This is a genomic window from Streptomyces sp. NBC_00322 (genome assembly GCF_036147535.1).
Classification (GTDB): Bacteria; Actinomycetota; Actinomycetes; order Streptomycetales; family Streptomycetaceae; genus Streptomyces.
This window is the reverse complement of the sequence record NZ_CP108019.1, coordinates 5,905,891-5,962,371: the sequence shown is the minus strand read 5'-3', so window position 1 is coordinate 5,962,371 and position 56,481 is coordinate 5,905,891. Positions and strand designations below refer to the sequence as shown.

Here is a 56,481-nt window from a genome sequence, read left to right as displayed (position 1 = left end):
GTCCAGGAAGGTGAGGTGATCGTCGTCGATCCCCTTGCGCATCTTCATGGTCACGGGAAGCGCCCCGGCGTTGGACACGGCCTCGTTCAGGATCGCGCGCAGCAGCGGCCGCTTGTACGGAAGCGCGGAACCGCCGCCCTTGCGGGTCACCTTCGGGACCGGGCAGCCGAAGTTCAGGTCGATGTGGTCGGCCAGTTCCTCGTCCACGATCATGCGGACCGCCTTGCCGACGGTCACCGGATCCACTCCGTACAGCTGGATCGAGCGCGGCGTCTCGGTCTCGTCGAAGTGGATGAGCTGCATCGTCTTCTCATTGCGCTCGACCAGCGCCCGCGTCGTGATCATCTCGCTGACGAACAGCCCCTTGCCACCGGAAAACTCGCGGCACAGCGTGCGGAAGGGCGCGTTGGTGATGCCCGCCATCGGCGCGAGCACCACCGGGGGCTGTACGGCGTGCGGGCCGATCGTGAGCATCGAGGGGGACGGGGCAAGCGTGGTCATTCGTCCATTGTCGCGTACGAAGGGACTCGTTAGTTAGCCGTACTATCCTCATATGTCCGAGCTCACACACCGACGGCGCCTGCTCGTGCTGGCGATCTGCTGTATGAGCCTGCTGATCGTCAGCCTCGACAACACCATCCTCAATGTCGCACTGCCCTCCATCCGCCAGGAGCTGGGCGCCTCCGTCGCCGGAATGCAGTGGACGATCGACGCGTACACCCTGGTCCTCGCCTCGCTGCTGATGCTCTCCGGCTCGACCGCCGACCGGATCGGCCGCCGCCGCGTCTTCCAGGCCGGGCTGGTCCTGTTCACGCTCGGCTCGCTGCTCTGCTCCCTCGCCCCGAACCTTCCCTCGCTGGTCGCCTTCCGTATGGTCCAGGCCGTCGGCGGCTCCATGCTCAATCCGGTCGCGATGTCGATCATCACCAACACCTTCACCGACCCGCGCGAGCGCGCCCGCGCCATCGGGGTGTGGGGCGGTGTCGTCGGCATCTCGATGGCCGCGGGGCCGCTGGTCGGCGGGGTGCTCGTGGACGGCGTCGGCTGGCGCTCGGTCTTCTGGGTCAATCTGCCCGTCGGCCTTGCCGCGCTGCTGCTGACCTGGCGTTACGTTCCGGAGTCCCGCGCCCCGAAACCGCGCCGCCCCGATCCCGTTGGGCAGCTCCTGGTCATCGCGCTGCTCGGCTCGCTCACGTACGCGATCATCGAGACGGACCTCGCCTTCGCCGCGGTCGCCGCCCTCGCCCTCACAGGACTGCTGCTGTGGGAGCCAAGGCAGCGCGAGCCCCTGATCGATCTGCGCTTCTTCCGCAGCGCGCCGTTCAGCGGGGCCACGGTCATAGCGGTGTGCGCCTTCGCCTCGCTCGGCGGCTTCCTCTTCGTCAACACCCTCTATCTGCAGGACATCCGCGGCCTGTCCGCCCTGCACGCGGGTCTGTACATGCTGCCGATGGCGGCGCTGACCTTCGTCTGCGCGCCCCTGTCGGGACGGCTGGTCGGCAGCCGGGGCCCGCGCCTTTCGCTGTTGATCGCGGGCACGGCGATGGCGGCGAGCGGGGTGCTCTTCGCCGCCTTCCGGGCCGAGACGTCGGCTCCCCTGCTGTTCACCGGGTACGTGCTGTTCGGCCTCGGCTTCGGCTTCGTGAACGCGCCGATCACCAACACCGCCGTCTCCGGCATGCCCCGCGCCCAGGCCGGCGTCGCCGCGGCCGTGGCGTCCACGAGCCGCCAGATCGGCCAGACCCTCGGCGTCGCGGTCATCGGGGCGGTCCTCGCGGCGGGGGTCGCCTCCACCTCGTACGCGCAGGGCTTCGTCGCGGCGAGCCGCCCCGCCTGGTGGGTCATCACCGGGAGCGGGCTGGGCGTCCTCGGGATCGGCGCGCTGACGAGCGGCGCCTGGGCACAGGGAACGGCGCGGCGCACGGCGGAACGCCTGGACGAGCAGAGGGGAGCTCAGACCTCGGCGAGCGCCAGCGCCTGAAGCCTCTCCAGCCGCTCGCGGCTCTCGGCGTCCAGGGGTACGTAGGTGATCAGCCGGGGCCCGGCGCTCGGCCCCAGCCACAGGTTGTGGTGCTCCAAGTACAGCAGCCCGACATGGGCGTTGCGGATGAGCTTGTTCCTGCCGCCCTGGCCGACCACCTCGTGCCGCGCCCACACCTCGCGGAACTCCGGCGACTTCTCCAGCCGCGCCAGCAGCGACTTCCAGGCGGGCTCGGCGAGATGCCCGGCCATCGACGCGCGGAACTTGGCGGCCATCATCCCCTTGGCATCGCTGAGTTCGGCCACCGAGGCCCGCCATTCGTCGTTGGTGAAGGCCAGGATCATGCAGTTGCGGTCCTCGGGCGGCAGCGCGTCGAGGTCGCACAGCAACCGGCCGTACGTGCGGTTGTAGGCGAGGATGTCGTACCGGCTGTTCTGGATGCAGGCCGGGATCGGCTCCAGCTGCTCAAGCATCTTCCGCAGGGACGGAGTCACGGTCGGGCACGGTGTGCCGGGCGCCGGATCGGCCGCGCCCGCCAGGGCGAAGAGGTGGGTGCGTTCGCTCGCGTCGAGGAGCAGGGCGCGGGCGATGGCGTCGAGCACCTGCGGGGAGACCTGGATGTCCCTGGCCTGCTCCAGCCAGGTGTACCAGGTGACGCCGACCGCGGAGAGCTGGGCGACCTCCTCCCGGCGCAGACCGGGGGTGCGCCGACGGCGGCCGTGCGGCAGACCGACCTGCTCGGGGGTGATGCGCTCGCGACGGCTGCGCAGAAAGCCCGCGAGCTCATGCCGTCGTACGTCGGTCTCCTGCGCCATCGTGGTCATACCCCCAGGGTGCCGAATGGCTCTGCCCATTGCCAGGTACTGCTTGTACCAGGATAAAGAGACTCTGGTACCAGGCTGTGCGGGCGAGGATCGTCGAGGCCGTGAGTGAGACCCGTGTCCTTCCCCCAACCCCCGTCCGCGCCACCGGCACCTCGAACGAACCGGCCCTCGGCCCGCTCGGCCTGTTCACCCTGCTGCTCGGCGCGGCACTTCCGCTGATCGACTTCTTCATCGTCAATGTCGCCCTGCCCACCATCGACCACGATCTCGCCGCGGGCCCCGCACTGCTCGAGCTGGTGATCGCCGGTTACGGGCTCTCGTACGCCGTGCTGCTCGTCCTCGGCGGACGCCTCGGGGACATGCTCGGCCGCCGCCGGCTCTTCCTGGTGGGCATGACGGCCTTCGGACTGACCTCGCTGGCCTGCGGACTCGCCCCGGACGCCTGGACGCTGGTGGGCGCGAGGGTGGCCCAGGGCGCCGCGGCCGCGCTGATGCTGCCCCAGGTGCTCGCCACCATCCAGTCGGCGACGGCCGGACCGCGCAGGGCCCGGGCGATGAGCCTGTACGGAGCGACCGCGGGCCTTTCCATGGTCGCCGGGCAGATCCTGGGCGGCGTGCTCGTCGCAGCCGACATCGCAAGCAGCGGCTGGCGGGCGGTCTTTCTGGTGAACGTGCCGGTGGTGCTGATCGGCCTGGTGCTCGCGGCCCGCTCGGTCCCCCATACGCGCTCCGCGCACCCCGCGCCCGTCGACGTGCCCGGCACGCTGCTGCTGGCCGTCGCCCTGCTGACGCTGCTGGCGCCGCTGACCGAGGGGCGTGCGGCGGGCTGGCCGCTGTGGACGTGGGTGGCGCTGGCGGTGTTCCCGCTCGCCGCGGTCGCCTTCTACCGGGTGGAGCGGCAAGCCGACCGGCAGGGGCGCACGCCGCTGGTGCCGCCGAGCCTGTTCGGGCTGCTCTCGCTGCGACGCGGTCTCGCGCTGGTGCTGCCGTTCTCGATCGGCTTCGGCGGCTTCATGTTCGTGATCGCGGTGGCGCTGCAGCAGGGCCTGGGAATGGGGGCGGTCGCCTCCGGCCTGGCGCTGGTGCCGATGGCGGTGGCCTTCTTCGGGGCTTCGCTGGCCGGTCCGCGGCTGGTCGTGCGGTACGGAACCCGGATCGTGACGGCGGGCTCGGTGCTCCAGGCCGTGGGCATCGCGCTCCTGGTACTGACCGTCCGGCGCGACTGGCCGGACCTGGGCTTCCTGGAACTGATGCCGGGCGTCGCACTGGCCGGGTTCGGCCAGGGGCTCCAACTGCCGGTGATCTTCCGGATCGTGCTCTCCGAAATACCGGCGGAGCGGGCAGGAGTGGGCAGCGGCGTGATGGTGACGACGCAGCAGTCTGCCCTGGCACTGGGCGTGGCCACCCTGGGCTCGCTGTTCCTGTCGCTGGTCGGCTCGGGCGGGATGCGTCAGGCGCTGACCGTCACGCTGCTGGTGCAGCTGGGGATGATCGCGCTGACGGCGCTGCTGAGCCTGCGGCTGCCGCGCACGGTGAGCTGAGGGAGGCCGTACACGCCCGTGGGCCCGGACCGCGTCATGCGGTCCGGGCCCACGGCTGTGATCAGGCCTGCTCGTCCTGCGGCGCCTCCGCGTCGCCGCTGCTGCCCTGGGCGCGCTCACGCATCTTGCGCACCAGCTCCTGCTTCTGTTCGGCGGCGGTCTTGCGGTCGGCGTTGCGCGCCGGACCGTTGCCCTGCTGGTCGGCCCGGGACAGCTTCTTTCGCTGTCCGCCGACGCCGAGGAGGTTGTTACGGCTCTTGGCCATGGGGGTCTCCCATTGGTGGTGAGAAGTGACTGGGGAATCGTCAGACGGGGGCGGGGGTGGACCGCCGCCCTCTCACTCGTAGATCGGGAGATACGCGTACATGCAGGCGACGGTACCGCGCCGGGAGGGGTGGGGCCCACAATTTCCGGCGTGACAGCCGCCATGGAGGGCGTCGCGGATCCGGAGCCGGGGGCATGACCGCCGGACGGCCTCCGGTCTCAGGCGCTCGGGTCGACCGTCGCCTGGTGCGCCTCGGCGAGGTGTTCCTCGGCCTTGAGCCACGGCAGGAACTGTGCCCCCTTGCGCCAGCCGCAGGTGTCGCAGGTCAGCGTGCGCTGCATGCCCGACTTCGCTACGTGCACGACGTGTTCACGGCCGTGCTGATCCCATCTGCTGACCTTGCTTGTGGTCATGGACGGCATCGGTCCTCCTGGTGACGATTGCGCCCAGTGTGCAGCACGAACAACATCAACAGCAGATTCTTCCCGCTCTGTTGCTCAGGCTTCACCGCGGGCTCAGGCGTCACCCTTCGGAAGCCGGGCGCCGCCCTCCAGAAATCTCAGCACCGCCAGCACCCTGCGGTGGTCGGCATCGGCGCGCGGCAGGTCGAGTTTGGCCAGGATGCTGTTGATGTGTTTGGCGACGGCGCTCTCGCTGACGACGAGGCGTCCGGCTATTCCGGCATTGGACCGGCCCTCCGCCATGAGGGCCAGGACGTCCCGCTCCCGCTCGGTGAGCCGCTCCAGCGGATTGTTGCGCTGCCGCACGAGAAGCTGGGCGACGACCTGCGGGTCCAGGGCGGTTCCTCCGTCGGCGACGCGGCGCAGCGTGTCGATGAACTCCTCGACGTCCGCTACACGTTGTTTGAGGAGATATCCGATGCCGCTGGTGTTGGCGGCGATGAGCTCGGCCGCGTACCGCTCCTCGACATACTGCGACAGCATCAGTACGGAAGTGTCCGGCCACTGTTCCCGGATCCGCAGCGCGGCCCGTACGCCTTCGTCGGTGAAGCCGGGCGGCATCCGGACGTCGACGACGGCGAGTTCCGGGCGGTGTTCGGCGACCGCGGCCAACAGGCCCTCCGCGTCGCCGACTTCGGCGGCGACCTCGAATCCGGCCATTTCGAGGATCTTGACGACGCCGATCCTGAGCAGAATCGAGTCCTCGGCGATCACAGCGCGCACGGCAGCTCCACGGTCATGACGGTCGGGCCCCCGGTGGGGCTGCTCATCCGGAAGGTCCCGTCGACGGAGCCCACCCGCTGGGTGAGTCCGGTGAGGCCGGTGCCGCGGGAGGAGTCTGCGCCGCCCACACCGTCGTCGGCGACGACCACCCGCAGTATCTCTCCCAGCCGGGAGACGCTCACGTCCGCCCTGGTGGCCCGGGCGTGCTTGGCGATATTGGTGAGGGCTTCGGAGACCACGAAGTAGGCGACGGCTTCGACGGCGGGTGCGGCGCGCTCCGGCAGGTCGGCCCGCAGTCGTACGGGCAGCGGTGCCCGGGCGGCAAGTCCCGGCAGGGCGGCGTCCAGGCCGAGTTCGTCGAGGACGGCCGGATGCAGGCCGCGTACCAGGTTGTTGAGTTCTTCGATCGATTCCTTGGCCTCGCGGTGTGCGTCGTCGATGACCTGCCGCACCTCGGGCGGCAGGTCTTTGAGGGTGACCTTGGCGATCCCCAGGTTGAGGGCGAGGGACACGAGGCGCTGCTGAGCGCCGTCGTGGAGGTCGCGTTCGATACGGCGGCGCTCGGCGTCGGCGGCGTCCACGGCCCCCGCGCGGCTTTCGGTGAGGTCTTCGACGCGCCGTTTCAGTGCCTCGCCGCGGCTGTCCCTGAGGAGGGCGGGGGCGATGCGGTTCTCCAGCCGTACGAGCCCTCCGGCCAGCCGCGGAACGGCGACGAGCGCGAGGAGGCCCGCGGCCATCACATAGGCGGCCTGGGTGGTGTAGCCCTGGTGGGTGGAGCGCCAGTCGACCGACACCAGCATGATCCACGCGTAGACCGTGCTTGCCGCTGTCCCCGCCAGCAGGAGTACGAGAACGAGCAGTTCGAGGACGCCGAGGCAGGGGGCCACAAGCCAGTTGTAGGCGAACTGCCGTCCCGGAACGGCCCGACGCAGTCTGGACAGTTCCACTCCGCACAGCTCCCGGTAGCGCCACCGGTGGGCCTCGGTGAGGCCGAATCCGGCGACGGCGACGAGGGCCAGGGGGATGGGCAGGACTGCCGGGGCCGAGCTGGACGTCCCTGCCACGGTCTTGACGATCAGCGTCACGGTCCACAGGAACAGCGGTGCCGTGAGGAGGTGCAGCGGCACCCCGGTTGCGATGAAGAGGAGGTCGCGCCGCAGCCGTGTGAGCGTGCGGCGCAGCCGGGGCGGGATGGTCATGATCCAACCGTATGCGGCGGGTTGGCGCGGCCGCCATGAACTCCCTTGCCGTATCGGGGGTGCAACTGGCACCACCCCAGGCCGGAAACCTGTGTTACTGACTGTGACGGTCCGCGACAGGAGTGTTGATCACGAGCCCGAAAGCCGGGTTCCGTGACCCGTGAAGGACACACTCCATGGCCCTCCTCACCTTCAACTCCCCTGCCCCGACGCACATGTGGCAGGGCAGGCTGCTCACCGGCGCCGGGCTCGCACTGCTGCCCTGGATGGGGTATCTCGCCGGCACGCTGCCGCCCGGACAGGCCGCGGCGTGGGTGGCTCTCGACACCCTGGAGGCCGTCTGTCTGCTGACGGCGGGCACCCGGCTGGTACGGGGCGGGGGCGGCCATCGTGCGGCGGCGGCCGGGGCCGCGCTGCTGCTGGCGGCCGACGCCTGCGTCGATCTGCTCACTTCCGCACCGGGCGCCGAGCAGGCGGCGGCCATGGCAATGGCCCTCTGCGCGGAGCTGCCGCTCGCGGCACTGTGCGGGGTGCTCGCGGTACGCCGGAGCCCCCGGTGCCTGTGACACCGGAGGCTCCTCGTCGTACTGCGTGGCGTGTAGGGCCCGATCAGCAGCCGAGCAGACGGCTGCCCAGGTACTGCTGGATCTGGTCCAGGGAGACGCGTTCCTGCTGCATGGTGTCGCGCTCGCGCACGGTCACCGCGTTGTCGTCGAGGGTGTCGAAGTCGACGGTGACGCAGAACGGCGTACCGATCTCGTCCTGGCGGCGGTAGCGGCGGCCGATGGCGCCCGCGTCGTCGAACTCGATGTTCCAGTGCTTGCGCAGGTCGGCCGCGAGGCCCTTGGCCTTCGGGGACAGCTGCGGGTTGCGCGACAGCGGCAGCACGGCGACCTTGACGGGCGCGAGGCGCGGGTCGAGGCGCATCACGGCGCGCTTCTCCATCACGCCCTTGGCGTTGGGCGCCTCGTCCTCGTTGTACGCGTCGAGGAGGAAGGCGAGCATGGAGCGGCCGACACCGGCGGCGGGCTCGATGACGTACGGGGTGTAGCGCTCGCCGGCTTCCTGGTCGAAGTACGACAGGTCGTGGCCCGACGCCTTGGAGTGCGCGGAGAGGTCGAAGTCAGTGCGGTTGGCGACGCCCTCGAGCTCGCCCCACTCGCTGCCGCCGAACTGGAAGCGGTACTCGATGTCGGCGGTGCGCTTGGAGTAGTGGGAGAGCTTCTCGGCCGGGTGCTCGTACCAGCGCATGTTCTCCTCACGGAGACCAAGGCCCGTGTACCAGTTCCAGCGCTGCTCCATCCAGTATTCCTGCCACTTCTCGTCCTCGCCCGGCTTGACGAAGAACTCCATCTCCATCTGCTCGAACTCGCGGGTGCGGAAGATGAAGTTGCCAGGAGTGATCTCGTTGCGGAAGGACTTGCCCATCTGGGCGATGCCGAACGGCGGCTTCCTGCGCGAAGTCTGCTGCACCTGCGCGAAGTTGGTGAAGATGCCCTGCGCGGTCTCGGGGCGCAGATAGGCGACGGAGCCGGAGTCCTGGGTCGGGCCGAGGTGCGTGGCGAGCAGGCCGGAGAACTGCTTGGGCTCGGTGAAGGTGCCCTTGTTGCCGCAGTTGGGGCAGTTGAGGTCGGCGAGGCCGTTCGCGGGGGCGTGGCCGTGCTTCTCCTCGTACGCCTCCTCCAGGTGGTCCGCGCGGAACCGCTTGTGACAGGAGGTGCACTCGGTGAGCGGGTCGGTGAAGGTGGCGACGTGGCCGGAGGCCTCCCAGACCTCGGTGGCAAGGATCACCGACGAGTCGATACCGACGACGTCCTCGCGCGAGGTGACCATGTAGCGCCACCACTGGCGCTTGAGGTTCTCCTTCAGCTCGACACCCAGCGGCCCGTAGTCCCAGGCGGCACGCTGACCGCCGTAGATCTCGCTGCTCGGGTAGACAAAGCCACGGCGCTTGCTCAGGTTGACGATGGTGTCGATCTTGTCGGCGGCCACGGTGCTCTCTTCATTACGACGACGACGGGAATTAACAGGTGCGGCGCGAAGCGCCTCGGTGAGGGGTGGTGGTCGGGAGACGGGCGGGCGAATGCTTCAGGTTACCGGCGGCCGCACCCCCCGGATCAAATCGGTTCGGGGCAGGGGAGCCCCAGAAGCTTTGTTGACAATCGTTTCCAAGTTTGTTGAAAATGACTGTCATGAACGTACGCCGCCTCATACCCGCCACCGCTGCCGCCGGAGCCGTCGTCCTGGGCCTCGTGACCCTCTCCGCCTGCTCCACCTCCAGCGCCGCCGACGGCAGGAGCAGCGACGGCAAACTCAAGGTGGTGGCGTCGTTCTACCCCATGCAGTACCTGGCCCAGCAGATCGGCAAAGACCACGTCACCGTCTCCAGCCTCACCAAGCCGGGCGCCGAGCCGCACGACCTGGAGCTGGGGCCCCGCCAGACCGCCCAGCTGAACGAAGCGGGCTGCATCCTCTACCTCAAGGGCGTCCAGCCCGCCGTCGACAAGGCCATCGCCCAGTCCGAGGCGAAGAACAAGGTCGACGCCGCCACCCTCACCAAGCTGGAGCACCACGGCACCGAGGGCGGCCACAGCCACGGGGGCGAGGAGGGGGCGGGCCACGACGAGCACGAGGGCGAGGCGGGCGCCGACCCGCACATCTGGCTCGACCCGGTGAAGTACGCCGAGGTCGCCAAGGGCGTCGGCACGTCCCTGGAGAAGGCCGACCCGGACCACGCCGCGGACTACAAGAAGAACACCGACGCGCTGGTCACCAAGCTGAACGCGCTGAACACCGCGTACCAGCAGGGCCTGAAGACCACTGCCACCAAGACCTTCATCACCACCCACTCCGCCTTCGGCTACCTCGCCGAGCGGTACGGCCTGGACCAGGAGGGCATCGCGGGCGTCGACCCGGAGTCAGAGCCCAGCCCCGCCCGTATCAAGGAGCTCCAGACCATCGCGAAGAAGGACAAGGTCACCACGGTCTTCTTCGAGACGCTCGCCAGCGACAGGACCGCCAAGACCCTGGCCAAGGACACCGGTCTGAAGACGGACGTCCTCGATCCGCTTGAGGGGATCACGGACAAGTCCCAGGGCCGCGACTACATCGAAGTGATGCAATCCAACCTTGCCGCGCTGCAGAAGGCGCTCGGCGCAAAGTGACATACGACGTATCGGAGGCGCGAGCGATGGAGCCCGTCATATCCGTCCGCGGGGCCAGGGCCACGCTCGGCTCACGGCCCGTGCTGCGTGGCATCGACCTCACCGTCCGGCGCGGTGAAGTCGTCGCCCTGCTCGGCGCCAACGGCTCGGGCAAGTCCACGGCCGTACGGTCCCTGATCGGCCAAGTGCCGCTCACCGACGGCGAGATCGCCCTGTTCGGCACACAGCTGCGCGCCTTTCGCTCCTGGGCGCGCATCGGTTACGTACCGCAGCGCACCACCGCCGCGAGCGGCGTGCCCGCGACCGTGCGCGAGGTCGTCTCCTCGGGACGTCTCTCACGCAGCAAGCTGGGCCTGCTGTCGAAGGCCGACCGGGCCGCCGTGCAGCGCGCCATCGAGCTCGTCGGCCTCACCGACCGCGCCAAGGACTCCGTGAGCGCACTGTCCGGCGGCCAGCACCAGCGGGTGCTGATCGCCCGCGCGCTCGCCTCCGACCCCGAACTGCTGATCATGGACGAGCCGATGGCGGGCGTGGACCTGGTCAGCCAGGAGATCCTCGCCGGGACACTGCGCGAGCAGGTCGCCGCGGGTACGACGGTCCTGCTCGTCCTGCACGAGCTGGGCGCGCTGGAGCCGCTCATCGACCGCGCGGTGGTGCTGCGCGACGGCTGCGTGGTCCACGACGGGCCGCCGCCGAAGGCTGTGGGCCAGCACGCCCTGCCGGGGCATGACCACGTACATCCGCACGCGGCCGACGAGCCGCTCCGCACGGGACTGCTGACCTGATCATGGAAATCCTCGAGACAGCTTTCATGCAGCGGGCGCTCATCGCCGCCCTGCTGGTCGGCATCACCGCCCCCGCCATCGGCATCTACCTGGTGCAGCGCCGGCAGGCGCTGATGGGCGACGGCATCGGCCATGTCGCGATGACCGGTGTCGGCCTCGGCTTCCTGCTGTCGACCAACCCGATCTGGATGGCGACGGTCGTCTCGGTCGTCGGCGCGGTCACGATGGAGCTGATCCGGGCGTACGGGCGCACACGCGGCGACATCGCGCTGGCGATGCTCTTCTACGGCGGTATGGCGGGCGGTGTCCTGCTGATCAACCTCTCGGACACCGGCTCCACGGCGAATCTCAGCTCGTTCCTGTTCGGCTCGCTGTCCACGGTCTCCGACGCGGACCTCACCGCGATCTCGCTGCTCGCCGCGTTCGTGGTGCTCGTCTCGCTGGGGCTGCGGCGGCAGCTGTTCGCCGTCAGCCAGGACGAGGAGTTCGCGCGGGTGACCGGCCTCCCGGTGCGCTGGCTGAATCTGCTGATCGCCGTCACCGCGGCGGTCACGGTGAGCGTGGCGATGCGGGTCGTGGGGCTGCTGCTGGTCAGCGCCCTGATGGTGGTCCCGGTGGCCGCGGCCCAGCAGATCTCCCGCTCCTTCAAGGCGACGTTCACGGTGGCCGTGGCTATCGGAGTCGCCGTAACTCTGGCCGGAACCACCACCTCCTACTACCAGGACGTGCCGCCAGGAGCGACGATCGTACTGATGGCCATCGGGGTCTTCGTGGCACTGACCGCGCTGGCGACACCGCTGGCGCGGCGGCGTGCACGCACACTGGAGGCGGACGCGGCGGAATGCACGGCGGACCTGCCGGGCACCCGGCAGGCCGACGACGACGTCAAGGTCTGATCGCGGGACTGGCAGAATGGCCCGACGGATGTGCGGGCGAAGCGAGGAGGCAGCTGTGGTGACGGCGCCAACCGGCGGGAACACGGCCCCAGTGCGAGGCCGGTCGACCCGGCAGCGCGCCGCGGTGGCGGCGGCGCTCGACGAGGTGGACGAGTTCCGCAGCGCGCAGGACCTGCACGACATGCTCAAGCACCGCGGCGACTCGGTCGGCCTGACCACGGTCTACCGGACCCTTCAGTCGCTCGCGGACGCGGGCGAGGTGGATGTACTGCGCACGTCCGACGGCGAGTCCGTCTACCGCCGCTGCTCGACGGACGACCATCACCACCACCTGGTGTGCCGCGTCTGCGGCAAGGCGGTGGAGGTGGAGGGCCCGGCGGTGGAGCAGTGGGCGGAGACGGTGGCGTCGCAGCACGGGTATGTGAACGTGGCGCACACGGTGGAAATCTTCGGCACGTGCGCGGATTGCGCGGGCGCGAAGCCGGAGGCCTGACGGTCACTGCGGTGCCGCACGCAGCGATGGCGCGGTACCGAATGCATGGAGTTCGACGCACTGCTCGGCGGTCATCGGGCAGTGCGCGACGACGTAGACACGGTGCGGGCCGTCGACGGGCATGATCGGCACCGAGATGTCGTCCACAGAACCGTCGGTGGTTGGAGTGATCCGCGCCAGCGGTGACCGGGTGAGGGTATCGAGCCTGAGCTCGATCCAGGCGCCGCCGCCTGCCGGCCCCGCGAGCCTGGCGTGGGCGAGCGTGTCCCCCTCGCCGGAGAAGTCGACACGGTCGTATCGCAGGAACGAGGAGCTTCCCAGGACTCGGGTGCCGGGGCCGGAGCCGGCAGTTGTCTCGCGCTGGGACGTGTACGCATCGGCACGGACGAGGTTTTCGGCCGCGGACGCAGAGGGTGTCGGCGTGTGCGGCGCCGGCCGACCGCCCGGCGCGGGCGAGGTCCCGGAGGCAGCCGGCGGGTGCACCTTGTCCCCGTTCTGGTCATCGCAAGAGGACAGCGTGACCATGGTCATCGCAACACCGGCCAGGAAGCCGCTGACGGCGACGGCGGCCCGGGAACGGCGAAGAACCTGCGTCGACGCCGTCTCCATTCCTCTCCGGTGGCGGGGGGCGGCGGCCGGGTCCCGGCGCATGCGCGGGCGCTGCGCAGGGGCTTCGACCGGGGCTCGCTCCGTCAGCCTGGTCAAGAACGGCGGATCGTCCAGGGGCACCGGGATGGCCGCCTTCGCACGCAGGTAGTCCTGACCGGTCCACCACCCCAGCAGTCGTACGGGCAGCTGCGCTTCCAGCTGTCCGTCGAGCCGGGACACGTCCTTGTAGACACTCAAGCAGGCCGGACAGACGCCGAGATGTTCCGTGACCTCCTCGGTCGGCGACGCCTCGGGCCGCAGGGCCAGCCGCTTGATCACCTCCTTGCAGTCCTGACGGCCCAGCCGCTCGAGATACAGGTCCGTACGGGCCCGGCGCAGCGCGCTTCTGGCTTGGTCGCACCGGTCCGGCACCGCATCGGGGGCGAGCCCCGTGATGCGCGCCGTCAACACGGGATCGTCCCCGTCCACCACCGAGTGCCACAGCAGACGCTGCGCGGTGGCCGGGAGGCGCTGGAACGCAAGAGCCAGCTGGCCGTCCTCTCCCCAGGGCCACCGGCCTCCCGCCGCGACCCAGGCCCGGAAGTCCGGCGACAGCGCTTCGCGCTCCTGATGCCAGCTCGCGATCGCCGTAGTGCGAACGTTGCCCAGTAACTGGAGGCGCAGGCAGCCCGGGTAGCGTTGTCCGACGAAGCCCGCCCCGGACACCATCCGTTGCAGCAGATGCCCGAAGACTTGGGATGTCACGTCGTGTGCACGCAGTTGAACCGGCATGCACTGGGAGGCGTACGCCTGCACGGCGGCGTAGTGGCGCCGATAGAGATGCCCAAAGAGTTCGACTCGTCCTTCGCGCACCGCATGAATGAGAGCGGTATCGGACTGAGGTTGCTTTGGTGGCCGCGAACCCAAGAGCACGTGCATTGAGGAACCTTCCACTCAAGTCCGGTGGCAGCCATGGGTGAAGGCCCTCATGGCGTCACCGGCCTACCGGCCGACGTTCTCCGGAGCCGGCAATGAATTCCGAAGAGGGTCAGCTGAAGGTGAATTCGGTGACGCTGACGGAGGAAGTGTGGAAACAGGCGACAACGGCGGGCCAGTGACGCACCCCGACGGTCCGAAAGCCTGCCGTTCTGCAGTGTCGTACGAGCTGTCCGATCTCCGCATCACTGAAGCGCTGGTGGAGCCGCTGGTGGAGGTGGTACGCGAGGACGCTTCGGACCATCGGGTCCCCCGGGGTGTGTCGTATGTACAGACGGTCACAAGGAGGACTGCGCCCGGCGGAAACCATCCCGCCACTTTGCCAATGCTTTGCTCAATGGGCCCATGCGGCCGGCTGGCGTCGCACGGGCCCTGGCCGTCAGTCAGTCACTTGACGTCGACGCGGTAGCGGAGCCGTGGGGCGTTGTAGTAGTTGTACGTGAGCACAACGGGGGCGTCCTTCTCAGGCGGCGGGTCGTTCCCTTCGTACCAGTCCAGCATGCCGAGTTGCATCTGGTTCCAGGGCTTGCCGTCTTCGAGTTCGGCGCGCACCAGGTAGCTGCCGTCGCTCTCACCCCACCACGGGTCGAAGCGGAACAGCTGTCCGTCGCCGGCTTCGCGGCAGAGTCCCATCCTGATCCGCACGTTGGCGGCGTTGTCAGATACCTCCTGCGTGCCCCCGCGGTAGTCGATGCACTCGCCGGTGGCGGCATTGCGCAGCCAGGTGTAGTCCTTGTTCTCCTTGAACGAAAAGGTCTCCCAGACCTGGTCCTTACCGTCGTCACACGTGTTCTGGACGACACTCGTGCCGCCCGGCTCGATGCACATGGCAGTGACTCCCGCGTTGCGCAGGCTGCCCGACCATTTGACGGCCCCGAGGTCGGCCCCGGTGGGCGACGGCCGCGCCGACTCTGAGGACGCGGGAGCTGACGCTGCGGCGGATTGCCCGGCCTGGGGCGCCGTGCGGGAGGGCGTGGCGGTGAGCGTGACGGGCGGCGGGTGTCCGGAAACCGTGACGGGCGGCCGCGCCGCCACCTGCGCGTGCGGCGCGCTCTTCGATCCCTTCCCGCCGTCGCCGAAAGGCATCGGCGCAACCAGGACTGCGATCCCGATGGCGGCGACAACGGACCCGGCGACCGCGCCCGAGGACATCGGGGCGTCCTTCGCCCTGGCCCACCACCCCGCTCCGCCGTCCAGGGGGACGGCATCGTGTGGTGCGCCGGGTGCGATGGCCATACCACCGGCACCCGCACCCGCTTCCGCCAGCCGCGCCGCCAGATACGCCGAGCCTCCCCACAGCAGCACCCCGGCCGGCAGCGCCGAGCCCAGCCGCTCGTTGAGGTCGGTGAGTTCGATGAGCGCGCCGCGACAGCGCTCGCACTCTGCAAGGTGCCGGTCGAGGTCCTTGTTCGTACGGCGGCCGGTGCGGCGCACGGCCGCGCCGAGCAGGGAGCTGTAGCGCCGGCACTCGTCGGCGCCGGAGGCAGTCTCTCCGTACGCCGTCAGGTAGGCCTCGCGCAGCCCTTCCCGGGCGCGGGACGCAAGCGAGCCGACACCGCTCGCGCCGATGCCGAGAAGGGGGCCGATCTTCGTGGCCGGTTCCTCCTCGACGGCGGTGTGCCACAGGACGGTCTGCCAGCGCTCGGGCAATGAGCGGAACGCCCGTAGGACAAGGCTGTTCTCCTCCAGGCGGAGTATTCGCTCCTCGCCGCTGTCCGCCTCGGGGGTGTCGGGCACGTTGGCGAGCCACTGCTCGAAGTCGGGTGACAGTTCGGTGCGGCGAGCTGAGCCCGCCCAGTCGGCGGCGGTGCGGCGGACGATGGTGAGGAGGTACGGGCGCCAGGCGGCCTGCGGACCACCGCCGGACCGTACCGCTTGGAGTGTGCGGGCAAAGGCTTCCGAGGCGAGGTCTTCGGCCGTGTACCGATCGCGGCAGCAGGCGAGTGCGTACGCGAGAACGGCGGACCGGTGCCGGCGGTACAGCTCGTCCACCGGGGCGTCTGACTCCAACTCTCTGATGGCTGCGGTGAGTTCGGAGTCAGATGGGGATGTCTCGTGGTCATCGGGCATGCGTCACCGAGGCCTTCCACTTGGCTGGAAACGGCATTCTGGCCGATGTTCGAATATCGACGGAAGCGCTTCGGGTAATGCTGCTCCCTCCCATCGCCGAGGCGTTCTGGCAGGCCGGCACCGTCGGCGTCGTCAACGAGGTTGGTACACGGTTGAATCCTGGATCGTCTCGTGGGGGAACCGGCCCGCTGATCCTGTGGTTCCTTCCGCAGACTCTCGTGGTCGCCCGCAGCCCCCTTCCCCGGCGAACCGAAGACTTCCATCACATCGCTTTACGTCAACGCCCCTGCCCTGCCTAACGTGGCGAAGACGCGGCGCGAGCTTCGGCATGAAAAGCAGGCACGGAAAGAAATGCTCGTCGCTGCTGCAGTACAGACAGATCCTCCATGACACAGAGAGAAGAGTGGCACCGTGAACAATGGCCGGAAAGGCCTACTCGGTCTGGTCACGTTGGGGGTTACGTGCCTCTCAATCGTGGCGCTGGCACCTGCTGCACACGCAGGAACCGACAACTACATCCAGATCACGCACAACGCCGGCTTCGTCGCGAACACCTGCTTCAACTGGCGCGCCGCCGAGAACAAGAACTACTGCAACAACGCACGGCCGGTCGGGACTTCCTGGAAGGCTTATTTCCCGGCGGATGCGACGGGAGCCATGATCGACCTGAGTATCTGGCCCGGCTACACCGCCAAAGCCAGCGCCGTGGTGACCGACACCGACCGGAACCACTGCTTCGAAATCAGCGGCAGCGCCCTCAATCCGACGCTGCTCGAAACCGGCTGCTGAACGCAGGACAGGAGGAAAGAACAGTGGTCTCGATGTTCCGAACAGCTCTCGTCGCCGGTGCGCTCACGACCGGAGTCGCATCAGCCGTATCGACAGCGTCCGCGGCTCCCTTCCCCGAGGTGAATGGTCACACGGACAACTGGGTGAACGAGGGAACTCCTTCTGTCGAGTACGACAACGGGTACAAGGTCGACTCACAGGCCGAGGTCCGGTCCGCCCTGGACCAGTGCAAGGACCGATCCGTGTCGTGCGTGACGACCACCGTCAGCAGCCCGACCCAGGTGACCAAGTGGTTCGACGTGGAAAATACCGGCACGGGCACCGGTCCTATCGAAAACTGCGGCCAGGGCGAAGGGGAAATCAACCAGACGATCGGCGGAACCCACACCTTCACCTGGGGGTGGAACGTAGGCGGCAGCGTTGATGTAACCCTCAAAGACGTGCTGAAGGTGGGCGCCACTGCGCAGTACAACGAGAGCACCGCCGAAGCCAAGAGCGGTGACATCAGGATCACCGTGAAGAAAGGCGAAAAGGGGATGCTCAAGATGGGCTACGACATGGAGCGCAGTATCTCCGATGTGACCATCCAGGGCGGCAAGTTCGGCGTCGCGAAAATCACCGGACTGCGCCTGGAGATTCCCCTCAAGGGCGCCATGCGGGTGGGCACCGACGTCGTGCAGTGCGGTGGCACCCTGCTGAACGGCCGCTGATCCAGCGGGTCCTGCAGAAAGGTCAATCCCATGCGGAATGTGAAGCGGTCGGTGGCATGGAGTGCCACCGGCTTCGTCATCGCCCTGGCCGGCGCGGTGTGTACTGCGCCGCCGGCTTCGGCCGGATCGGGCCATTACATCGGGTTCACGAACAACGGATGGTTCGTGGTCGACACCTGCTACAAGTGGCAGTCCTCGACGACCCCCGACTCGTGCGACTACGCCAAGCCCATCAATACGGACTGGCGGGTGGAAATACCGGAGGATGCGACGGGTGTCAGGGTCGAAGTGACCGTGGCCGGACAGGTCGCCGGAGGCAACGTGTCGCCGCAGATCACCGACCTGAATCGCAGCCACTGCTACGAACTCAAGGGCACCACGTTCGGCCCGAGTATCGCCAAGAAGGACTGCTAGAGCCGACTACGGGAGCGAGAAGATGAACGCTGGGCTGCGAAAGATGAAACGATCGGCGGCATATGGTGCCGCCGCCCTCGGAGTTGCTCTGGCCGGCGCGGTGATGACGGCGCCGCCGGCCTCCGCGAGCTCGGACAACTACATCCGGTTCGCGAACGACTCGGGGTACTTCATCGACACCTGCTACACCTGGAAGGGCCCGGACGGCATAGAGAGCAAGAACTACTGTCACCACGCCAAGCCCGTCGGGACCGGCTGGGAGGCGTACTTCCCGGCGGAAGCCACCGGAGTCACCGTCACCGTGAACTTCACGGGAAGTCACTCGGTACCCCTCTACGTCGACGACGCCAACACGAATCACTGCTTCACGTTCACAGGGGTCTGGCCGAACGGCCACGTCCTCCGCGTGCAGTGCTGAGCTTCCCGTCCGGCGGCTCGGAAACGACCGAGCACGAACGATAGCCGCCGGAAGTCTTCGCAGTCGGCCCCCGCGCTCCCCGGGCTCTCCACGAGTACCGGAGCACGGGGGCCCCTTCATGCGCCGGCCGCTCACTGGCCTGTCGGAGTCACCCCTCGGCGTGGGGGTCTTTTGGGCCACGGGACGAGATGTCACCCAGCACGGCGACGAGTTCGGACCTGCCGGTGATGCGGAGCTTGCGGTAGGCCCCGGTGAGGTGGGTCTCCACTGTCCTCAACGACACGAAGAGGCGCTCGGCGATCTGCTTGTTGCTGTATCCCTGGGCGGCCAGAGCGGTGACGCGTTCTTCGCCGGCCGTCAGGGAGCAGCCGTACGCCCCCCGGCTGCCGACTCGGCCGCCTGCGTCGTACAGCCGCTTCTGCAGGCGCCCCGCGAGCGAGGAAGCTCCGCACCTGACCGCGATGTCCAGCCCGCGCCGCAGGGCTGTACGGGCACCGTGCTTGTCGTCGCGCCGGAGCAGCGCGGGACCGTACTCATGCAGAGCGCGGGCGAGTTCGAGGTGAGCCGGCGTGCGCTCCAGCAGGCTCACTGCCTCAGCCAGGTGTTCCAGCCCTCGCGCTCCTCGGGCCATACTTCCGGCGGCGAGGAGCGCCACTCCGAGAGCCCGCGGGATCCGGCAGCGCCGCGCGAGATCGAGCTCCTGCTTGATCAAGGCTCGCGCCTCGTCGTGGCGGCCCAGGGCGAGTTGGGCAGCGGCAGCGCGGGAACGCCAGGGGCAGATGACCGGATTGACCGTGCCCGCCGCATCGAAGTGGTGACCGCACTCACGGAGCAGCGACAGACCCGCACGGACATCCCCCCGCGCCGTACGCAGTGCTGCCAGGCTCATCAGGAACCGTGGCCACTCCCAGGAGACGTCAGTCGGATCCGCGGTGGAGTAGGCGCCGGCGATGTGCTCGGCGGCCTCCAGGTCGCCCTGTTCGAGGAGGGTGTCGATCCTGATGGTGTCCATCGTCATCGTGTACGGCCGTTCGCCGGCGGCGGAGTGTCCCTCGGACGCGGCCCGCGCCGCCGCTGCGGCCTTGCCGATGTCGCCCCTGCGGAGCGAAATCCCGGCCCGGTAGACCAGCAGGGACGAGGCCAGCAGCTCCAGACCCCTCCCTCTGGTCTCCCGGAGCAGATGACTGCACAGGTCGTCGGCCTTGTCGAGCTCGTCCAGATACAGCAGGGCCTGGGCGACGAAGTAGTGCAAGGGGAAGAGGTCGTGGGAGAACGTCGGCAGATTGACAGACGTCCGGTCCACCATTTCGGCGACGTAGGGCGCCGGTTGCGCCGCCCGCAAGGCGTTGAAGGCGCGGATCGCGAGGAGTTGCCGTTCCCCAGGGGTATTGCCGGCCAGTTCGGTGTCGAGGACGGCACGGGACGCGGTCGCCTCGGCCCGGGTGGAGGGGCGCTCGAACTCCAGCCACGAGCGCAGCGCGTGCATGCGGAGCAGGGGCTCGCGGTCGGAGGAGGCGGGGTCTGCCCGCACGGACAACTCTGCGGTCAGGTGGTCCAGATCCGGCGCATACGCCTTGCCTCGTGACAGGAGGTGGGAGTACGTCAGTACCCCGACGGCCTCCGAGCGGGCGGAGTCGTCGGTCAGGCCCTCAAGCGCGGCCGTCCCGTACGACACCGCCAGTCCGGTGTCGTAGTGGCTGGCGGCGACGGCGAGCTGAAGGAGCACCTGGGCGCGTTCCCCCGGCTGAACCGGTTGGTACACCGCGTGACGCAGGTAGGTCACGGCCGCCTCGGCCGCGCCTCGGCGCAGCGCCTCTCCGGCGGCCCGGCGCAGGACCGTCAGGACCCATTGCCCTGGCACCGGTCCGGCGGCCAGAAGGTGCGCCGCCACTTCCTCGTCGGGGCGGCCGCTGAGATGCAGCACATGAGCCGCCCGGGCGTGCGCCTCACCGACCTCCTGGGGCGGCCACTGCGTCAGGACGACTTCCCGGACCACGGGATGTACGAAGCGCAGTCCGTCCCCCGCCCGCAGCAGACCGGAGGAGTGGAGCTCCGCCGCCGCGGACCGGATCACGGCTCCCCCTTGCCGCAGTACGCGGCCAGCAGGGCCGGCGGCTTGTGGTCGCCCAGGATCGCCAGCCCCCGCGCCAGCGCGGCCATGTCCTCGGATCCGTGGCCCAGCCGGTGCCCGATCTCTCGACTGAGCGTATGCAGCCCGAATGTCCTGATCTTCTCCCGGTCGTCCCTCGTGGGCTGTACGCCGCTGCGCCGTGCGTCGCACAGCAACGCGCGCAGAAAGAGCGGGTGTCCATCCGTAGCGGTGTGGCAGGCGGCGCAGAAGGACGGGTCCGGCCGGTCCGCACTGAACACCGCGGACACCAGCTTCTCCACACTGTGGACACCCAGCGGTTCCAGGACGACGCTGCGGCACGTCGAGGGGTGGACGAGATCGTTGAACAGATGGCCGGGAGCCGGTTTCTCACCGGTGCGGGTGGTGGCGGCCACGAGGATCGGATGCGCGTCCGCCCGGTGGACCAGGCGCGCCAGCCAGCGCAGCGACGGCGGATCGATCCACTGCAGGTCGTCAATCGCCAACAGCAACGGCTGTCGGCGGGACAGGCGGAAGGCGAGGTTGTCCAGACTCAGCAGCGTCTCGGTGGCATCTGAGAACCCGCCGGGCTCCCCGTCGTTCCTGCTGTTCCCGGGGTCCAGGATGCGCAGCACCGTATCGCCGGCTCCTTCCAGCAGGGACCGGCGATCGCTGTCGGAGGCGGCTGCCATGAGGGGCTGCAACAGCCGGTGGACCGTACCGAAGGCGAAGTCCCGCTCCAGCTGCCGGCAGCGCACCCGCAGAACGCGGAACTGCCGCGCCCGGTCCAGCCAGAAGTGCAGCAGAGCCGACTTGCCGATGCCTGCGTGCCCGTCCAGCAGCACCACGCGCGTCCGCTCCGACAGGACCTCTTCGGCCACCGCATCCAGGGCGGCCAGCTCATCGTCGCGCCCGACCACCGGCCACTCCCCGTAGGCCGATAAGTGCCTCTCCAACGGGTCCGAACCAGGTGATTCACCCCGGTTTGTCCCGTCGCTTCGCTGGCTGCGCATCCGGTGCCCACTTCCGTCGTTCGAAATGCGAGACGACGGTTCATCGGTCCAGGTTGCGCCGGAGCAGCGCATTCCTCACCCGGGTCGCGGAGCTGGTCCCCCGTGGCCCAGGTCAGACGGCCGGCCCCTCGGGCCGACCGCGCATCGCCTCCAGCTCCTCGTTCGGGATCGCGCCCCCGAAGCGACGGTCCCGCTGCGCGTATTCCAGGCACGCCCGCCACAGGTCCCGCCTGTCGAAGTCCGGCCACAGCACGTCCTGGAACACCATCTCCGCGTAACTGCTCTGCCAGATCAGATAGTTGGACGTCCGCTGTTCGCCGCTCGGCCGCAGGAACAGGTCCACGTCCGGCATGTCGGGGTAGTAGAGGTACTTCGCGAAGGTCTTCTCGTTGACCTTCGACGGGTCGAGCTTCCCCGCCGCCACGTCCCGCGCGATCGCCTGCGCCGCGTCCGCGACCTCCGCGCGCCCGCCGTAGTTGACGCAGAAGTACAGCGTCATGGCGTCGTTGTTCTTCGTCTGCTCCTGCGCGACCTGGAGCTCCTGGACGACGGACTTCCACATCTTCGGCATCCGGCCGACCCAGCGGATACGGATGCCCAGCTCGTCCATCTCGTCACGCCGGCGCCGGATGACGTCCCGGTTGAAGTTCATCAGGAAGCGCACCTCGTCGGGCGAGCGCTTCCAGTTCTCGGTGGAGAAGGCGTACAGCGAGAGGTTCTTGACGCCCATCTCCAGGCAGCCCTTGAGCACATCGAGGACGACGCCCTCGCCGACCTTGTGACCCTCGGTGCGTGGCAGCCCGCGCTCCTTGGCCCAGCGGCCGTTGCCGTCCATGACGCACGCCACATGGCGTGGCACCAGCTCGCCGGGGATCTTCGGCGGGCGCGCGCCGGACGGGTGCGGCTCGGGGACCTTGTACTCGCGGCGGGACCGGCCCAGGATTCCGCGTCGTGCCATGCGGCTCACATCTCCTATTTCTCTACGTACCTCAGCGAGCGCAGGCCGCGCTCCAAGTGCCAGTGCAGATAGGCGGACACCAGCCCGCTGCCCTCCCTGACGTGGCGCGCCTCGCACGCGTCCGCCGTGGGCCAGTCGCCGGTCAGCAGCGCGCTGAGCAGACCGATGGCCTCCGCAGAGGGTACGACGCTGCCGGGCACCCGGCAGTCGCCGCATATGACGCCGCCGGCGGCGACGGAGAAGAACCGGTTCGGCCCGTGCATGCCGCATTTCGCGCAGTCCTCGAAGCTGGGCGCGTAGCCGTTGACGGCGAGGGAGCGCAGCAGGAACGCGTCGAGGATGAGGTGCGGCGCGTGCTCGCCACGGGCGAGGGTGCGCAGGGCGCCGACGAGGAGCAGGTACTGCTGGACGGCCGGCTCGCCCTCGTGGTCGGTGAACCGCTCGGCGGTCTCCAGCATCGCGGTGCCCGCGGTGTAGCGGGCGTAGTCGGTGACGATGCCGCCACCGTACGCGGCGATGGTCTCACTCTGGGTGCACAGGGGAAGCCCGCGGCCGACAAGTTCGCTGCCGCGGGCGAAGAACTGCACGTCCACATGCGAGAAGGGCTCCAGCCGCGCCCCGAACTTGGACTTGGTCCGCCGCACGCCGCGGGCGACGGCCCGCACACGCCCGTGCCCGCGCGTGAGCAGAGTGATGATGCGGTCGGCCTCGCCCAGCTTCTGGGTGCGCAGCACGACGCCGTCATCACGAAAAAGACTCATCGCGCGCCCCCACGGGTGTCCGGCCGGGGGGCCGGCCCGCGGCGCAGCCGCAATGAAGCACAGCGTCCCCCGGGTGAGCACAGCATGATGCGGTCGGCCTCGCCCAGCTTCTGGGTGCGCAGCACGACGCCGTCATCACGGAACAGGCTCATGGAGCCATTGTCCCGTACGGACAACGGCCACCCGCCAGCGGATCGTCAATCCTCCACGCGCTCCTCAAGGCGTACCGTCACCGAGTCCCCCGCCTCCTTCCCGATCGCCTTGCGCACGTCCGCCTTGACCGGCAGCTTGTGCGTGCCGTCCCCGAGCGCCATGAACGAGCTCCGGAACGGATGACCGTCGATCGTCCCCCTGACCTTGACCAGGCCACGGGTGCCGAAGAACTCGACCGACTCGGGCCACACCAGATACGTCCAGCCGCCCTTCTCGGGGCTCTTCTGCAGCGTCGCGCTGAATTGTTTGTCCATGCAGGTAGGACGGCGCGAGGCGGGCAAACTCATCGCCCCCTCCCGATCGGTGCGGCGTCCCGTCAGGTTTCGCAAGGAACCATTCCATAGAAGAATTGGGCAGACACCCCTGACGTGCAGGCCACGCCACCATTGCAGCGATCGGGGCCAGCGTGTCGTCCAGCGATACCAGGTTGAGTACGCATCCCTTCGGCACTACGAGCGCCGACGGCACGGCGGAGCGTGACGACGCACTGGCCGAAGCCGTCCTCAAAGCCGTCGAGGTGACCGGGGCCCATGCGGCGAGCGTGTTCCTGGTCTCGCGCAACCGTCAGACGCTGATACTCGCCGCAGCGGCTGGGATGCCGCCTTCCCTGCTCGGCGGCTGGCGGCGGATTCCTGTGAACAGTCCCATTCCCGTGGCGGAGGCGTTCCGCTCCAGGCGGACGGTCCATCTGGTCGACGCCGATGACACCATGCGGCGTTTTCCTCAGCTCGCAGTCGCGTTGCCTTACCCCTTCGGCTCCGCCTCCGTACCGGTCACGGCGGGGCAGGAGACCTTCGGGTCCATGGCCGCGGTCTGGGCTGCCAGGTCCGGAGGGCAAGGGCTGTCCAAGGCGCAGCGACGGCAGTTGCGTACTGCGGCCGGCCGCCTCGGCGCAGCGCTCGCCCATCTGAACGCGCGCGGCGTCGAAGCCGGGTACGACATGGAGACCGGTCCGCTGGAGGTCCCGGTACCTTCCCCCTCTGCGGTACGGGTAGGCCTGTTCGACTGGAACCTCGACACCGGAGCCCTGGAAGCGGATGCCACCTTGTGCGCGGTCTTCGGCCTCGCCCCGGACGAGTACGACGGACAGGCGGCCACCCTGGAGGCCCAGGTGCACCCCGCGGACCGTCCCGGTTTCCGCGGTGCCGCCCGTGCCGCACTCAAGGAGGGCCGCGTCCTCGCCCAGAGTCTGCGCGTGCCGGAGAAGGGCGGCGGTCACCGCACCATCGAGCTGTGGGGCCGGGTACCTGAACCCGACTCCGTCCGGGGGGCGCGGCCCCACCTGGTGGGCGGGGTCCTTGACCTCGGAGCCGGTATGGCCGCCGTCGCGGCGATCGAACGGCTCGCTGACGGCTTCTTCGCGCTCGACCGCGAGGGGCGTGTGGCCTACGCCAACCACAGCCTGGTGCGGCTGTTGCACGTACGTCGGGAGGATCTGGTGGGCCGCAGCCCCTGGGACGTTCTGCCGTGGCTGGCCGATCCCGCATACGAAGACCGTTTCCGGGCCGCCAGGGTCTCCCAGCAGCCCGTCTCCTTCCTGGTCCGATCCCCCGACCAGTGGCTCGTATTCTCGCTCCGCCCGGATGCGCAGGGCATGACCGGCTGGGCTGCGCCGGCCGGACAACCGGTCCCGGCCGGGGCCGAGCCCGGAGCACCGCCCGAGGAGGCAGGAGCGGCCGCCCCGTCCTCCTCGCGGCCCGCGTCGGCCCCCCTGGGCGCCGTCTATCGCGTCCTCCAGATGGGCAGCGCCCTGACCGAGGCGGTCACCGCGCGCGAAGTGTGCGATGCCGTCGCCGACCAGCTCCTGCCCGCCGTCGGCGGTGATCGACTGGCGATTCTCGTGGTGCACGAGCGGCACGTATATCTGCTGTCGCAGCGTGGCTACCGTGAGAACTTTCTGGAGCGGTTCGAGGGCATGCCGCTGCATCACGCCGTCCAGGAGCCCGTGACCGGGGCGCTGACCTCCGGGGTGCCGCTGTTCATCGAATCGCGAGAAGAGTTCAGGGCGTCCTATCCCGAGCTCCAGCCCGAGTCCAGCTCCTTTGCGTTCCTGCCCCTGATCGCCTCCAGCCGCCCCGTGGGTGCCTGCATCATGGGCTTCGACGAGGTCCACCGGTTCTCCGACGAGGAACGGAGCCTCCTCACCGCGCTGAGCGGGCTGATCGCCCAGGCACTGGAACGTGCCAGGCTTTACGACGCCGAATTCACCCTCGCCCGGGGCCTGCAGAACGCGCTGCTTCCGCACCGACTTCCCGTACTGCCGGGCGTCCGCGTCACCGGCCGGTACCTGCCCGGTACGCGCGGGATGCACATCGGCGGCGACTGGTACGACGTGATCCCCACGGACCGCGGCGTCGTGCTGGTCGTCGGGGACGTCGAGGGCCACAACGTCGCTGCCGCAGCCACCATGGGCCAGCTGCGAAGCGCGGTACGAGCCTTCGCCTCGGCAGGCCACCGACCGAGCGATGTGATCGCCAGTACCAACCGGCTGCTCCTCGACCTGGCCCCCGGGCTCCTCGCCAGCTGCTGCTACGTCCTCCTCGACCCGGGCACGGGAGTCGCGCACGTGGTGCGCGCGGGCCACTGCCAGCCCCTCCTGCGCCGACCCGACGGGCACACCGAGATCCTGGATGTGCCGGGCGGCCTGCTGCTCGGAGTGGAGCGCGCCGTCGACTACCCGGAATCGGAGCTGAGTCTCGTGCCCGGCTCGGTTCTGGCGCTTTACACGGACGGACTGATCGAGACACGCGAGTCCGACATCGGTGTGGGCATGGACCGGCTGCGGACCTTGCTGGCCCATGCCGCTGTGGGCTCCCTCGACGAACTGGCCGACGCACTCCTGCGGGATGCCCGCCAGTCCCCGAACCGCATGGACGACATCGCGCTGCTGCTCACCAAGTACACCCACGCCTCGCCGCCGACGCCCCCCGCCGGGTGAGCGGAAGCGGGCACCGGACGGCCGCTTCAGGTCACCTCGCCCCGGCTGCGCGCGTTCACATACGCCGTTGTCGCGCTGATCCGCTCCACCGCGGTCGCCGGTCGCACCTGGTCCGGCTCGCACTCCCACTCCCGGCCCCCGCCGAGGGGTCTCAGCAACAGCCGCGGCCCCGCCTCCCCCATGAGCCGGCCCACCCTGCCGGTGCGCATGTCGATGACGTACGTCCCGATGGGCCCGGTCACCGTGCCGCGCCGCCTTCCTTCGGCAGTACTGCCGTGAGCATGCGGACCACGTCGATCGTGCAGCGCCCCAATTCGACCAGGGGACAGGGCACCTCCCGTGCGTACGAAGCGGGCTCCAGGCGCAGTGACGGCAGGGTGATGCCGGAACGCTCCAGGGCCGTCCGTAATTTGTTCACCGCTTCCTCCGCCTCTTCGACGCATTCCATCGAGTGCCGCGGGTTTTCCTTGCTCGCCATGACTGCCCTTCCCGATCCGGTGTCACCTTTCGCATTACAACTGTGAGGGCTCGCAGCTACGCTCAACAGAGGGCCGCGCACTACAACTGGGCAGCAGCAACAAGGGGTTTGATCCATGGCCAATGGTTCACGGCAGGCGGCTTGGGAGTTCTTCGGCGCCGAGTTGAAGCGGCTCCGGGAGGAGGCGGGAATCACTCAGGCGGCCCTGGGGGCAAGCGTTTTTGTGTCAGGCGGATACATCGGCCAATTCGAACAGGCCATTCGGAAGCCGCAATTGGATGTGGCTCAGCGGATCGATGAGACGCTGCAAACCGGAGGCTTTTTCGGCCGAATGTGTCGCAAGCTGATCAAGGAGGAGCGCTACGCGGACTACTTCGCGCATGTGGCGGAGCTGGAGCGACTGGCGACGAAGATCTGCGACTACGCACCGGCAGTAGTCCCAGGCCTCCTCCAGACGGCCGATTACGCGCGCGCGGTCTACGTGGCGAGCAATCCGCTCGCCACCGAGGAGTACATCGAGGACATGGTCAGGGCGCGCATGGACCGCGCCCCGGTCCTCAAAGACGCTACACGGCCTGTGTATTGGGCGATCTTGCACGAAACAGCACTGCGCATCCCGGTTGGTGGGCCAGACGCAATGGCTCAGCAGCTGGACCACCTCGCGGCGATGGTGCGCGAGCACAAGGCGCTGGTCCAGGTGCTCCCGTTCGCGGCCGGGCCGCACCCGGCGATGGGCAAGATGCTGACACTTATGGAGTTCGATGACGCCCCTCCAACTGTCTATACAGAGGGGGTGCTTTCGGGGAATCTGCTGGACGATCCGGCTGTAGTGAAGCGGACGCAGTCGCATTACGATCTGCTCAGGGCCGTCGCACTGTCGCCGGAGGCGTCCCTGGCCCTGATCGAATCGGCGGCGGAGGACTTCAGACGATGCGTGAGTACGACCTGAGCACCGCCCAGTGGCGCAAGAGCAGCTACAGCGACGGGCACGGCGGCGACTGCGTCGAAGTGGCTCACGACTTCCCGGGCACCGCCTGGCGCAAGAGCACCCACAGCGGCGGCGACGGCGGAGAGTCGTGCGTCGAAGTCCTCGACAACATCCCCGGCGTCGTCCCCGTCCGCGACAGCAAGAACCCCACCGGCCCCGTTCTCGTCATCGGAGCCGCCAGTTGGACCGCTTTCGTCGAGGGTGTTCGCCGCTAGACGGCGTCATCTCCACGTCCTTGTTGATGGCGCGAGCCATGATCACCCCGATGAGGATCAGCCCGACGCTGAACCAGGACGCCGCAGCGTCGAAGATCAGAGACACGACGCCCACCGGGATGATCAGGCCCGCCAGCGGGGTCAGCAGGTTGCGCACCGGCGCTGGGGGCCCGGCTCCGCGGGTGCGGGCGCGGACGACCTGGGGGTACCACTCGGTGAAGCTCATCGCGGTGACCATCGCCGCGATCTGGATGATCCAGGTGGTCCAGAGGTTGTCCGGGTTGTGCAGGACGAGGTCGCCGAAGCCGCCCGCGAGGGCCGCGACGAGGAAGGCCGTTCCCCAGACGCCGGTGATCACATAGTTGATGTGGAGAAACTCCGGCGACTTCCAGTACTCGGGGCCGACCCGTTCGCGTCCGTACTGCATCGTGAACGGCACCCGTACGGCCATGGAGCCGAAGGCGATGACCACCAGCGTGAGGTTGGAGATCTCGCCCGCGTAGGTGTCGAGCCATCGATAGGTGCCGGGCGACGCGGCGACTCCGACGGTGGCCAGGACGGCGAAGGAGACGACGCCCGCCACTTCGAGGATCTTGAGCGAGGTGCCGCGGTAGACCATCCGCCCCGCGCAGAAGAGCACCACCGCCAGGGCGAGGGCGAGGCCCACCGCCAGTCCGAAGCGGCCGGGGCCGACGAGGACCGAGAAGACGATCCACGGGGACAGACCGACGATCGGGCTTTCCAGCGCGGCGGCGAGACGGCCGCCGGGTGCCGTGCGTGAGGCAGGGTTCATGGCGGGGGCCCCTTCGCCGGGCAGATCCTCCTGCTTCCCAGCGTCCCGCGAGATCCCCCGCCGCGCTACAGCGGATCAGATGTCGCGTCGGGGCATCGACGATCTGGGAGAGCGCCACGGTCAGGGCGTTGTCGCGGGCCGGGGGTGCCGGGGCCGGCCGGAGGGCAGGAGGTTAGGGTGTCCTTACCCCGCCCCTCCCGGGTGCCGGGTCATAGATCAGGCTTATGGGTCCATAGGTGCAGGGCGGGTACCGCGGTGGGAGCGCCGTTGCCAGGGTGGCGTACGAGAGTCGGCTCCCTCCGCACGCGCCTGGCCGTCTCACTCGCCGGGTCACGCCCGTGGACATCGTTCGAAGGGAACCATTCATGCCCCGCCCTCTGCGGATCGCGATCGTCGGTGCCGGCCCCGCCGGAATCTACGCCGCCGACGCCCTGCTGAAGTCCGAGGCCGCAGTCGAGCCCGGTGTGTCCATCGACCTCTTCGAGCGGATGCCCGCCCCGTTCGGTCTCATCCGGTACGGCGTCGCGCCCGACCACCCGCGGATCAAGGGCATCATCACCGCACTCCACCAGGTGCTCGACAAGCCGCAGATACGCCTCTTCGGAAATGTCGACTACCCGAGCGACATCGGCCTGGACGATCTGCGTGAGTTCTACGACGCGGTGATCTTCTCCACCGGCGCGGACGCGGACCGGGACCTCGACATACCCGGCATCGAGCTGGACGGCTCGTACGGCGCCGCGGACTTCGTGTCCTGGTACGACGGGCACCCCGATGTGCCGCGCACCTGGCCGCTGGAGGCGGAGAAGGTGGCCGTACTCGGCGTCGGCAATGTCGCCCTCGACGTGGCCCGCATCCTGGCCAAGACCGCGGACGAGCTGCTGCCGACCGAGATCCCGCCGAACGTGTACGACGGCCTGGCGGCCAACAAGGCCCTCGAAGTGCACGTGTTCGGGCGGCGCGGCCCGGCGCAGGCCAAGTTCAGCCCGATGGAACTGCGGGAGCTCGACCACTCGCCGAACATCGAGGTGATCGTCGACCCCGAGGACATCGACTACGACGACGGCTCCATCGCCACCCGCCGCGCCGGCAAGCAGGCGGACATGGTCGCGAAGACCCTGGAGAACTGGGCGATCCGCGACGTCGGCGACCGGCCGCACAAGCTGTTCCTGCACTTCTTCGAGTCCCCCGTCGAAGTCCTCGGCGAGGACGGCCAGGTGGTCGGGCTACGTACGGAGCGGACGCGGCTGGACGGCACGGGCAACGTCACCGGTACCGGCGAGTTCCACACCTGGAACGTGCAGTCCGTCTACCGTGCGGTCGGCTATCTCTCCGACGAACTGCCCAAGCTGCCCTTCGACTTCATGAGCGGGACCGTGCCGCACGAGGGCGGCCGGGTCATCGAGGCCGACGAGCACCTCCAGTCGACGTATGTGACCGGCTGGATCAAGCGCGGCCCGGTCGGGCTCATTGGCCACACGAAGGGCGACGCGAACGAGACGGTCGCGAACCTGCTCGACGACCACGGCAACGGGCGGCTGCGTGTTCCGGCTGCGCCGGAGGAGGAAGCGGTCGTCAACTTCCTTGAGGGGAAGGGCGTTTCGTACACCACGTGGGAGGGCTGGCACCGGCTGGACGCGGCGGAGCGGGCGCGCGGTGAGGCGGAGGGGCGCGAGCGGGTGAAGATCGTGGAGCGCGAGGAGATGCTGCGGGCGAGCGAAGCCTGACCCGGCGGGGCCGCTGCGCGGGGCTTGCCCCCACCCCGCCCTCCCCCAGACTCCGTCCGGGGGGCGGCCGAAGGTCGCATACGGGGGTCTGGGGGCCTGCCCCCAGTTCGGGAAGGGGCGGGTAGGGGAACAGCCCCGCACAGCGGCCCCCATTACTAGAACGGCGCACGCGCCGTCGCCAGCAGCCGCGCCGTATCGTCCGCGCACAGCTGCAGCGCCGTACCGACCGTCGTCAGAACCTCCCGCTCCGCCGCGCTGTACGGCCCGTCCGCGAGTGCGATCCGTGCCCCCTGGAGCAGGATCGACTCCCGTCCCGCGGGCGCCAGATGGGGTGCGAGCGGCTCCAGCGCCTCGTGCAGTTCGATGGCGAGGGCCGCGCCATAGGGACCGGTGTCGGTGACGAAACGGCCGGTGTCCGCGGCAAGCGCCTCGATCAGGCCGGTGAGCTGGTCCTCCGTGCAGTCGTCGAGCCCGGCAGCGCGGACCGTGGCGACGGCGGTCTCCCGGACCGGGCGGGAGGAAGTGCCGCCGGAGGCGAGGACGGCCAGAGCGACGGTGTGGACGGCGTCACGGAGCATCGCGGAGAAGCGGGCCGTGGTGGGGTGGTCGAGGGCGTCCGTGCCGAAGTGGCCGTGGCAGGCGGCGCATTCGACGACCGGGCCCGCGAAGCCGCGCGGCAGCAGGGGCACACCGAGGAAGGTGAAGCGGCGGCGGCCGGTGCGGCGGCGGTAGTTGCGGTCGCCTCCGCAATCGGGGCAGAAGAACTCACCGTCCCCCACAGTGTTCCAAGAGGTATGAACGCCGCAGACCAGCAATTTTCGGCCGAACAGTCCCCGGTCTGGCTGCACGTCGCACCTCCGAAACGCTCCGGCAACATTGCCGCATTGGCGTGATGTTAGCCACATCGGTGATGTCGCGTCAGCACCCCCGGCAGCAGTGCGCCGGGACATGGCCGATTCCCTCGCCTGTCGCCCGCACACACGAACGCCGGACAGGCTTGTTTTCAAGCCTGTCCGGCGTTCAGGACCGGACCCCGGTCGTCGGGGGGACTAGCGCGCCGCGCGGTTGACGGCAGAGACGACGGCCTTCAGCGACGCACGCGTCGTGTTCGCGTCGATGCCGATGCCCCACAGCACCTTGCCGTCGATCGCGCACTCGATGTACGACGCGGCCTGCGCGGACGCGCCCTCGCTCATCGTGTGCTCCTGGTAGTCCAGCAGCCGTGCGTCGACGCCCACCGCGTTCAGCGCCTCGAAGAACGCGGAGATCGGTCCGTTGCCGGAGCCGGTCAGGACCGTCTCGGCGCCGTCCACGACCGCCTCGACGGTCAGGGTGTCGATGCCGTCGTTGTCGGTCGTGGTCTGGCCGGAACTCAGCTGGATACGGCCCCACGCGTTGTCCGGGTTCGGCAGGTACTCGTCCTGGAAGACCGACCAGATCGCCTTCGGCGTGACCTCGCCGCCCTCGGAGTCCGTCTTCGCCTGGATGATCTTCGAGAACTCGATCTGCATCCGGCGCGGCAGGTCCAGCTTGTGCTCGTTCTTCAGGACGTACGCGACACCGCCCTTGCCCGACTGGGAGTTGACCCGGATGACCGCCTCGTAGGAACGGCCGACGTCCTTCGGGTCGATGGGCAGATACGGCACGGCCCACTCGATGTCGTCCACGGTCCTGCCCTGGGCGGCCGCGTCGGCCTCCATGGCGTCGAAGCCCTTCTTGATGGCGTCCTGGTGGGAGCCGGAGAAGGCCGTGTAGACCAGATCGCCCGCGTAGGGGTGGCGCGGGTGGATCTCCATCTGGTTGCAGTACTCGCTCGTACGGCGGATCTCGTCGATCTGCGAGAAGTCGATCTGCGGGTCGACGCCCTGCGAGAACAGGTTCATGCCCAGCGTCACCAGGTCGACGTTGCCGGTGCGCTCGCCCTGCCCGAACAGACAGCCCTCGATACGGTCGGCCCCCGCCATGATCGCCAGCTCGGCGGCGGCGACGGCGGTGCCGCGGTCGTTGTGCGGGTGGACGGACAGGCAGACGTACTGACGGCGCGACAGATTGCGCGCCATCCACTCGAAGCGGTCGGCGTGCGTGGACGGGGTCGAACGCTCCACCGTGGCAGGCAGGTTGAGGATGATCTCGCGGCCTTCCTCCGGCTGCCAGACGTCACAGACGGCCTCACAGACCTCCAGCGCGAAGTCCAGCTCGGTGTCGGTGAAGATCTCCGGGCTGTACTGGTAGCCGAAGGTCGTCTCCGGGCCCAGCAGCTTCTCGGCGTACTCCATCACCAGCCGCGTGCCGTCCACGGCGATCTGCTTGATGTCGTTCTTCGAGCCGCGGAAGACGACCCGGCGGAAGGTGGGCGCGGTGGCGTTGTACAGGTGCACCGTCGCGCGGTGGGCGCCGACGATGGACTCCACGGTGCGCTCGATCAGGTCCTCGCGCGCCTGTGTCAGAACGGAGATCGTCACGTCCTCGGGGATCGCGCCCTCTTCGATGATGGAGCGTACGAACGCGAAGTCGGTCTCGCCGGAGGAGGGGAAGCCGACCTCGATCTCCTTGTAGCCCATGCGGACCAGCAGGTCGAACATCTCGCGCTTGCGGGCGGGCGACATCGGGTCGATCAGGGCCTGGTTGCCGTCGCGCAGATCGGTCGACAGCCAGCGGGGGGCCTTGGTGATCCGCTTGTCGGGCCAGGTGCGGTCGGGGATGTCCACGGCCTCGTACTGCCCGTACTTGTGGATGGGCATCCCGGACGGCTTCTGGGTGTGGGTCGCGTTCGTGACGGGCGTGGGGCGACCGACAGAGTTGTCAGACATGTGCGTAGGGCTCCTCGGGGTCCATCAAGTAGGACGGCCGACTGAGTCGAAGCAGCACCAGATCCCGCGGGGAGGGGGTCGGCCTACGACTACAGGCCCTCGCCGCGGCAGCTAAGAAGAAGCAGCCCGAAACGCATGATGCGCAGCAGCGTAGCCCAGTGAGGGCGGGGACGGCGGTGCCGTATCAGTATGCGGGACACGACTCCACAAACGGACAAATAGTGACGTACCACACTCGGGTGCCACATCAGCGGTACACCAGTGGCCCGTGCCGCGGACGCCAGTCCTCCGTTATCACTCCATTTCACTAATCATGGTGGCAACTAGTGACAGCGTCATGACCCAGTGCCACAGTCCGGGGGCATGGACGCCAACGCCCGCCGGATCAACCCGGTCTTCTGCACCATCGTGCCGCCCCATGTCCTCGACAAACTGGCCCGCGCCGAGGACCCCGCCATCGCCGACCCCGCCGCCCGCACCCTGGAGCACGACGCCCTGCAGCGCACCCGCCGCCGTCTCACCACGGTCCGCGGCCTCGCCCCGAGCGTCACCGGCACGGTGTCGGACAAGCCGAACCGCACGATCTACGACGCCGAACACCAGGAGACGGTGCCGGGCAACAAGGTCCACTCCGAGAGCGGCAAGCCTGCCAAGGACGCCACGGTCAACCGCGCCCACGCGGGCCTGGGCGCCACCTTCGAGCTGTATCTGAAGGCGTACGGCCGCCACTCCATCGACGACTCCGGCCTGCCGCTCAACGCGACCGTCCACTACGGCGAGAAGTACGACAACGCCTTCTGGGACGGCGAGCGGATGGTCTTCGGCGACGGCGACAACGATCTGTTCCTGGACTTCACCCTGCCCGTGGACGTGATCGGGCACGAGCTCACGCACGGAGTCACGCAGTACACCGCGAACCTGGAGTACTTCAGCCAGTCCGGCGCGCTGAACGAGTCCATGTCGGACGTCTTCGGCTCGCTGATCAAGCAGTTCTCGCTCGGCCAGAGCGCCGACCAGGCCGACTGGCTGATCGGCGCGGGCCTGCTGGGCCCCAATGTGTCGGGCGTCGCACTGCGCTCGATGAAGGAGCCGGGTACGGCCTACGACGACGACGTCCTCGGCAAGGACCCGCAGCCCGCGACGATGGAGGACTACGTCAGGACCGGCCGCGACAACGGCGGCGTCCACATCAACTCGGGGATCCCGAACCACGCCTTCTACCTGGTCGCCACCGCGCTGGGCGGCAACGCGTGGGAGCGGGCGGGCCAGATCTGGTACGACGTGCTGACCGGTGGACGGCTCTCCACGACCGCGCAGTTCGCCGACTTCGCCGCCCTGTCAGTGGCCGCGGCCCGCGCGCGCTACGGCGAGGGCGAGGAGCAGGAGGCTCTGCTGAAGGCATGGTCCCAGGTCGGGGTGCCTACCAACTGAGGCGTTCTCGTACTAGACAGGACCCATGCGTATCCAGGTAAGGCGCACAGGAGGATTCGCCGGCATCGAACGGTTCGCCGAGGTGGACACCTCGGGGCGGACCGACGCGAGCGAATGGCGTGCCCTGGCCGAGCGGGCGATGGCCGGCGGCCGGGGCACGCCGCCGGTGGGGGTGCCGGACGGGTTCAGCTATCAGATCACCGTCGACGGGCGGACCATCCACTGCGCCGATCCGCGACTGTCGGAGGCGCAGCGCGAGCTGATCTCGCGGCTGCTCAAGGAAGGTGCGTGACGGGACGAACTGGGGGCAAGCCGCCAGACCCCCGTGCGCGCTTTCAGCCCCTCCGGCGTTTGAGGAGCGGGGAGGTTGGGGGTCCCCCCGGACGGAGTCTGGGGGGAGGGCGGGGTGGGGAACAAGCCGCCGCGCCGCGGCCCCGCCGGGACCGGCACCGCGTCAGAAGCCCAGCTTCCGCAGCTGCTTCGGGTCCCGCTGCCAGTCCTTCGCGACCTTCACATGCAGGTCCAGGAACACCGGCGTCCCCAGCAGCGCCTCGATCTGGTGGCGGGACTTCACCCCGACCTCCTTCAGGCGCTTGCCCTTCGGGCCGATGATGATGCCCTTCTGGCTCGGGCGCTCGATGTAGACGTTCGCGTGGATGTCCAGCAGCGGCTTGTCCGCCGGGCGGTCCTCCCGCGGCAGCATCTCCTCGACGACCACCGCGATCGAGTGCGGCAGCTCGTCCCGTACGCCTTCCAGCGCGGCCTCGCGGATCAGCTCAGCGACCATGACCTGCTCGGGCTCGTCGGTGAGGTCGCCCTCCGGGTAGAGCGTCGGGCCCTCGGGCAGCAGCGGGATGAGGAGGTCCGCCACCAGCTTGACCTGTTTGTCGCCGACCGCGGAGACGGGGACGATCTCCGCCCACTCCATGCCCAGCTCCTTGCCGAGCCGGTCGATCGCGATCAGCTGTTCGGCGAGGGTCCTGGAGTCGACCAGGTCGGTCTTGGTGACGATCGCGACCTTCGGGGTCTTCTTGATCCCGGCGAGCTCCTTGGCGATGAAGCGGTCACCGGGGCCGAGCTTCTCGTTCGCCGGCAGGCAGAAGCCGATCACGTCGACCTCGGCCCAGGTGGTGCGCACGATGTCGTTCAGCCGCTCGCCGAGCAGCGTGCGCGGCTTGTGCAGGCCGGGGGTGTCGACCAGGATCAGCTGCGCGTCGGGGCGGTGCACGATGCCGCGCACGGTGTGCCGGGTCGTCTGGGGCCGGTTGGAGGTGATCGCCACCTTCTGGCCGACCAGAGCGTTCGTGAGGGTGGACTTGCCCGCGTTGGGGCGGCCCACGAAGCAGGCGAAGCCTGCCCGGTGGGGGGCGTTGTTCTCATCTGTACGAGCGCTCATGGCGCCCATTGTCCCTGATGTCACGCGCCCCCGGTTACGCGCGCCCGCCGCCGGTGCACCCTGACCCACACCCCGGCCCCCGCCGCGGCAGCCACGAGCAGCAGCGCGACCAGCCAGGGCAGCGCGAAGAAGGACACCCCGGCGGTCTCGCGCACATCCCGCGCGCTGGCTGTGAGCTTCACCTCGCCCCATTCGAGCTGGGGTGCGCCCGACCAGCTTTCGGTGAGGCGGATCTTCTGGCGCGGCAGTAGTTCGGAGGGGATCTTCTTCAGGTCGCGGCTCAGCAGATCGCGGCCGAACAGGCCCTCGGCCTTGAGCGCGACTTTGGGGTTGAGGGTGACGTTGCCGCGGTTGTAGAGCGTGTACGAGATGAGCGCGCTGCTCTCGCCGGTGCCCGGGACGAGGGGCTGGTCGTGGGTGAACCTCACGCCCTCGACGGAGAGCGCGGCCACGGTGGGGCCGCCCACCCGCAGATAGACGCGTGCGCCGACGGCCTGCTGAATGCCCACGGCGACCGAGCCGCTCGCGGCGCCGATGCGCTCGTCGAGGGCGACCAGCGCGCCGGGGTGGTCGCCGGGCTCGGCGTCGTCGGGGACGGTGAGGGTGTAGGGCACGGTGACCGAGCCGTTCGCGGGGACGGTGACCCGCTCGCGCTGGGGCTTGGCCCAGGCGCCGACGCCGCGCTGCTTCTCGCCGCGGGCGCGTACGGCGAAGCCGCCGTCCCGTTCGGTGTTGTACGCGTCGGCCGCGTACAGCCGGAAGGTCAGCGGGGCCGCGGTCTTGTTGGTGACCGTCACCTGGTCGGTGAGGGTCGTGCCGGGATCGGCCGAGAGATAGAAGTAGGGCCGCCCGCCCAGTTCGGAGGCGGCGGGGTAGACGGACCAGTTGCCGTTGTCGGCGGCGCGCGCGGTTCCGCATCCGTACAACAGCATGGCGAGGACGGGCAGCACGATGACGTAGAGCTTGCGCATGAAACCCCCATGCCGAGGCGGGCCGACCGGGTGCGCGCCCGGCCCGCCGAGTGTCAGGTGAGCGTGAGGGTCAGGACACCGGAGTACGCGCCGGGGGCGGTGTACGCCGGGACGTTGAGCGAGACCTTCGCGTCCACGGTGAACTCGCCTCCGGTGAGCGCCCCGTTGGGGGTGGAGGCCAGGGTCGCGCCCGCGCTGCCGACGGCTCCCGCCGAACCGGCCACGCAGGTGCTGGGGCTGCCGGGCTTGGTGGTGCAGGCCGGAGTCCAGCCGAGCTTTCCGGCGTCGATCTTTCCGCCGGGACCGGTGAAGTCGGTGACCTTGCCGGTCAGGGACCAGCCCGCGGGCCCGCCGCGGAAGTCCTTGACCGTCACCGACTTCAGATCGCCGGTGGATGCCCCGCCCGTGCCGAAGTCGACCGCCGACATGGCGACGGTGTCACCGGCCTGGGACATGGACAACGTGCCTGCCGCGACGGAGGAGTTGAGCTTCTGGCTGTTGCCGGGCAGCGGTGTGTCGTCGATGACCGTGTACGCCGCCGGGCCCGCGCCCTTCTCCGCCGACCAGGCACTGCCCTCGTAAGCGACGATGCCTGTGGTCGCCTTGTCGTTGACCGCGAGAGGCGCCGTGAAGCCGCCTGCCGCGTCGGCCTTGACGGTCGCCTTGTCGGCGGTCTCGGCCGCTCCGGCCCGGCCGACGACGGTGATGTCGGCGAGCGGAGTGAACTTGGCGCCGGTGACGGTGACGCTGTCGCCGGGCTTGCCGGAGGCCGTGGCGAGCTGGATGGAGCGCTCATTGGCCCCGGGCTGGTCCGTCGCGGTGATCGTCTCGGAGACGGGTGCGGGCGGATTGGTGACCGTACAGGGAGTGTCCAGCTCCATGATGTAGCTGGTGTGGATGTTGTAGTCGCCGGGCGAGAGGGTGATCGAGCCGGGCGCGGTGACCGTGAACGTGCCGGTCATCGAGAACGGCGGGAAGGCCCCCTTGCCGGGGACCGGCGGGTTCTTCTTGGGTCCGGTGACCGTGATGCTTCCGGCCTGGGCGCCGCCGAGGGCGACCTTGCCGCTGGGCGTCATGATGTCGGCGGGCAGCGCGAGGTCGACCGGGTTGCTGGCCGCGGGCTTGGTGACGGTATAGGTGACGGTGACGGTGTCGCCGACCTTCGGTGCGGCTTTGTCGACGGTGATCTGGGCGGTCGTGGTGCCGTCGATGGGCGGGATACCGGCGATGGGCGGCGGTACGCAGTGGGTCGCGAAGTCCACCGGTGCGGATGCGGCGGCCAACGCGTGCGCGGATCCGGCGAGTGCCGCCGTACCGGCGACAAGGGCGACCGCTCCCAGCGCGGCGGTCCAGCGCCGCGTCCGGCCGGTGAACCGGCCGGTGGATCTTCGGGTGGGCCGGGTTGCTGATCTTCGGGTTGCTGTAGCCATGATTGCCCCCTTCTGAGGAATGCCGGGGGCTATTGACGTGTCATGGCCGAAAGAAGTCAATGGAATCGAAATGCGCTGTCTGATGACCCATCAGATACTGTCAAGATCCGTATTTCCGCAGGCAGAAAGGGGAATCGGCGCCACCGGTTGATGACGCCGACCCCTGTCACATTCGTACTGTCACGCCCGAATCGGCGCGTGCGGTCAGCCCGCGGCCACGGAGGACTTGAGCTCCCCGTCGGGACCGGCGAGCAGCACCGGCGTCCCGGGCCCGCCGAGATCACGCACCGCCGCGCGGTCCGCGTCGGAGGCGGCGTCCGCATCAGAGACGACGGCCGCGGCCTCCAGGGACTGCGCGCCGCTGGCGACGGCCATGGCGACGGCGGTCTGGAGCGCACTGAGCCTGAGCGACTCCAGAGCCACGGTTCCGGCGACATAGGTACGCCCGGTCTCGTCCCGGACGGCCGCACCCTCGGGCACACCGTTGCGGGCCCGGGCGCTGCGCGCCAGCGTGATGATCTTGCGGTCCTCGGGGGTGAGGTCGGTGCTCTGCGTCATGCCCCGAGCATAGATCGGCCACCCGGACGGGGTCCGGGCGGCCGGTCGGACACGACCTAGCCCTGGACGCCCTTGACGAACTTGTCGCCGATCAGCTGGACCAGGTCCTCGAAACTCTTCTGCGCAGCGCCGCTGCCGGTGTTCACGTACGCGACGCGAGTGGCGCCGGTGCCCTGGTGGGCCACCAGCAGATTGGCCTTGATCTCCATACCGGGGGCGAAGACGATCGCCATCTGGAAGGCGTGCGACTCCTCGCCGACCTTCGGGGCGTCCAGCTTCTTGATCTTGACGGGGACCTTCTGGCCCTCCATGTCGAAGGAGACAGTGGTGCAGGTGCCCAGCGCGGCGCCGATGGCCTTGGTGAAGTCGGCGGCGCCCGTGCCGGCGAACGTGATGACCTGCTGGCTCAGTTCGGACTTGCCGTCGGCGTGCTTGAAGTCGACGTCGCTGCCTTTGGTGGCGCCCTTGATCTCGTCGCCCATCATGTCGGCGATGGGCTGGCAGCCGGGGTGGTCGGCCTTCGGCGCCGGGTCGTCTCCGGTGGAGACCTTGTTGGACTTCCAGCCCGCCGACAGGTCCTTGAGCTCCACCGTGGCGGCCTTCATCTGAGCGGCCGTCAGCGGCGTGCGGGGCGCAGGCGCATCCGTCTTGGTCTCCTGCGGCTTGGCCGCATCTGTCTTGGCCGCATCCGTCTTGGCAGGCTTCTTGTCATCGCCGGACGAGCTCTGGCACGCCGCCGCCGTGAGGCACAGCGTCGAAACGGCGACAGCGGCGACCACGCCGCGCATACGGGTACGCATAAGCAGTAACTCCCCTTGAATCAGGCTCACATGGCTCGTGGGGAGCTTCCCCCATCCCCTGTTGACGGGCAGAGGATACACAGATACCGAGGTCAGCCCGCCACCGGATACATCGAACCCCGCCTGCCCTCCGGGCTCGCGCGGATGCTCCATCTCCTTGCGGACCTGACCGCCGGGCGCGATGTCTCGCCGCTCCAACAGCTCCGCGAACTCCTCGCTGACCGCCTTCGCCTCCTCCACGACCGCATTGCCCGTCCAGCGTTTGAGGACATGCGGCCGAAGGTCGCATACGGGGAGGTTGGGGGTCACCCCGGACGGAGTCTGGGGGGAGGGCGGGGTGAAGCCCGCCGCAGGCGAACCGTCAGCCCCGGTCCAGGCGGAGCCGGACCGCCTTTGGAAGGCCCGCGACCACCAGGTCGTAGGAGTCTTCGATCAGCTCACGGACCAGCCGGTCCGGCAACTCCCCCACCGTCACCGTGTTCCAGTGCCGCTTGTTCATGTGATAGCCCGGCACAATCGCCGCGTGATCGGCGCGCAGCTGAACCGCGATCTCCGGCTCACACTTGAGATTTACCTTCAGCGGCTCCCCATCCAGCGCACTCAGCGCGAAAAGCTTCCCGTGCACCTTGAACACCGACGTCTCGGGCCCGAACGGAAACTCCTCCACCGCCGCGTTGAATTCCAGGCAGAACGCCCTCAGTTCCTGCGCCTTCACGCCGCCGCTCCCCCCTCCGGCCGCTTGGGCAGCGGCTCCGCAAGCACCGTCACGATCTTGTTCCGGCGGCCCGCCGGGGACTCCGCCGTCAGGCGCAGCTCGCGGCCGTCCGGCAGGTCGACCACCGCGGTCGCGCCCGCGATCGGGACCCGGCCGAGTGCCTTCGCCAGGAGGCCGCCGACCGTCTCCACGTCCTCGTCGTCGAGTTCGTCGAGGCCGTAGAGCTCGCCGAGGTCCCCGATGTCGAGCCGGGCGGTCACCCGGAAGCGTCCGTTGCCGAGTTCCTCGACCGGCGGAAGTTCGCGGTCGTACTCGTCGGTGATCTCGCCGACGATCTCTTCCAGGATGTCCTCGATGGTGACGATCCCCGCGGTGCCGCCGTACTCGTCGATGACGACGGCGACATGGTTGCGCTCCTGCTGCATCTCGCGCAGCAGATCGCCCGCGTTCTTGGTGTCGGGCACGAACGCGGCGGGCCGCATCGCCGTCGACACCAGGTCGGACTCGGAGTCCCGGTTGATGTGTGTCTTGCGGACGAGGTCTTTCAGGTACACGATCCCGACGATGTCGTCCTCGTTCTCCCCGGTCACCGGGATCCGGGAGAAGCCGGAGCGCAGCGCCAGCGTCAGGGCCTGGCGGATGGTCTTGTAGCGCTCGATGCAGACCAGATCGGTCCGGGGGACCATCACTTCGCGTACGAGGGTGTCGCCGAGCTCGAAGACGGAGTGCACCATCCGGCGCTCGTCGTCCTCGATCAGTGACTCCTGCTCGGCGAGGTCGACCATGGCCCGCAGTTCCGCCTCGCTCGCGAACGGGCCCTTGCGGAACCCCTTTCCGGGAGTGAACGCGTTGCCGAGGAGGATCAGCAGCTGCGGGATGGGACCCATGATCCTGGCGAGCGGCAGCAGGACGTACGCCGCGGCCGTCGCGGTGTTGAGCGGGTGCTGGCGGCCGATGGTGCGCGGTGAGACGCCCACGGCGACGTACGAGACGAGGACCATCACGCCGATGGCGACGGCCAGCGCCTCCCAGGTCTCGGAGAACTCCTGCAGGCAGGCGTAGGTGACGAGGACCCCTGCCGCCATCTCGCAGGACACCCGCACCAGCAGGGCGACGTTGAGATAGCGGGTCGGGTCGGCGGCGACCTGTGCCAGCTTGGCGGAGCCGCGGCGCCCGGAGCGGACGGCCTCGGCGGCGCGGAAGCTCGAGGTGCGGGCGATGCCCGCCTCGGCGCAGGCGGCCAGCCAGGCGACGACCACCAGCAGGATCGCGCCGAAGATCAGTTGGCCGCTCATGAGACGGTCGGCGCCGGGGACGGACCGGAAAGGCCCTTCTCCGCCCGCCAGCCGTCGACGATCGCAGCCTGGAGCCCGAACATTTCTGCCTTCTCGTCCGGCTCCTCGTGGTCGTAACCGAGCAGGTGCAGCACTCCGTGGACGGCCAGAAGCTGGAGCTCCTCGTCCATGGAGTGCTGCGTCTCGGCCTCTTCGCCCTGCTTCTTGGCGACTTCGGGACAGAGCACGATGTCACCGAGGAGCCCCTGCGGGGGCTCCTCGTCGTCCTTGACCGGCGGACGCAGCTCGTCCATCGGGAAGGACATGACATCGGTCGGACCGGGCAGGTCCATCCACTGGATGTGCAGCTGCTCCATGGCCTCGGCGTCCACGACGATCACCGAGAGTTCGGAGAGCGGGTGGATACGCATCCGCGCGAGCGCGTAACGGGCGATGTCGAGGATCGCCTGCTCGTCGACCTCGGTTCCGGACTCGTTGTTGACGTCGATCGACATGGCGCGCTTTTGCTACTTCCCGTTTTGGATGTCGTACTTCTCGTACGCGTCGACGATACGGCCGACGAGCTTGTGCCGTACGACATCCTGCGACGTGAGCAGCGAGAAGTGCACGTCGTCGACGCCGTCCAGGATGTCCCGGACCTGGCGCAGACCGCTCTTCGTGCCGCTCGGAAGGTCCACCTGGGTGACGTCGCCCGTGATGACGATCTTCGAGTCGAAGCCGAGCCTCGTCAGGAACATCTTCATCTGCTCGGGGTTCGTGTTCTGCGCCTCGTCGAGGATGATGAAGGCGTCGTTCAGGGTCCGTCCTCGCATGTACGCCAGGGGCGCGACCTCGATCGTGCCCGCAGCCATCAGCCGCGGGATCGAGTCGGGGTCGAGCATGTCGTGCAGCGCGTCGTAGAGCGGGCGCAGATAGGGGTCGATCTTCTCGTAGAGCGTGCCGGGCAGGAAGCCCAGCCGCTCTCCCGCCTCGACGGCGGGCCTGGTCAGGATGATCCGGGTGACCTGCTTGGACTGCAGGGCCTGGACCGCCTTGGCCATGGCGAGATACGTCTTGCCCGTACCGGCGGGGCCGATGCCGAACACGACCGTGTGCTTGTCGATCGCGTCGACGTACCGCTTCTGGTTGAGGGTCTTGGGGCGGATGGTGCGGCCGCGGCTGGAGAGGATGTTCTGGGTGAGCACCTCGGCCGGGGTCTCGTCCGGCCCGTTGCCGTTCTCGCTCGCCTTGAGCATGGCGATCGAGCGTTCCACTGCGTCCTCCGTCATCGGCTGACCGGTGCGGAGCACCAGCATCATCTCGTCGAACAGGCGCTGGATCATGGCGACTTCCGCCGCGTCACCGACCGCGCTCACCTGATTGCCCCGGACATGGATGTCGGCCGCCGGGAAGGCCTTCTCGATCACGCGCAGCAGGGCGTCACCCGAACCCAGGACCGTCACCATCGGATGCTTGGCGGGGACGGTGAAGTGGGCTCGTGCCTGCCCCGGTGCTGGGCTCTGGGCTGTGGGTGTCTGAGTCATGGGCCGGCTCTGTGGCCTGCACATACCTCCCGTTGCAGGGTTCTCGCTGCTCGACAACCTCTGAGATACCAAGCGTACGACCTGGCACTGACAAGACCGAGGGCTTTTCCGCGGGGGTATGTCCGTGGTCCCACCGGGGCCGTCCCCGGTCTAGGCCCTGTCCGGTCGATCAGGCCGGATCAGTGAGCGGGGTCTGGTGCGTGCAGCTGCAAGGCGGAGGATGGAGCCGACGCGGAGCGTCGGCGACTGACGACAACGCGGCAGATGTGCGCGCGAGCCCGGCAAGACCGGCCGGACAGGGCCTAGGCGGAGCGGCCGAAGCCGATCGTCGGGACGGCCCGGCGCAGCGGCCAGGGCCTGGCCGGCGCGGGCAGCAGCGCTTCGAGGAAGGCGTACCGCTGCAGGGCCGCCGGGTCCTGGTCGGCGACGCCCTGCACGTGCTGCCACCAGGCCGCGATCTCCGACCAGCCGGGCGCGGAGAGTGATCCGCCGAACTCCTGCACCGACAGGGCCGCGGTCAGCCCGGCGAAGGCGAGCCGGTCGGCGAGCGGCCAGCCGGCGAGGGTGCCGGTGACGAACCCGGCCACGAACACGTCCCCGGCGCCCGTCGGGTCGAGCGCCTCCACCGCGATGGCCGGAACCTGGGCGCTCTCGCCGGTCGCCCCGTCCACGGCGCACGCGCCCTCCGCACCCAGCGTGACGACGGCCACCGGGACACGTTCGGTGAGGGCGCGGGCAGCGGCGAGGGGGCAGTCGGTGCGGGTGTAGCGCATCGCTTCCTCGGCGTTGGGCAGGAAGGCCTCGCAGTGCTCCAGATCGGCGAGGTCCTCCGGGTCCCAGCGGCCGGTCTCGTCCCAGCCGACGTCGGCGAAGACGCGGGTGCCCTTGCGGGCGGCCTGCGCGATCCAGTCGGCCCGGCCGGGGGTCAGCGGTGCGACTGCGGCGCGCGCGGGCGGCGGGCAGTCGGGGGCGGGCTCGGGCGGCGGGGCCTCGTGGCCGTGGGAGACCATCGTGCGTTCGCCCTCGTACGCCATGGAGACGGTGACGGGCGAGTGCCAGCCGGGGACGGTGCGGGAGAGGGAGAGGTCGATGCCCTCGCCGTGTTCGAGGGCGTCCCAGCAGTACTCGCCGTAGTGGTCGTCCCCGAAGGCGGCGGCGAGCGAGGTGCGCAGGCCGAGGCGGGCGAGGGCGGTGGCCATGTTGGCGACGCCGCCGGGGCTCGATCCCATGCCGCGGGCCCAGGACTCGGTGCCGCGGACGGGGGCGGAGTCGAGGCCGGTGAAGATGATGTCCAGGAAGACGTTGCCTGTGAGGTAGACGTCGCAGGCGGGATCGTCGGGCGTCCGCAGGCCCGCGAGCGGGTCGAGGCAGTCGGCCCCCTGGTCCCGTTGCTCACCGTGTCGAGTGCTCACCGTGCCGCTCCTGGTACGTGGTGCAGATCAGGCCAGTCTGCCTGATGGAGCGGCGCGTGTGCGGGTGCGGCGGGGTGGTCCCGGGCCCGTGCCCGGCTACCAGCGCGGGACGGGCGGGGCGGCCCAGCCCGGCTCGGCGACCCGCATCGCCGCCGCGTCGTCGCGTTCGCGCATCGTGCCGTCGTCGTCGAGCCAGCGCCGGTTGAGGCGGGCCAGCTTGTCCCGGTCGAGCTCCACGCCGAGCCCCGGCAGATCGCTGACGGCGAGGCGGCCGTCCTTGAAGTCGAGGCGCTCGGTGATGACGTCCTCGGTCTGCCAGGGGTAGTGGCTGTCACAGGCGTGGTCGAGATTGGGGACGACAGCCGCGACATGGGTCATCGCGGCGAGGCTGATGCCCAGGTGTGTGTTGGAGTGCATGGACAGGCCGACCCCGAACGTGCGGCAGATCGCGGCCAGTTCACGGGTGTTGCGCAGCCCGCCCCAGTAGTGGTGGTCGGAGAGTACGACCTGGACGGCGCCGCGCGTGAAGGCCTCCGGGATCTCGGCGAACGTGGTCACACACATGTTGGTGGCCAGCGGGACGCCGGTGGCGGCCGCGACCGCGGCCATCCGGTCGGTGCCGCTCGCCGGGTCCTCCAGATATTCCAGTACGTCCCCGAGTTCCTCCGCGACCCTCAGCGAGGTCTCGACCGACCAGGCGCCGTTGGGGTCCAGCCGCAGCGGCTGTCCGGGAAATGCCTCGGCGAGCGCCCGTACGGCCGCGATCTCCCGGTCCGGCTCGAAGACGCCGCCCTTGAGCTTGAAGGAGGCGAAGCCGTACTCGCGCGAGAAGCGCCTGGCCTGGGCGACCACGCCCGCCGGGTCGAGCGCCGCGCCCCAGTCGTCCGGCTCCCCCGCCCCGCCCGGGTGTTCGGCCCAGCGGTAGAAGAGATACGCGCTGTAGTCGACGGCGTCGCGCACCTTGCCGCCGAGCAGCGCGTGCACGGGCAGTCCGAGTGCCTTGCCGAGCGCGTCGAGGCAGGCGACCTCGAAGCCGGAGACGACGGAGAGCCGCAGCTTGTCGGCCGTCTGCACCCCGCGCAGTCCGCCCGCGTCGACGGCGCCCGCGCCGGTGGCCTCGGGCGAGTCGCCGCACACGAGGTCGGCGAGCCGGTGCAGGCCGTTCACGTCGCTGACCTGGCAGCCGGGCAGCGCGTCCGCCAAGGGGGCGGCCAGATCGAGGTACTTGGTGTCTCCGTAGGTCTCACCGACGCCGGTGACGCCGTCCGCCGTGACCACTTCGACGATCAGGCGGGGGGTGTACGGCTGGTGCACGCCCTGGGTGTTGAGCAGCGGCGGATCGGCGACGAGGATCGGGGTGAGCCGCACCTCGGTGATCGTCAGGTCCTGGGTCACCGCTGTCTCCCTATGTAGATGCCGTACATGGATGAGAACGAGATCGAGACTAGGTACGGGAACTGGGGCCGTCAATGGGACGTCGCGGGCCGCGCCCCCGGACCCCCACGCCTCAATCACCGGCGGGCTGGATGTGCGGCTGGGCCGCACATCCAGCCCGTCCGGCGTTTGAGGACACGCGCGAAGCGCGTACGGAGGTCTGGGGGCTTGCCCCCAGTTCGGGAAGGGGCGGGTAGGGGAACAAGCCCCGCGCAGCGGCACCGCCCCCCGCCTACCGCCCGAACTCGTACGCCTCCACCTCCGCGATCAGCCCCGCCCGGCGCCCCTCGTCGTCATCCAGAAACGCCGCGACGAACGAGTTCCGCGCCAGCTCCCGCAGCGCCCCCTCGTCCAGCCCCAGCGCCTCCCGCACCGCGTAGAACGTCTCCCCGACATACCCCCCGAAGTACGCCGGGTCGTCCGAGTTCACCGTGCACAGCAGGCCCGCCGCCATCATCCGGGGCAGCGGGTGGTCCTCCAGTGTGTCGACCGCGCGCAGGCGGACGTTCGACAGCGGGCAGAGCGTCAGCGGGATCCGCTCGCGGACCAGGCGTTCGACGAGTTGGGGGTCTTCCATACAGCGCAGGCCGTGGTCGATGCGTTCGATGCCGAGGACGTCCAGGGCCTCGGTGATGTACGCCGGCGGGCCCTCCTCGCCCGCGTGGGCGACCCGGCGCAGGCCGAGCGCCGCCGCCGCCTCGTACACCTCGCGGAACTTCGACGGCGGATTGCCGACCTCCGCCGAGTCGAGGCCCACGGCCGTGATCCGGTGCAGATACGGCTTCGCGGCCGCCAGTGTCTGCATCGCCGACTCGGCGGACTCGTCCCGCAGGAAGCACATGATCAGCCGCGTCGAGATGCCGTGCCGCTCCTCGCTGTGGTCCAGCGCGCGGGCCAGCCCTTCGATCACCGTGCCGAGCGGGACGCCGCGCGCGGTGTGCGCCTGCGGGTCGAAGAAGATCTCCGCATGCCGTACGCCCTGCTCGGCGGCGCGTGCCAGATACGCCTCGGCGAGTTCGGCGAAATCGTCCTCGGTGTGCAGGACGGCCGTCAGGCCGTAGTAGAGGTCGAGGAAAGACTGCAGGTCCTCGAAGAGGTAGGCGCGGCGCAGCTCCTCGGTGTCCTTGTACGGCAGCTCCACGCCGTTGCGCGCGGCCAGTGCGAAGGCGAGTCCGGGTTCGAGGGTGCCTTCGATGTGGAGGTGCAGTTCGGCCTTGGGGAGGGGATGAAGGGGCACGGCTCTCGCCTCGTTCACTGGTGGCGTTTGGGGAGGGGGACGCGCAACAGGTCCTGGGCGATGGTCAGTTCGCCCTCGAACCCGGCCGCGCGTGCCTGCCGCTCGAATTCCTCCGGGTCGCTGTAGCGCTGCGAGAAGTGCGTGAGAACCAGATGCCGCACTCCCGCGTCGCGGGCGGCCCGCGCCGCCTGCCCGGCGGTCAAGTGGCCGTGGTCCGTGGCCAGTTGTTCGTCCTCGTCGAGGAAGGTCGACTCGATGACGAGCATGTCGCAGCCGTCCGCGAGCGCGTGCACGCCGTCGCAGAGGCGGGTGTCCATGACGAAGGCGAACCGCTGTCCTCTGCGGACCTCGCTGACCTCGGCCAGGGTGACGCCGTTCACCTCGCCCTCGCGCTGGAGCCGCCCGACGTCGGGGCCCTTGATGCCGTGTGCGGCGAGCTTCTCGGGCAGCATGCGGCGGCCGTCCGGCTCGGTGACGCGGTAGCCGTACGACTCGACGGGGTGCGAGAGCTTGCGGGCGTCGAGGGTGTACGAGCCGTTCTCGGCCAGCACCCCGTCGGCGGCGACGGGAGCCTGGATCAGCTCGACGGTCTCGCGGTAGGCCGTCGCGTACCGCAGCCGGTCGAAGAAGCGCTGCCCGCTCGCCGGATAGTGCGCGGACACCTCGTGCGGGACCCGGTCGAGGTTGATGCGCTGGATCACTCCGGCGAGGCCGAGGGAGTGGTCGCCGTGGAAGTGCGTGACGCAGATCCGGTTGATGTCGTGCGCGGCCACCCCGGCCCGCAGCATCTGGCGCTGCGTGCCCTCGCCGGGGTCGAAGAGTATGCCTTCGCCGTCCCAGCGCAGCAGGTAGCCGTTGTGGTTGCGGTGGCGGGTCGGGACCTGGCTGGCGGTGCCGAGCACGACCAATTCACGTACGGACAAGGCGAGTCGGCTCCCTTTATCCCGGGGGCCATTCGAGACCGCGGCCGCCCAGCAGATGCGCGTGGGCGTGGAAGACGGTCTGGCCCGCGCCGCTTCCGGTGTTGAAGACGATCCGGTATCCGGCGCCGTCGACCTTCTCCTCGGCGGCGACCTCGCCCGCCTCGCGCAGCACATCGGCGGCGAGCTGCGGCTCGGCGGCTGCGAGCGAGGCGGCATCGCGGTAGTGCGCCTTGGGGATGACCAGGATGTGGGTGGGGGCCTGGGGATTGATGTCGCGGAAGGCGACGATCCGCTCGGTCTCCCGCACGACGGTGGCGGGCACCTCCCCCGCGACGATCTTGCAGAACAGGCAGTCAGCCTGCGGTTCTCCCGCCATGCCGGGATCCTCCTCGCGTGGGTCCACTACGACTTGCATCGTATCGAGTGACCGGGTTCGTGGGCGCCGTGGGAAGTCACCCGGGTCCGTGGTTGCCGTGGGAAGTCACCCGGGTCCGTGGTTGTCGTGGGCCAGGGGGCGTTGACGGTTGCTGTCGGTGGTGGGCTTCGCGGGCGAGCCGCAGAGCGCGCCCCACGCCGCCGGGCGCGGTCCGATGAGGGACCGGCGCCCGGCGTCGCCAGGCGGACGGGACTTTGAAGACACGACCTAGGGCAGGTCCGGAGGAGTCTTCGCCGGGTTCTCGGACAGCACCGCGAGCGCCATCCGTACCGCCTCGTCCAGCTGCGGGTCACGCCCCGCCGCATGGTCCTGCGGGGTCATCGCCACCTCCACGTCCGGGTCGACGCCGTGGTTCTCCACGCCCCAGCCGTATCCCTCCAGCCAAAAGGCGTACTTGGGCTGGGTGACGCACGTCCCGTCCACCAGGGAGTACCGGTTGTCGATGCCGACGACGCCGCCCCAGGTGCGCGTCCCCACCACCGGGCCGATGCCGAGCGCCTTGATCGCCGCGTTGACGATGTCTCCGTCCGAGCCCGAGAACTCGTTCGCCACCGCGACCACCGGGCCGCGCGGCGCGTCCTGCGGGTAGCTGGACGGCTGCATCCCGCGCGGCAGGTCCCAGCCCACGATCCGGCGCGCCAGCTTCTCGACGACGAGCTGGGAGGTGTGCCCGCCGCGGTTCTCGCGTACGTCCACCACCAGGCCCTCGCAGGCCACCTCGATCCGCAGATCCCGGTGGATCTGGGCCCAGCCGGGCGCCTGCATGTCGGGGACGTGCAGATAGCCGAGGCGGCCGCCGGACTTCTCGTGGACGTAGGCGCGCCGGTCCGCCACCCAGGCGTGGTAGCGCAGCGGCTCCTCGTCGCAGAGCGGTACGACGACGGCATGGCGCGGATCGCCGCCGCCCGCCGGGGAGACGGTCAGTTCGACGGGCTTGCCAGCGGCTCCCACGAGAAGCGGTCCGGGCCCGGCGACGGGGTCCACCGGCCTGCCGTCCACGGCGAGGATCGCGTCGCCCGTGCGGACCGCGACGCCGGGCGCGGCGAGCGGTGAGTGGGCGTTCGGGTCGGACGTCTCGGACGGCAGGATGCGGTCGATGCGCCAGGCGCCGTCCGCCGCCCGGGAGATGTCCGCGCCCAGCAGGCCCTGGCGGGTGCTCGCGCTTCCGTACCCGCCGCGCGGTGTGACGTAGGCGTGCGAGGTGCCCAGCTCGCCCTGCACCTCCCAGAGCAGGTCGATCAGATCGTCGTGCGTGGCCACCCTGGACAGGATCGGGCGATAGCGGTCCAGTACGCCGTCCCAGTCGACGCCGCCGAGGTCCGCGCGCCAGAAGTTGTCGCGCATCAGCCGCCCGGCCTCGTCGTACATCTGCCGCCACTCGGCGGCCGGGTCGACACTGCCGCGCACCCGCGAGAGGTCGACGGTGATGTTGGAGTCGCTCTCCTCGTCGCGCGAGGCCCTGCGGTCGCTCGGGACCACCTTGAGCTTGCCGTCGGTGTACAGCAGCACCCGCTTGCCGTCGCCGCTGACGGAGAAGCTCGTCGCGTCGGGGGCGAGCTCCTCGATCCGCTGCTGGACGAGGTCGTACCGCTCCAGGGCGGTCTGGGGCCCCGGGTCGTCGGGCGTCGCGCGGGTCGCGCCGAGGACGCCGCGCAGCGGGTGGCGCAGCCACAGCAGTCCGTCCTTGGCGGCGCGCAGCGTGGAGTAGCTGGCTGCCTCGACGGGGAAGGGCACTATCCGGTCGGCGAGCCCTTCGAGGTCGATACGGGTCACGGGGACGCCGCCGTCCTCGCCGTCCTGCCGTCCCTGGTCCTTGTCCTTGTCCTTGTCCGTCTCGAACGCCCGGCCGTGGCGCTGCGGCCCGAAGGGCGAGGGCGTGGTGGCCGCCAGCGTGATCAGGTGCGGGCGGCAGCCGCGGATGAAGGCGAGGTCGAAGACATGCGTGTCGTAGACCGGGTCGAAGGCGCGCTCGGAGAGGAACGCGAGGTGCTTTCCGTCGAGCGTGAAGGCGGGCTGGTAGTCGCAGAAGCGCAGCGGGGTCGCCTCGGAGACCGACAGATCGGCGGTGTTGGCGAGCTTGAGCTGACGCAGCGGCTCGGGTCCCGCGTGCGACCAGGCGAGCCAGCCGGAGTCGGGCGAGAAGGCGAGGCCGGTGGCGTCGCCGTGCTCGCTGCGGTCGACCTCGCGGACCTCGCCCGACTCGCGTTCGACGAGCAGGACGCGGCCGTCGTGCGAGGCGACGGCGGCGCGGCTGCCGTCCGGTGCGACGGCGAGGGCCAGTACGCGGCCGAGCCGTCCCGCGCCGAGCCTGCGGGGTGTCGCGCCGGGCGCGGGGCCGGTGGCCGGCGCGAATTCGAGTGCGTCCTCGCCCTCGGCGTCGGTGACCCAGACGACCTGTTCCTCGCCCTCGACGCGGAAGGTGCGGGGCAGCCTGGCGCGTACGCCGGGCTCCGCGGCGAGCGCCCGCGCGGGCCCCTCCCGGTGGGTGACCCAGTGAACGCCGCCACGGATTTCCACGGCGCTGCCGCGACCCGTGTGGTCGGGCGTCGCGGTGCCGAAGTGGCGGTCGGCCTTGACGGGGCGCGGGCGCAGATCGGTGCGCTGGCCGCCGAGGCGGATGTCGAGTCGGCGCGGCTCGGCGGCGTCCAGGCCGTCGAGGAGCCACAGTTCACCGGCGGACGCGTAGACGACGCGGGTGCCGTCGGTGGCGGCGTGGCGGGCGTAGAAGCCGTCGACGGGGGTGTGCCGCCGCAGGCCGGAGCCGTCGGCCGCCGACGAGTAGACCGCGCCGACGCCTTCGTGGTCGGAGAGAAAGGCGATCCGGTCCCCCACCCAGAGCGGGTACTCGATGTTCCCGTCGAGCTCCTCGTGGAGGCGTACGAACTCGCCCTCGCCGTCCCGGTCGATCCACAACTTGCCCGCGGTGCCGCCCCGGTAGCGCTTCCAGGCGGCGGCCTCGCGGCCCATCGTGGCGGAGAGCAGCACGGTGTGCGGCCCGTGCGCCACATCGCCCACGGGCCCGTACGGCAGCACGGCCGCGGGCCCGCCGTCGAGCGGCATGGCACGCGCCCAGGTGCGGCGCAGCGAGGCCTGGCCGTGGGTGGTGATCGCGAGGACCCGGCCGTCGGGGGTCCAGCCGCGGACGGAGGTCTTGGCGCTGCCCCAGTACGTCAGACGGTTCGTCAGGCCGCCGTCGACGGGCGCGAGATGCACCTCGGGGGCGCCTGCCCGCTGTGAGGACCACGCTATGTGCGTACCGTCGGGCGAGATCCTCGGATGGTTCACCGGAACGTTGTCGGCGCTGACGCGCCACGCGCGGCCGCCGTCGAGCGGGGCGACCCAGACGTCGTCCTCTGCGGTGAAGGCGATCAACTCGCCGTGGACATGCGGATACCGGAGGTAGGCAGGGTGCGTCACACCGTCACCCTAGGCAGGTGGCCGCCGCCCGGTCACGGCTTTCGGATCACTTGGCCGGCGGGTCGGCCGTCTCGGTCACGGTCACCGTGACGGTGACGGTGGGGCGCGACGGCCCACCGGGAGAGCGGGTGGCCGGTTTGCTGCTGGGCGCGGCATTGCAGTTGCCGAGCACGCTCGCTTCGAAGACGACCTTGCCGCCGACCTTCGCGACGAGATGCCCGCGTACGCACGTGCCGGAACGCTCGTCCGTCACCTTGCCCTTGAGGGTGATCTCCTGCCCGGAGTCGGTCTCACCCTGACAGTCGACGGTGGCCACACTCGGCTTGGACGGCGACGCGGAGGCGGTGACGGGCGCCTTGCCGCCGTCGATGTTCGCCGTACAACTGAGCCAGCGCACCTTGAAGCCGATCCGCTCCAGGGTGCTGGTCGCCGTCTTGTCGGTGGTGACCGCGACCGCGACGGAGCTCAGCCCGCCGGTCGACGGCTCACAGGCCGCGACACCGACAACTGCGGCCGCGGCAGCGCAGATTGGCGCGAGGGTGCGTGGGTGGAGTACGCGTCTCAAGGCCCCCATGAGAGGCAGCCTCCCACTGTGTCACCGGCCGCGGTAGTCCGCTTGCCGCCACTCGTGAACACCCTACGGTGGCGTCATGGGAGCGAGCCGGAAGGTCAGGCGCCTCGTCGTCGGCGACTGACGACAACGCAGCGAGCGTGCGTGCCAGGCGTCGCCAGGTGGGGGTACCTCCCAGGCGAAGCTCTGGGGGAGGGACTTTGAAGACACGACCTAGGACCAGCGGCCCGTGCGGCCGAGCAGGAGCGCCGTCGCCGCCGTGCCCGCCGTCGACGTGCGCAGCACGCTCCGGCCCAGCCGGTACGGCTTCGCGCCGGCCCCGGCGAACGCCGCCAACTCCTCCGGGGACACGCCCCCTTCGGGGCCCACCACCAGCACGATCGACCCCTCCGCGGGAAGCTCCGCCGTGGCCAGCGGCTCGGCGCCCTCCTCGTGCAGCACCGCCGCGAAATCCGATTCGGCCAGAAGTGACGCAACCTGCTTGGTCGTTGCCGCGTCCGCGACCTCCGGGAAGCGGAGCCGGCGCGACTGTTTGCCCGCCTCGCGCGCCGTCGCCCGCCACTTCGCGAGCGACTTGGCGCCCCGTTCCCCCTTCCACTGCGTGATGCAGCGCGCGGCGGCCCACGGCACGACCGCGTCGACACCGGTCTCCGTCATCGTCTCGACGGCGAGTTCACCGCGGTCGCCCTTGGGCAGCGCCTGGACGACGGTGATACGGGGCGTCGGCTCCGGTTCCGTCGGGAATTCCCGCGGTTCGACGATCAGCCGGTCCTTGCCCTCGGTCCGTAGGACGACGCCCGCCGCCCCCCGCCCGCGGCCGTCCGTCAGCACGATGTCCTCGCCGGGCTGCAGCCTGCGTACGGAGACGGCGTGCCGCCCCTCGGGCCCGTCCAGGGTGACGGTCGCCCCAGGGCCGACGCCCTCCAGGGAGTCGACGACGAAGACCGGCGCGGTCACCGGGAACCGCCCAGCGCCAGCGCGGCGCGCGCGGAGTCCGTTTCGGCGACGAGGACGTCGACCAGCCGGCCGGCGGGCAGCTCACGCGCCAGCCGGTGGCCCTGCCCGGCCCACAGCGCCATGCCCTGCGCGTCGCCCGCCTTGGCAGCGGCCTTGCGCAGGCCGCTGGTCAGGTGGTGCACCTGGGGGTACGCGGCGGGCGCGTACGGGCCGTGCTCGCGCATGAAGCGGTTCACCAGGCCGCGGGCGGGCCGCCCGGAAAAGGCGCGGGTGAGTTCGGTGCGTACGAACAAAGGATTCGTCATGGCCTGCTTGTGCAGCGCGTTCGCACCGGACTCGGGGCAGACCAGGAACGCGGTCCCGAGCTGCGCGGCGACCGCCCCCGCCGCGAGCACGCCCGCGATCTGGCCGCCGCGCATCAGTCCGCCCGCGGCGATGACCGGAAGCTGCACGGTCTCGCGGACCAGCGCGATGAGCGAGAGCAGCCCGATCCCGGCGCCGTCGGACTCGGGGTCGTCGCGGTGGGTGCCCTGGTGGCCGCCGGCCTCGATGCCCTGCACACACACGGCGTCGGCCCCGGCCCACTGCGCGGCCTGCGCCTCTTCGGGCGTCGTGACGGTGACGACGGTGAAGGTCCCGGCCTTGGCGAAGGAGTCGAGCACATCCCGGGTCGGGCAGCCGAAGGTGAAGGAGACGACAGGCACGGGGTCGTCGAGGAGGATGGCCAGCTTGGCCTCGTAGCCGTCGTCGCGCCCGGAGTCGGGGTCGCCGAGAGGAGTCTCGTACCAGGTGGCCTCACCGGCGAGCTGATTCCGGTAGATCTCGACGGCACCGGGGTCGGCGGTGTTGGGCTGCGGCATGAAGAGATTGACGCCGAAAGGCTGCGCGGTGAGCCCGCGAATCTGTTTGACCTCCTGATACATGCCGTCCGCGGTCTTGTATCCGGCAGCGAGGAACCCGAGCCCGCCGGCTTCGGACACGGCGGCGGCGAGCTGGGGGCAGGATGCGCCGCCCGCCATGGGGGCCTGCACGATCGGATGACGGCAAAGATCGGTCAGTGCGGAGGACATGCAGGCATGGTGCCATGCCGCTCGCGCCCCACCGAATCGGGCGTTCCGCAACCGCAACTGGTGCGGGCCGCTGCCCTGAAAATGCCGGAGGGGCTGAAGATTCAGCCCCTCCGGCGTTCGAGAGGCCTAACGCCCGTTGAACGCGTCCTTCAGGCGGGAGAACAGTCCCTGCTGCCCCGGCTGGAACTGACCCGTAGGCCTTTCCTCGCCGCGCAGCTTCGCCAGGTCCCGCAGCAGCCGCTCCTGATCCACGTCCAGCTTCGACGGGGTCATCACCTCGACATGCACGATCAGGTCGCCACGGCCCCCGCCCCGCAGGTGCGTGATGCCGCGCCCGTGCAGCGGAATCGACTGGCCGGACTGGGTGCCCGGGCGGATGTCGACCTCCTCCATGCCGTCCAGCGTCTCCAGCGGGCACTTCGTGCCCAGCGCCGCCGCCGTCATGGGGATCGTCACCGTGCAGTGCAGATCGTCGCCCCGGCGCTGGAACACCGGGTGCGGCAGCTCGTGGATCTCGACGTAGAGGTCGCCGGCGGGGCCACCCCCCGGGCCGACCTCGCCCTCGCCCGCGAGCTGGATGCGCGTGCCGTTGTCGACACCGGCCGGGATCTTGACCGTCAGGGTGCGGCGGGACCGTACCCGCCCGTCGCCCGCGCACTCGGGACACGGGGTCGGCACGACCGTGCCGAAGCCCTGGCACTGCGGGCACGGCCGCGACGTCATGACCTGGCCCAGGAAGGACCGCGTCACCTGCGAGACCTCACCGCGGCCGCGGCACATGTCGCAGGTCTGCGCCGAGGTACCCGGCGCCGCGCCCTCACCCGAACACGTCGTACAGACGACGGCCGTGTCGACCTGGATGTCCTTCGTCGTGCCGAAGGCCGACTCGTTGAGCTCGATCTCCAGGCGGATCATCGCGTCCTGGCCCCGCCGCGTACGCGACCTGGGGCCGCGCTGCGAAGCCGTACCGAAGAAGGCGTCCATGATGTCCGAGAAGTTCCCGAAGCCACCGGCGCCGAAGCCGCCCGCGCCTCCGCCGCCCGCCTGCGAGAGCGGATCTCCGCCGAGGTCGTAGACCTGCTTCTTCTGCGGGTCCGACAGCACCTCGTACGCGGCGTTGATCTCCTTGAAGCGCTCCTGCGTCTTCGGGTCCGGATTCACATCCGGGTGGAGTTCACGGGCAAGCCGACGGAAGGCCTTCTTGATCTCGTCCTGGGACGCGTCGCGGCGTACGCCGAGTACGGCGTAGTAGTCCGTGGCCACTTACGACTCCGCCAGGATCTGTCCGACGTAACGTGCCACTGCGCGTACCGCTCCCATCGTTCCGGGGTAGTCCATGCGGGTCGGTCCGACCACGCCGAGTTTGGCAACTGCCTCGTCGCCCGAACCGTAGCCGACCGCGACGACGGACGTGGAGTTGAGGCCCTCGTGGGCGTTCTCATGACCGATCTTCACGGTCATACCCATGCCGCCCGCTTCCTTGGCCTCGCCGAGCAGCTTGAGGAGCACCACATGCTCCTCAAGAGCTTCGAGCACCGGCCGAATCGTCAGCGGGAAGTCGTGTCCGAAGCGCGTCAGATTGGCGGTGCCGCCGATCATCAGCCG

Annotated in this window: 57 protein-coding genes and 1 pseudogene (2 of these 58 cut by a window edge); 17 read left to right on the top strand and 41 right to left on the bottom strand. The window is 69.6% G+C overall.

Going from position 1 to position 56,481, the window contains the following annotated elements; all coding sequences use genetic code 11:
• On the bottom strand, positions 1-501 hold the 5' end (the start) of the coding sequence (gene dusB / locus OG905_RS27240; protein ID WP_328677926.1) for a tRNA dihydrouridine synthase DusB. Its footprint begins 672 nt before the window's first position; the window shows 501 of its 1,173 coding nt (coding positions 1-501); it begins with the start codon at positions 499-501; its stop codon lies off the left edge, out of view.
• A 52-nt stretch (positions 502-553) separates the two neighbouring features.
• Here dusB and OG905_RS27235 point away from each other — a divergent pair, with 52 nt between their 5' ends.
• Complete coding sequence (locus tag OG905_RS27235; protein ID WP_328677925.1) at positions 554-1,981, top strand: MFS transporter; 1,428 nt, start codon at positions 554-556, stop codon at positions 1,979-1,981.
• Here OG905_RS27235 and OG905_RS27230 read toward each other — a convergent pair.
• On the bottom strand, positions 1,954-2,805 hold the full coding sequence (locus OG905_RS27230) for a helix-turn-helix transcriptional regulator (protein WP_328677924.1): 852 nt from the start codon (positions 2,803-2,805) through the stop codon (positions 1,954-1,956). The two genes, OG905_RS27235 and OG905_RS27230, sit on opposite strands and share 28 nt — an antisense overlap.
• 101 nt (positions 2,806-2,906) lie before the next feature.
• Here OG905_RS27230 and OG905_RS27225 point away from each other — a divergent pair, with 101 nt between their 5' ends.
• A complete protein-coding gene (locus OG905_RS27225) occupies positions 2,907-4,346 on the top strand; it encodes an MFS transporter (protein ID WP_328677923.1) in 1,440 nt (479 codons plus the stop codon).
• A gap of 61 nt (positions 4,347-4,407) precedes the next feature.
• On the opposite strand, the gene OG905_RS27220 is transcribed toward OG905_RS27225, so the two are convergent.
• From OG905_RS27220 to OG905_RS27205, 4 genes are all read right to left on the bottom strand, one after another.
• The gene (locus OG905_RS27220; protein ID WP_328677922.1) at positions 4,408-4,611 is read right to left on the bottom strand and encodes a DUF6243 family protein; all 204 of its coding nucleotides are present in this window, start codon (positions 4,609-4,611) and stop codon (positions 4,408-4,410) included.
• 218 nt (positions 4,612-4,829) lie between these two features.
• Positions 4,830-5,033: a hypothetical protein gene (locus OG905_RS27215; RefSeq protein ID WP_266476560.1), complete on the bottom strand. Its 204-nt coding sequence runs from the start codon at positions 5,031-5,033 to the stop codon at positions 4,830-4,832.
• A 93-nt stretch (positions 5,034-5,126) separates the two neighbouring features.
• Positions 5,127-5,795 (bottom strand): response regulator transcription factor, encoded by a 669-nt coding sequence (locus OG905_RS27210; RefSeq protein WP_328677921.1) that lies wholly within the window; start codon positions 5,793-5,795, stop codon positions 5,127-5,129.
• Entirely contained in the window at positions 5,783-6,994 is a 1,212-nt protein-coding gene (locus tag OG905_RS27205) for a sensor histidine kinase (protein ID WP_328677920.1), read from the bottom strand. The genes OG905_RS27210 and OG905_RS27205 overlap by 13 nt, the downstream gene beginning before the upstream one ends.
• A 176-nt stretch (positions 6,995-7,170) precedes the next feature.
• Here OG905_RS27205 and OG905_RS27200 point away from each other — a divergent pair, with 176 nt between their 5' ends.
• Positions 7,171-7,560: a hypothetical protein gene (locus tag OG905_RS27200; protein ID WP_328677919.1), complete on the top strand. Its 390-nt coding sequence runs from the start codon at positions 7,171-7,173 to the stop codon at positions 7,558-7,560.
• A 43-nt stretch (positions 7,561-7,603) separates the two neighbouring features.
• On the opposite strand, the gene OG905_RS27195 is transcribed toward OG905_RS27200, so the two are convergent.
• A complete protein-coding gene (locus OG905_RS27195; protein ID WP_328677918.1) occupies positions 7,604-8,986 on the bottom strand; it encodes a glycine--tRNA ligase in 1,383 nt (460 codons plus the stop codon).
• A gap of 200 nt (positions 8,987-9,186) precedes the next feature.
• Here OG905_RS27195 and OG905_RS27190 point away from each other — a divergent pair, with 200 nt between their 5' ends.
• From OG905_RS27190 to OG905_RS27175, 4 genes are read left to right on the top strand one after another with little or no spacing between them, the layout of a single operon-like run.
• Positions 9,187-10,158 (top strand): metal ABC transporter substrate-binding protein, encoded by a 972-nt coding sequence (locus tag OG905_RS27190; RefSeq protein WP_328677917.1) that lies wholly within the window; start codon positions 9,187-9,189, stop codon positions 10,156-10,158.
• Between the two features lie 26 nt (positions 10,159-10,184).
• A complete protein-coding gene (locus OG905_RS27185) occupies positions 10,185-10,943 on the top strand; it encodes a metal ABC transporter ATP-binding protein (RefSeq protein WP_328682641.1) in 759 nt (252 codons plus the stop codon).
• A gap of 2 nt (positions 10,944-10,945) precedes the next feature.
• Positions 10,946-11,839 (top strand): metal ABC transporter permease, encoded by an 894-nt coding sequence (locus OG905_RS27180; RefSeq protein ID WP_328677916.1) that lies wholly within the window; start codon positions 10,946-10,948, stop codon positions 11,837-11,839.
• A 55-nt stretch (positions 11,840-11,894) separates the two neighbouring features.
• Positions 11,895-12,332: a Fur family transcriptional regulator gene (locus tag OG905_RS27175; protein WP_328677915.1), complete on the top strand. Its 438-nt coding sequence runs from the start codon at positions 11,895-11,897 to the stop codon at positions 12,330-12,332.
• Positions 12,333-12,335: 3 nt separating this feature from the next.
• On the opposite strand, the gene OG905_RS27170 is transcribed toward OG905_RS27175, so the two are convergent.
• A complete protein-coding gene (locus tag OG905_RS27170; protein WP_328677914.1) occupies positions 12,336-13,793 on the bottom strand; it encodes a hypothetical protein in 1,458 nt (485 codons plus the stop codon).
• A gap of 510 nt (positions 13,794-14,303) precedes the next feature.
• On the bottom strand, positions 14,304-15,926 hold the full coding sequence (locus OG905_RS27165; protein ID WP_328677913.1) for a sigma-70 family RNA polymerase sigma factor: 1,623 nt from the start codon (positions 15,924-15,926) through the stop codon (positions 14,304-14,306).
• Between the two features lie 534 nt (positions 15,927-16,460).
• On the opposite strand from OG905_RS27165, the gene OG905_RS27160 reads away from it, so the two are divergent.
• Genes OG905_RS27160 through OG905_RS27145 form a run of 4 tightly spaced genes read left to right on the top strand, consistent with a single transcriptional unit; the run spans position 16,461 to position 18,317 of the window.
• Positions 16,461-16,775, top strand: coding sequence for a hypothetical protein (locus tag OG905_RS27160; protein ID WP_328677912.1), 315 nt, complete (start codon positions 16,461-16,463; stop codon positions 16,773-16,775).
• Positions 16,776-16,798: 23 nt separating this feature from the next.
• A complete protein-coding gene (locus tag OG905_RS27155) occupies positions 16,799-17,485 on the top strand; it encodes a hypothetical protein (protein ID WP_328677911.1) in 687 nt (228 codons plus the stop codon).
• 30 nt (positions 17,486-17,515) lie between these two features.
• The gene (locus OG905_RS27150) at positions 17,516-17,899 is read left to right on the top strand and encodes a hypothetical protein (RefSeq protein WP_328677910.1); all 384 of its coding nucleotides are present in this window, start codon (positions 17,516-17,518) and stop codon (positions 17,897-17,899) included.
• 22 nt (positions 17,900-17,921) lie between these two features.
• Positions 17,922-18,317, top strand: coding sequence for a hypothetical protein (locus OG905_RS27145; RefSeq protein ID WP_328677909.1), 396 nt, complete (start codon positions 17,922-17,924; stop codon positions 18,315-18,317).
• Positions 18,318-18,465: 148 nt separating this feature from the next.
• Here the strand turns inward: OG905_RS27145 and OG905_RS27140 are convergent, their stop codons facing one another.
• From OG905_RS27140 to OG905_RS27115, 6 genes are all read right to left on the bottom strand, one after another.
• A complete protein-coding gene (locus OG905_RS27140; protein ID WP_328677908.1) occupies positions 18,466-20,391 on the bottom strand; it encodes a helix-turn-helix transcriptional regulator in 1,926 nt (641 codons plus the stop codon).
• Entirely contained in the window at positions 20,388-21,326 is a 939-nt protein-coding gene (locus OG905_RS27135) for an ATP-binding protein (RefSeq protein WP_328677907.1), read from the bottom strand. The genes OG905_RS27140 and OG905_RS27135 overlap by 4 nt, the downstream gene beginning before the upstream one ends.
• Positions 21,327-21,531: 205 nt before the next feature.
• Positions 21,532-22,377, bottom strand: coding sequence for an isoprenyl transferase (locus OG905_RS27130; protein ID WP_328677906.1), 846 nt, complete (start codon positions 22,375-22,377; stop codon positions 21,532-21,534).
• A gap of 14 nt (positions 22,378-22,391) precedes the next feature.
• Entirely contained in the window at positions 22,392-23,138 is a 747-nt protein-coding gene (gene recO, locus OG905_RS27125) for a DNA repair protein RecO (RefSeq protein WP_324977518.1), read from the bottom strand.
• Positions 23,135-23,290 carry a hypothetical protein gene (locus OG905_RS27120; RefSeq protein WP_328677905.1) on the bottom strand — a complete coding sequence of 52 codons (156 nt, stop codon included), beginning with the start codon at positions 23,288-23,290 and terminating at the stop codon, positions 23,135-23,137. The genes recO and OG905_RS27120 overlap by 4 nt, the downstream gene beginning before the upstream one ends.
• 45 nt (positions 23,291-23,335) lie before the next feature.
• Positions 23,336-23,605 carry a DUF1905 domain-containing protein gene (locus tag OG905_RS27115; protein ID WP_328677904.1) on the bottom strand — a complete coding sequence of 90 codons (270 nt, stop codon included), beginning with the start codon at positions 23,603-23,605 and terminating at the stop codon, positions 23,336-23,338.
• A 173-nt stretch (positions 23,606-23,778) separates the two neighbouring features.
• On the opposite strand from OG905_RS27115, the gene OG905_RS27110 reads away from it, so the two are divergent.
• Positions 23,779-26,289 carry a SpoIIE family protein phosphatase gene (locus OG905_RS27110; RefSeq protein ID WP_328677903.1) on the top strand — a complete coding sequence of 837 codons (2,511 nt, stop codon included), beginning with the start codon at positions 23,779-23,781 and terminating at the stop codon, positions 26,287-26,289.
• 26 nt (positions 26,290-26,315) lie between these two features.
• On the opposite strand, the gene OG905_RS27105 is transcribed toward OG905_RS27110, so the two are convergent.
• Complete coding sequence (locus tag OG905_RS27105) at positions 26,316-26,531, bottom strand: hypothetical protein (RefSeq protein ID WP_328677902.1); 216 nt, start codon at positions 26,529-26,531, stop codon at positions 26,316-26,318.
• Positions 26,528-26,767 (bottom strand): hypothetical protein, encoded by a 240-nt coding sequence (locus tag OG905_RS27100; RefSeq protein WP_328677901.1) that lies wholly within the window; start codon positions 26,765-26,767, stop codon positions 26,528-26,530. The genes OG905_RS27105 and OG905_RS27100 overlap by 4 nt, the downstream gene beginning before the upstream one ends.
• Positions 26,768-26,882: 115 nt before the next feature.
• On the opposite strand from OG905_RS27100, the gene OG905_RS27095 reads away from it, so the two are divergent.
• Entirely contained in the window at positions 26,883-27,716 is an 834-nt protein-coding gene (locus tag OG905_RS27095) for a helix-turn-helix domain-containing protein (RefSeq protein ID WP_328677900.1), read from the top strand.
• A complete protein-coding gene (locus tag OG905_RS27090; RefSeq protein WP_328677899.1) occupies positions 27,698-27,970 on the top strand; it encodes a DUF397 domain-containing protein in 273 nt (90 codons plus the stop codon). The genes OG905_RS27095 and OG905_RS27090 overlap by 19 nt, the downstream gene beginning before the upstream one ends.
• On the opposite strand, the gene OG905_RS27085 is transcribed toward OG905_RS27090, so the two are convergent.
• Positions 27,921-28,763, bottom strand: coding sequence for a hypothetical protein (locus tag OG905_RS27085; protein ID WP_328677898.1), 843 nt, complete (start codon positions 28,761-28,763; stop codon positions 27,921-27,923). The genes OG905_RS27090 and OG905_RS27085 overlap by 50 nt on opposite strands.
• Positions 28,764-29,128: 365 nt before the next feature.
• Between OG905_RS27085 and OG905_RS27080 the strand changes: the two genes are divergently transcribed.
• Positions 29,129-30,490, top strand: coding sequence for an FAD-dependent oxidoreductase (locus tag OG905_RS27080; RefSeq protein ID WP_328677897.1), 1,362 nt, complete (start codon positions 29,129-29,131; stop codon positions 30,488-30,490).
• 155 nt (positions 30,491-30,645) lie between these two features.
• On the opposite strand, the gene OG905_RS27075 is transcribed toward OG905_RS27080, so the two are convergent.
• Together OG905_RS27075 and leuA are read right to left on the bottom strand one after the other, a co-directional pair.
• Entirely contained in the window at positions 30,646-31,338 is a 693-nt protein-coding gene (locus OG905_RS27075; RefSeq protein ID WP_328677896.1) for a tellurite resistance TerB family protein, read from the bottom strand.
• 201 nt (positions 31,339-31,539) lie between these two features.
• Positions 31,540-33,300 carry a 2-isopropylmalate synthase gene (leuA, locus tag OG905_RS27070; RefSeq protein WP_328677895.1) on the bottom strand — a complete coding sequence of 587 codons (1,761 nt, stop codon included), beginning with the start codon at positions 33,298-33,300 and terminating at the stop codon, positions 31,540-31,542.
• A gap of 363 nt (positions 33,301-33,663) precedes the next feature.
• Here leuA and OG905_RS27065 point away from each other — a divergent pair, with 363 nt between their 5' ends.
• Both OG905_RS27065 and OG905_RS27060 read left to right on the top strand, forming a co-directional pair.
• Complete coding sequence (locus OG905_RS27065; protein ID WP_328677894.1) at positions 33,664-34,731, top strand: M4 family metallopeptidase; 1,068 nt, start codon at positions 33,664-33,666, stop codon at positions 34,729-34,731.
• Between the two features lie 25 nt (positions 34,732-34,756).
• Complete coding sequence (locus tag OG905_RS27060) at positions 34,757-35,023, top strand: protealysin inhibitor emfourin (RefSeq protein WP_328677893.1); 267 nt, start codon at positions 34,757-34,759, stop codon at positions 35,021-35,023.
• A 162-nt stretch (positions 35,024-35,185) separates the two neighbouring features.
• Here the strand turns inward: OG905_RS27060 and era are convergent, their stop codons facing one another.
• From era to hrcA, 21 genes and pseudogenes are all read right to left on the bottom strand, one after another.
• On the bottom strand, positions 35,186-36,136 hold the full coding sequence (gene era, locus OG905_RS27055; protein ID WP_389374360.1) for a GTPase Era: 951 nt from the start codon (positions 36,134-36,136) through the stop codon (positions 35,186-35,188).
• Positions 36,137-36,147: 11 nt separating this feature from the next.
• On the bottom strand, positions 36,148-37,098 hold the full coding sequence (locus OG905_RS27050) for a WxL protein peptidoglycan domain-containing protein (protein WP_328677892.1): 951 nt from the start codon (positions 37,096-37,098) through the stop codon (positions 36,148-36,150).
• A 53-nt stretch (positions 37,099-37,151) separates the two neighbouring features.
• A complete protein-coding gene (locus OG905_RS27045; RefSeq protein ID WP_328677891.1) occupies positions 37,152-38,528 on the bottom strand; it encodes a beta-xylosidase in 1,377 nt (458 codons plus the stop codon).
• Positions 38,529-38,732: 204 nt separating this feature from the next.
• Positions 38,733-39,086 (bottom strand): cytidine deaminase, encoded by a 354-nt coding sequence (locus OG905_RS27040; protein WP_328677890.1) that lies wholly within the window; start codon positions 39,084-39,086, stop codon positions 38,733-38,735.
• A 56-nt stretch (positions 39,087-39,142) separates the two neighbouring features.
• Entirely contained in the window at positions 39,143-39,886 is a 744-nt protein-coding gene (locus tag OG905_RS27035; protein ID WP_328677889.1) for a hypothetical protein, read from the bottom strand.
• A 92-nt stretch (positions 39,887-39,978) separates the two neighbouring features.
• Positions 39,979-40,132: pseudogene (locus OG905_RS27030) on the bottom strand (XRE family transcriptional regulator); the annotation flags it as partial.
• 115 nt (positions 40,133-40,247) lie between these two features.
• The gene (locus tag OG905_RS27025; protein WP_328677888.1) at positions 40,248-40,601 is read right to left on the bottom strand and encodes an MmcQ/YjbR family DNA-binding protein; all 354 of its coding nucleotides are present in this window, start codon (positions 40,599-40,601) and stop codon (positions 40,248-40,250) included.
• Positions 40,598-41,896: a hemolysin family protein gene (locus OG905_RS27020; RefSeq protein ID WP_328677887.1), complete on the bottom strand. Its 1,299-nt coding sequence runs from the start codon at positions 41,894-41,896 to the stop codon at positions 40,598-40,600. The genes OG905_RS27025 and OG905_RS27020 overlap by 4 nt, the downstream gene beginning before the upstream one ends.
• Positions 41,893-42,390 carry an rRNA maturation RNase YbeY gene (gene ybeY / locus OG905_RS27015; protein ID WP_266476494.1) on the bottom strand — a complete coding sequence of 166 codons (498 nt, stop codon included), beginning with the start codon at positions 42,388-42,390 and terminating at the stop codon, positions 41,893-41,895. The genes OG905_RS27020 and ybeY overlap by 4 nt, the downstream gene beginning before the upstream one ends.
• Before the next feature lie 12 nt (positions 42,391-42,402).
• Positions 42,403-43,419, bottom strand: a complete 1,017-nt coding sequence (locus OG905_RS27010; protein ID WP_324977474.1) for a PhoH family protein — start codon at positions 43,417-43,419, stop codon at positions 42,403-42,405.
• Between the two features lie 302 nt (positions 43,420-43,721).
• Positions 43,722-44,831, bottom strand: coding sequence for a carbohydrate kinase family protein (locus tag OG905_RS27005; protein WP_328677886.1), 1,110 nt, complete (start codon positions 44,829-44,831; stop codon positions 43,722-43,724).
• A gap of 96 nt (positions 44,832-44,927) precedes the next feature.
• On the bottom strand, positions 44,928-46,226 hold the full coding sequence (locus OG905_RS27000) for a glucarate dehydratase family protein (RefSeq protein ID WP_328677885.1): 1,299 nt from the start codon (positions 46,224-46,226) through the stop codon (positions 44,928-44,930).
• A 271-nt stretch (positions 46,227-46,497) separates the two neighbouring features.
• Positions 46,498-47,502 (bottom strand): adenosine deaminase, encoded by a 1,005-nt coding sequence (locus OG905_RS26995; protein ID WP_328677884.1) that lies wholly within the window; start codon positions 47,500-47,502, stop codon positions 46,498-46,500.
• Between the two features lie 14 nt (positions 47,503-47,516).
• Positions 47,517-48,425 (bottom strand): ribonuclease Z, encoded by a 909-nt coding sequence (locus OG905_RS26990; RefSeq protein WP_328677883.1) that lies wholly within the window; start codon positions 48,423-48,425, stop codon positions 47,517-47,519.
• A 16-nt stretch (positions 48,426-48,441) separates the two neighbouring features.
• Positions 48,442-48,801 carry a histidine triad nucleotide-binding protein gene (locus OG905_RS26985; protein WP_266476484.1) on the bottom strand — a complete coding sequence of 120 codons (360 nt, stop codon included), beginning with the start codon at positions 48,799-48,801 and terminating at the stop codon, positions 48,442-48,444.
• A gap of 267 nt (positions 48,802-49,068) precedes the next feature.
• Positions 49,069-52,278: a S41 family peptidase gene (locus OG905_RS26980; protein WP_328677882.1), complete on the bottom strand. Its 3,210-nt coding sequence runs from the start codon at positions 52,276-52,278 to the stop codon at positions 49,069-49,071.
• Between the two features lie 46 nt (positions 52,279-52,324).
• Complete coding sequence (locus OG905_RS26975; RefSeq protein ID WP_328677881.1) at positions 52,325-52,852, bottom strand: hypothetical protein; 528 nt, start codon at positions 52,850-52,852, stop codon at positions 52,325-52,327.
• A gap of 210 nt (positions 52,853-53,062) precedes the next feature.
• Positions 53,063-53,806, bottom strand: a complete 744-nt coding sequence (locus tag OG905_RS26970) for a 16S rRNA (uracil(1498)-N(3))-methyltransferase (RefSeq protein ID WP_328677880.1) — start codon at positions 53,804-53,806, stop codon at positions 53,063-53,065.
• Complete coding sequence (locus OG905_RS26965) at positions 53,803-54,876, bottom strand: nitronate monooxygenase (protein ID WP_328677879.1); 1,074 nt, start codon at positions 54,874-54,876, stop codon at positions 53,803-53,805. The genes OG905_RS26970 and OG905_RS26965 overlap by 4 nt, the downstream gene beginning before the upstream one ends.
• A gap of 126 nt (positions 54,877-55,002) precedes the next feature.
• Entirely contained in the window at positions 55,003-56,139 is a 1,137-nt protein-coding gene (gene dnaJ, locus OG905_RS26960) for a molecular chaperone DnaJ (protein WP_324977444.1), read from the bottom strand.
• Positions 56,140-56,481, bottom strand: the end of a protein-coding gene (gene hrcA, locus OG905_RS26955) for a heat-inducible transcriptional repressor HrcA (RefSeq protein WP_328682639.1). 684 nt of this gene lie beyond the right edge of the window; 342 of the gene's 1,026 nt are visible here — the last part of the coding sequence; its start codon lies beyond the right edge, outside the window; its stop codon occupies positions 56,140-56,142. It abuts the gene before it with no gap.

Coding starts and splice junctions, on each gene's coding strand:
- OG905_RS27235 (WP_328677925.1), top strand. CDS start 554: ATGTCCGAGCTCACACACCGACGGCGCCTGCTCGTGCTGGCGATCTGC.
- OG905_RS27230 (WP_328677924.1), bottom strand. CDS start 2,805: ATGACCACGATGGCGCAGGAGACCGACGTACGACGGCATGAGCTCGCG.
- OG905_RS27220 (WP_328677922.1), bottom strand. CDS start 4,611: ATGGCCAAGAGCCGTAACAACCTCCTCGGCGTCGGCGGACAGCGAAAG.
- OG905_RS27215 (WP_266476560.1), bottom strand. CDS start 5,033: ATGCCGTCCATGACCACAAGCAAGGTCAGCAGATGGGATCAGCACGGC.
- OG905_RS27205 (WP_328677920.1), bottom strand. CDS start 6,994: ATGACCATCCCGCCCCGGCTGCGCCGCACGCTCACACGGCTGCGGCGC.
- OG905_RS27200 (WP_328677919.1), top strand. CDS start 7,171: ATGGCCCTCCTCACCTTCAACTCCCCTGCCCCGACGCACATGTGGCAG.
- OG905_RS27190 (WP_328677917.1), top strand. CDS start 9,187: ATGAACGTACGCCGCCTCATACCCGCCACCGCTGCCGCCGGAGCCGTC.
- OG905_RS27185 (WP_328682641.1), top strand. CDS start 10,185: ATGGAGCCCGTCATATCCGTCCGCGGGGCCAGGGCCACGCTCGGCTCA.
- OG905_RS27180 (WP_328677916.1), top strand. CDS start 10,946: ATGGAAATCCTCGAGACAGCTTTCATGCAGCGGGCGCTCATCGCCGCC.
- OG905_RS27150 (WP_328677910.1), top strand. CDS start 17,516: ATGCGGAATGTGAAGCGGTCGGTGGCATGGAGTGCCACCGGCTTCGTC.
- OG905_RS27145 (WP_328677909.1), top strand. CDS start 17,922: ATGAACGCTGGGCTGCGAAAGATGAAACGATCGGCGGCATATGGTGCC.
- OG905_RS27130 (WP_328677906.1), bottom strand. CDS start 22,377: ATGGCACGACGCGGAATCCTGGGCCGGTCCCGCCGCGAGTACAAGGTC.
- recO (WP_324977518.1), bottom strand. CDS start 23,138: ATGAGTCTTTTTCGTGATGACGGCGTCGTGCTGCGCACCCAGAAGCTG.
- OG905_RS27120 (WP_328677905.1), bottom strand. CDS start 23,290: ATGAGCCTGTTCCGTGATGACGGCGTCGTGCTGCGCACCCAGAAGCTG.
- OG905_RS27115 (WP_328677904.1), bottom strand. CDS start 23,605: ATGGACAAACAATTCAGCGCGACGCTGCAGAAGAGCCCCGAGAAGGGC.
- OG905_RS27100 (WP_328677901.1), bottom strand. CDS start 26,767: ATGGCGAGCAAGGAAAACCCGCGGCACTCGATGGAATGCGTCGAAGAG.
- OG905_RS27095 (WP_328677900.1), top strand. CDS start 26,883: ATGGCCAATGGTTCACGGCAGGCGGCTTGGGAGTTCTTCGGCGCCGAG.
- OG905_RS27090 (WP_328677899.1), top strand. CDS start 27,698: ATGCGTGAGTACGACCTGAGCACCGCCCAGTGGCGCAAGAGCAGCTAC.
- OG905_RS27085 (WP_328677898.1), bottom strand. CDS start 28,763: ATGAACCCTGCCTCACGCACGGCACCCGGCGGCCGTCTCGCCGCCGCG.
- OG905_RS27080 (WP_328677897.1), top strand. CDS start 29,129: ATGCCCCGCCCTCTGCGGATCGCGATCGTCGGTGCCGGCCCCGCCGGA.
- leuA (WP_328677895.1), bottom strand. CDS start 33,300: ATGTCTGACAACTCTGTCGGTCGCCCCACGCCCGTCACGAACGCGACC.
- OG905_RS27065 (WP_328677894.1), top strand. CDS start 33,664: ATGGACGCCAACGCCCGCCGGATCAACCCGGTCTTCTGCACCATCGTG.
- OG905_RS27060 (WP_328677893.1), top strand. CDS start 34,757: ATGCGTATCCAGGTAAGGCGCACAGGAGGATTCGCCGGCATCGAACGG.
- era (WP_389374360.1), bottom strand. CDS start 36,136: ATGGGCGCCATGAGCGCTCGTACAGATGAGAACAACGCCCCCCACCGG.
- OG905_RS27050 (WP_328677892.1), bottom strand. CDS start 37,098: ATGCGCAAGCTCTACGTCATCGTGCTGCCCGTCCTCGCCATGCTGTTG.
- OG905_RS27045 (WP_328677891.1), bottom strand. CDS start 38,528: ATGGCTACAGCAACCCGAAGATCAGCAACCCGGCCCACCCGAAGATCC.
- OG905_RS27040 (WP_328677890.1), bottom strand. CDS start 39,086: ATGACGCAGAGCACCGACCTCACCCCCGAGGACCGCAAGATCATCACG.
- OG905_RS27035 (WP_328677889.1), bottom strand. CDS start 39,886: ATGCGTACCCGTATGCGCGGCGTGGTCGCCGCTGTCGCCGTTTCGACG.
- OG905_RS27020 (WP_328677887.1), bottom strand. CDS start 41,896: ATGAGCGGCCAACTGATCTTCGGCGCGATCCTGCTGGTGGTCGTCGCC.
- ybeY (WP_266476494.1), bottom strand. CDS start 42,390: ATGTCGATCGACGTCAACAACGAGTCCGGAACCGAGGTCGACGAGCAG.
- OG905_RS27010 (WP_324977474.1), bottom strand. CDS start 43,419: ATGACTCAGACACCCACAGCCCAGAGCCCAGCACCGGGGCAGGCACGA.
- OG905_RS26985 (WP_266476484.1), bottom strand. CDS start 48,801: ATGGCGGGAGAACCGCAGGCTGACTGCCTGTTCTGCAAGATCGTCGCG.
- OG905_RS26975 (WP_328677881.1), bottom strand. CDS start 52,852: ATGGGGGCCTTGAGACGCGTACTCCACCCACGCACCCTCGCGCCAATC.
- OG905_RS26965 (WP_328677879.1), bottom strand. CDS start 54,876: ATGTCCTCCGCACTGACCGATCTTTGCCGTCATCCGATCGTGCAGGCC.